General features: G+C 43.3%; 55 protein-coding genes and 3 tRNA genes (1 of these 58 only partly in view). 33 read left to right on the top strand and 25 right to left on the bottom strand.

All coding sequences use genetic code 11. The annotated features are described in order from the left end of the window. The first annotated feature begins 233 nt into the window (after positions 1–233). The 3 genes from EHO59_RS05745 (at position 234) to EHO59_RS05735 (ending at position 3,040) form a co-directional block, all read left to right on the top strand. Complete coding sequence (locus tag EHO59_RS05745) at positions 234–860, top strand: glutathione S-transferase family protein (protein WP_135585618.1); 627 nt, start codon at positions 234–236, stop codon at positions 858–860. A gap of 106 nt (positions 861–966) precedes the next feature. Continuing rightward, the gene (locus tag EHO59_RS05740) at positions 967–2,055 is read left to right on the top strand and encodes a PA0069 family radical SAM protein (RefSeq protein ID WP_135585616.1); all 1,089 of its coding nucleotides are present in this window, start codon (positions 967–969) and stop codon (positions 2,053–2,055) included. Positions 2,056–2,173: 118 nt separating this feature from the next. Then, entirely contained in the window at positions 2,174–3,040 is an 867-nt protein-coding gene (locus EHO59_RS05735) for an alpha/beta hydrolase (protein WP_135585614.1), read from the top strand. An 86-nt stretch (positions 3,041–3,126) separates the two neighbouring features. On the opposite strand, the gene EHO59_RS05730 is transcribed toward EHO59_RS05735, so the two are convergent. Next, on the bottom strand, positions 3,127–4,332 hold the full coding sequence (locus tag EHO59_RS05730) for a hypothetical protein (protein WP_135585612.1): 1,206 nt from the start codon (positions 4,330–4,332) through the stop codon (positions 3,127–3,129). Between the two features lie 423 nt (positions 4,333–4,755). Between EHO59_RS05730 and EHO59_RS05725 the strand changes: the two genes are divergently transcribed. Next, positions 4,756–5,574, top strand: a complete 819-nt coding sequence (locus EHO59_RS05725; protein ID WP_135585610.1) for a hypothetical protein — start codon at positions 4,756–4,758, stop codon at positions 5,572–5,574. Positions 5,575–5,778: 204 nt separating this feature from the next. After that, on the top strand, positions 5,779–6,675 hold the full coding sequence (locus tag EHO59_RS05720) for a hypothetical protein (protein ID WP_135585608.1): 897 nt from the start codon (positions 5,779–5,781) through the stop codon (positions 6,673–6,675). Between the two features lie 10 nt (positions 6,676–6,685). Here the strand turns inward: EHO59_RS05720 and EHO59_RS05715 are convergent, their stop codons facing one another. Beyond that, on the bottom strand, positions 6,686–7,339 hold the full coding sequence (locus EHO59_RS05715) for a DedA family protein (RefSeq protein WP_135585606.1): 654 nt from the start codon (positions 7,337–7,339) through the stop codon (positions 6,686–6,688). Between the two features lie 51 nt (positions 7,340–7,390). Then, positions 7,391–7,735 (bottom strand): hypothetical protein, encoded by a 345-nt coding sequence (locus tag EHO59_RS05710; RefSeq protein ID WP_167882078.1) that lies wholly within the window; start codon positions 7,733–7,735, stop codon positions 7,391–7,393. 134 nt (positions 7,736–7,869) lie between these two features. Here EHO59_RS05710 and EHO59_RS05705 point away from each other — a divergent pair, with 134 nt between their 5' ends. The 3 genes from EHO59_RS05705 to EHO59_RS05695 all read left to right on the top strand — a co-directional run bounded on the left by EHO59_RS05705 (position 7,870) and on the right by EHO59_RS05695 (position 10,732). Then, positions 7,870–8,775, top strand: coding sequence for a prohibitin family protein (locus tag EHO59_RS05705; RefSeq protein WP_135585604.1), 906 nt, complete (start codon positions 7,870–7,872; stop codon positions 8,773–8,775). Between the two features lie 277 nt (positions 8,776–9,052). Further along, positions 9,053–10,333 (top strand): DEAD/DEAH box helicase, encoded by a 1,281-nt coding sequence (locus EHO59_RS05700; RefSeq protein ID WP_135585602.1) that lies wholly within the window; start codon positions 9,053–9,055, stop codon positions 10,331–10,333. A gap of 102 nt (positions 10,334–10,435) precedes the next feature. Beyond that, positions 10,436–10,732, top strand: a complete 297-nt coding sequence (locus EHO59_RS05695; RefSeq protein ID WP_135585600.1) for a YciI family protein — start codon at positions 10,436–10,438, stop codon at positions 10,730–10,732. 72 nt (positions 10,733–10,804) lie between these two features. On the opposite strand, the gene EHO59_RS05690 is transcribed toward EHO59_RS05695, so the two are convergent. Both EHO59_RS05690 and EHO59_RS05685 read right to left on the bottom strand, forming a co-directional pair. After that, the gene (locus EHO59_RS05690) at positions 10,805–11,656 is read right to left on the bottom strand and encodes a metal-dependent hydrolase (RefSeq protein ID WP_135585598.1); all 852 of its coding nucleotides are present in this window, start codon (positions 11,654–11,656) and stop codon (positions 10,805–10,807) included. 18 nt (positions 11,657–11,674) lie between these two features. Then, entirely contained in the window at positions 11,675–12,526 is an 852-nt protein-coding gene (locus tag EHO59_RS05685) for a metal-dependent hydrolase (RefSeq protein WP_135585596.1), read from the bottom strand. Positions 12,527–12,961: 435 nt separating this feature from the next. Between EHO59_RS05685 and EHO59_RS05680 the strand changes: the two genes are divergently transcribed. Then, positions 12,962–13,035, top strand: a tRNA-Val gene (locus EHO59_RS05680). Between the two features lie 121 nt (positions 13,036–13,156). On the opposite strand, the gene EHO59_RS05675 is transcribed toward EHO59_RS05680, so the two are convergent. Beyond that, the gene (locus EHO59_RS05675; RefSeq protein WP_135585594.1) at positions 13,157–14,035 is read right to left on the bottom strand and encodes a HEAT repeat domain-containing protein; all 879 of its coding nucleotides are present in this window, start codon (positions 14,033–14,035) and stop codon (positions 13,157–13,159) included. A 67-nt stretch (positions 14,036–14,102) separates the two neighbouring features. Next, positions 14,103–14,666 (bottom strand): polyhydroxyalkanoate synthesis regulator DNA-binding domain-containing protein, encoded by a 564-nt coding sequence (locus EHO59_RS05670; RefSeq protein WP_135585592.1) that lies wholly within the window; start codon positions 14,664–14,666, stop codon positions 14,103–14,105. A gap of 180 nt (positions 14,667–14,846) precedes the next feature. Between EHO59_RS05670 and EHO59_RS05665 the strand changes: the two genes are divergently transcribed. Further along, positions 14,847–15,734, top strand: a complete 888-nt coding sequence (locus EHO59_RS05665) for a hypothetical protein (protein WP_135585590.1) — start codon at positions 14,847–14,849, stop codon at positions 15,732–15,734. Here the strand turns inward: EHO59_RS05665 and EHO59_RS05660 are convergent. From EHO59_RS05660 to EHO59_RS05640, 5 genes are all read right to left on the bottom strand, one after another. Beyond that, positions 15,731–16,384, bottom strand: coding sequence for a DsbA family oxidoreductase (locus tag EHO59_RS05660; RefSeq protein ID WP_135585588.1), 654 nt, complete (start codon positions 16,382–16,384; stop codon positions 15,731–15,733). The two genes, EHO59_RS05665 and EHO59_RS05660, sit on opposite strands and share 4 nt — an antisense overlap. A 55-nt stretch (positions 16,385–16,439) precedes the next feature. Further along, positions 16,440–17,210 (bottom strand): hypothetical protein, encoded by a 771-nt coding sequence (locus EHO59_RS05655; RefSeq protein WP_135585586.1) that lies wholly within the window; start codon positions 17,208–17,210, stop codon positions 16,440–16,442. 71 nt (positions 17,211–17,281) lie between these two features. After that, positions 17,282–17,797, bottom strand: a complete 516-nt coding sequence (locus tag EHO59_RS05650; protein WP_135585584.1) for a TlpA family protein disulfide reductase — start codon at positions 17,795–17,797, stop codon at positions 17,282–17,284. A gap of 19 nt (positions 17,798–17,816) precedes the next feature. Further along, complete coding sequence (locus tag EHO59_RS05645; RefSeq protein WP_135585582.1) at positions 17,817–18,716, bottom strand: decaprenyl-phosphate phosphoribosyltransferase; 900 nt, start codon at positions 18,714–18,716, stop codon at positions 17,817–17,819. 478 nt (positions 18,717–19,194) lie between these two features. After that, on the bottom strand, positions 19,195–20,763 hold the full coding sequence (locus EHO59_RS05640) for a TrkH family potassium uptake protein (RefSeq protein WP_135585580.1): 1,569 nt from the start codon (positions 20,761–20,763) through the stop codon (positions 19,195–19,197). A 296-nt stretch (positions 20,764–21,059) separates the two neighbouring features. Between EHO59_RS05640 and fusA the strand changes: the two genes are divergently transcribed. The 7 genes from fusA to prmC all read left to right on the top strand — a co-directional run bounded on the left by fusA (position 21,060) and on the right by prmC (position 27,898). Next, entirely contained in the window at positions 21,060–23,180 is a 2,121-nt protein-coding gene (fusA, locus tag EHO59_RS05635) for an elongation factor G (RefSeq protein ID WP_135585578.1), read from the top strand. A 92-nt stretch (positions 23,181–23,272) separates the two neighbouring features. Next, positions 23,273–23,929, top strand: coding sequence for an LIC_10271 family cell wall hydrolase (locus EHO59_RS05630; protein ID WP_135585576.1), 657 nt, complete (start codon positions 23,273–23,275; stop codon positions 23,927–23,929). A 36-nt stretch (positions 23,930–23,965) separates the two neighbouring features. Further along, positions 23,966–25,195, top strand: a complete 1,230-nt coding sequence (locus EHO59_RS05625) for an amidohydrolase family protein (RefSeq protein WP_135585574.1) — start codon at positions 23,966–23,968, stop codon at positions 25,193–25,195. Between the two features lie 24 nt (positions 25,196–25,219). Next, positions 25,220–26,278, top strand: coding sequence for a tetratricopeptide repeat protein (locus tag EHO59_RS05620; protein ID WP_135585572.1), 1,059 nt, complete (start codon positions 25,220–25,222; stop codon positions 26,276–26,278). Beyond that, positions 26,278–26,919 (top strand): Crp/Fnr family transcriptional regulator, encoded by a 642-nt coding sequence (locus tag EHO59_RS05615; RefSeq protein WP_135585570.1) that lies wholly within the window; start codon positions 26,278–26,280, stop codon positions 26,917–26,919. Before EHO59_RS05620 ends, EHO59_RS05615 begins: the two co-directional genes overlap by 1 nt. A 27-nt stretch (positions 26,920–26,946) precedes the next feature. Beyond that, positions 26,947–27,023: transfer RNA gene (locus EHO59_RS05610), tRNA-Arg, on the top strand. Positions 27,024–27,031: 8 nt separating this feature from the next. Next, positions 27,032–27,898: a peptide chain release factor N(5)-glutamine methyltransferase gene (gene prmC / locus EHO59_RS05605; protein WP_135585568.1), complete on the top strand. Its 867-nt coding sequence runs from the start codon at positions 27,032–27,034 to the stop codon at positions 27,896–27,898. 132 nt (positions 27,899–28,030) lie between these two features. On the opposite strand, the gene EHO59_RS05600 is transcribed toward prmC, so the two are convergent. From EHO59_RS05600 to rpsT, 8 genes are all read right to left on the bottom strand, one after another. Then, entirely contained in the window at positions 28,031–28,375 is a 345-nt protein-coding gene (locus EHO59_RS05600) for a P-II family nitrogen regulator (RefSeq protein ID WP_008595143.1), read from the bottom strand. A gap of 38 nt (positions 28,376–28,413) precedes the next feature. Continuing rightward, positions 28,414–29,706 (bottom strand): ammonium transporter, encoded by a 1,293-nt coding sequence (locus tag EHO59_RS05595; RefSeq protein ID WP_135585566.1) that lies wholly within the window; start codon positions 29,704–29,706, stop codon positions 28,414–28,416. Between the two features lie 321 nt (positions 29,707–30,027). Beyond that, positions 30,028–31,635, bottom strand: a complete 1,608-nt coding sequence (locus tag EHO59_RS05590; RefSeq protein ID WP_135585564.1) for a carboxyl transferase domain-containing protein — start codon at positions 31,633–31,635, stop codon at positions 30,028–30,030. Between the two features lie 18 nt (positions 31,636–31,653). Continuing rightward, a complete protein-coding gene (locus EHO59_RS05585; RefSeq protein WP_135585562.1) occupies positions 31,654–32,697 on the bottom strand; it encodes a GlmU family protein in 1,044 nt (347 codons plus the stop codon). 6 nt (positions 32,698–32,703) lie between these two features. After that, complete coding sequence (gene glmS, locus EHO59_RS05580) at positions 32,704–34,536, bottom strand: glutamine--fructose-6-phosphate transaminase (isomerizing) (protein ID WP_135585560.1); 1,833 nt, start codon at positions 34,534–34,536, stop codon at positions 32,704–32,706. 3 nt (positions 34,537–34,539) lie between these two features. Beyond that, the gene (glmM, locus tag EHO59_RS05575) at positions 34,540–35,931 is read right to left on the bottom strand and encodes a phosphoglucosamine mutase (protein WP_135585558.1); all 1,392 of its coding nucleotides are present in this window, start codon (positions 35,929–35,931) and stop codon (positions 34,540–34,542) included. A 37-nt stretch (positions 35,932–35,968) separates the two neighbouring features. Next, positions 35,969–36,041 (bottom strand) — tRNA-Val (locus EHO59_RS05570). A gap of 16 nt (positions 36,042–36,057) precedes the next feature. After that, positions 36,058–36,330, bottom strand: a complete 273-nt coding sequence (gene rpsT / locus EHO59_RS05565; protein WP_135585556.1) for a 30S ribosomal protein S20 — start codon at positions 36,328–36,330, stop codon at positions 36,058–36,060. 402 nt (positions 36,331–36,732) lie between these two features. Between rpsT and EHO59_RS05560 the strand changes: the two genes are divergently transcribed. From EHO59_RS05560 to bufA2, 5 genes are all read left to right on the top strand, one after another. Further along, positions 36,733–37,857, top strand: a complete 1,125-nt coding sequence (locus EHO59_RS05560; protein WP_135585555.1) for an LIC_10450 family protein — start codon at positions 36,733–36,735, stop codon at positions 37,855–37,857. Positions 37,858–37,868: 11 nt separating this feature from the next. Further along, entirely contained in the window at positions 37,869–38,663 is a 795-nt protein-coding gene (locus EHO59_RS05555; protein ID WP_135585553.1) for a hypothetical protein, read from the top strand. After that, positions 38,660–39,355 (top strand): glycosyltransferase family 2 protein, encoded by a 696-nt coding sequence (locus EHO59_RS05550; RefSeq protein WP_135585551.1) that lies wholly within the window; start codon positions 38,660–38,662, stop codon positions 39,353–39,355. Before EHO59_RS05555 ends, EHO59_RS05550 begins: the two co-directional genes overlap by 4 nt. Before the next feature lie 130 nt (positions 39,356–39,485). After that, a complete protein-coding gene (locus EHO59_RS05545; RefSeq protein WP_135585549.1) occupies positions 39,486–40,076 on the top strand; it encodes a YceI family protein in 591 nt (196 codons plus the stop codon). A 181-nt stretch (positions 40,077–40,257) separates the two neighbouring features. Continuing rightward, positions 40,258–40,515 (top strand): BufA2 family periplasmic bufferin-type metallophore, encoded by a 258-nt coding sequence (bufA2, locus tag EHO59_RS05540; protein ID WP_135585547.1) that lies wholly within the window; start codon positions 40,258–40,260, stop codon positions 40,513–40,515. On the opposite strand, the gene EHO59_RS05535 is transcribed toward bufA2, so the two are convergent. Together EHO59_RS05535 and bufB are read right to left on the bottom strand one after the other, a co-directional pair. Further along, positions 40,502–41,278: an HvfC/BufC N-terminal domain-containing protein gene (locus tag EHO59_RS05535; protein WP_135585546.1), complete on the bottom strand. Its 777-nt coding sequence runs from the start codon at positions 41,276–41,278 to the stop codon at positions 40,502–40,504. The two genes, bufA2 and EHO59_RS05535, sit on opposite strands and share 14 nt — an antisense overlap. A 70-nt stretch (positions 41,279–41,348) precedes the next feature. Further along, positions 41,349–42,164, bottom strand: coding sequence for an MNIO family bufferin maturase (gene bufB, locus EHO59_RS05530; RefSeq protein ID WP_135585544.1), 816 nt, complete (start codon positions 42,162–42,164; stop codon positions 41,349–41,351). 48 nt (positions 42,165–42,212) lie between these two features. Here bufB and EHO59_RS05525 point away from each other — a divergent pair, with 48 nt between their 5' ends. Then, positions 42,213–42,674: a YHS domain-containing (seleno)protein gene (locus EHO59_RS05525; protein ID WP_135585542.1), complete on the top strand. Its 462-nt coding sequence runs from the start codon at positions 42,213–42,215 to the stop codon at positions 42,672–42,674. On the opposite strand, the gene EHO59_RS05520 is transcribed toward EHO59_RS05525, so the two are convergent. After that, positions 42,671–43,576 carry a DnaJ domain-containing protein gene (locus EHO59_RS05520; protein ID WP_135585540.1) on the bottom strand — a complete coding sequence of 302 codons (906 nt, stop codon included), beginning with the start codon at positions 43,574–43,576 and terminating at the stop codon, positions 42,671–42,673. The genes EHO59_RS05525 and EHO59_RS05520 overlap by 4 nt on opposite strands. Positions 43,577–43,685: 109 nt before the next feature. Here EHO59_RS05520 and EHO59_RS05515 point away from each other — a divergent pair, with 109 nt between their 5' ends. From EHO59_RS05515 to EHO59_RS05495, 5 genes are read left to right on the top strand one after another with little or no spacing between them, the layout of a single operon-like run. Beyond that, positions 43,686–45,548 carry a carbon starvation CstA family protein gene (locus EHO59_RS05515; protein WP_135585538.1) on the top strand — a complete coding sequence of 621 codons (1,863 nt, stop codon included), beginning with the start codon at positions 43,686–43,688 and terminating at the stop codon, positions 45,546–45,548. After that, complete coding sequence (locus EHO59_RS05510) at positions 45,545–46,096, top strand: NUDIX hydrolase (protein ID WP_135585536.1); 552 nt, start codon at positions 45,545–45,547, stop codon at positions 46,094–46,096. The genes EHO59_RS05515 and EHO59_RS05510 overlap by 4 nt, the downstream gene beginning before the upstream one ends. Positions 46,097–46,143: 47 nt before the next feature. Further along, a complete protein-coding gene (lsa66, locus tag EHO59_RS05505; protein WP_135585534.1) occupies positions 46,144–47,916 on the top strand; it encodes a fibronectin-binding adhesin Lsa66 in 1,773 nt (590 codons plus the stop codon). Between the two features lie 2 nt (positions 47,917–47,918). Next, a complete protein-coding gene (locus EHO59_RS05500) occupies positions 47,919–48,668 on the top strand; it encodes an NRDE family protein (protein ID WP_135585532.1) in 750 nt (249 codons plus the stop codon). A gap of 7 nt (positions 48,669–48,675) precedes the next feature. Further along, positions 48,676–49,059, top strand: a complete 384-nt coding sequence (locus EHO59_RS05495; protein WP_135585531.1) for a PilZ domain-containing protein — start codon at positions 48,676–48,678, stop codon at positions 49,057–49,059. A gap of 19 nt (positions 49,060–49,078) precedes the next feature. On the opposite strand, the gene EHO59_RS05490 is transcribed toward EHO59_RS05495, so the two are convergent. Further along, positions 49,079–50,212 carry a hypothetical protein gene (locus EHO59_RS05490; RefSeq protein ID WP_135585529.1) on the bottom strand — a complete coding sequence of 378 codons (1,134 nt, stop codon included), beginning with the start codon at positions 50,210–50,212 and terminating at the stop codon, positions 49,079–49,081. A 142-nt stretch (positions 50,213–50,354) separates the two neighbouring features. Then, positions 50,355–50,753: a Cu(I)-responsive transcriptional regulator gene (gene cueR / locus EHO59_RS05485; protein WP_135585527.1), complete on the bottom strand. Its 399-nt coding sequence runs from the start codon at positions 50,751–50,753 to the stop codon at positions 50,355–50,357. 132 nt (positions 50,754–50,885) lie between these two features. Between cueR and EHO59_RS05480 the strand changes: the two genes are divergently transcribed. The 5 genes from EHO59_RS05480 to EHO59_RS05460 all read left to right on the top strand — a co-directional run. Further along, positions 50,886–53,180 carry a heavy metal translocating P-type ATPase gene (locus EHO59_RS05480; RefSeq protein ID WP_425460207.1) on the top strand — a complete coding sequence of 765 codons (2,295 nt, stop codon included), beginning with the start codon at positions 50,886–50,888 and terminating at the stop codon, positions 53,178–53,180. Positions 53,181–53,256: 76 nt separating this feature from the next. Then, positions 53,257–54,099, top strand: coding sequence for an adhesin OmpL37 family surface protein (locus EHO59_RS05475; protein ID WP_135585523.1), 843 nt, complete (start codon positions 53,257–53,259; stop codon positions 54,097–54,099). 75 nt (positions 54,100–54,174) lie between these two features. Next, a complete protein-coding gene (locus EHO59_RS05470; protein WP_135585521.1) occupies positions 54,175–56,154 on the top strand; it encodes a DUF4178 domain-containing protein in 1,980 nt (659 codons plus the stop codon). 12 nt (positions 56,155–56,166) lie between these two features. Then, positions 56,167–56,364, top strand: coding sequence for a hypothetical protein (locus tag EHO59_RS05465; protein ID WP_135585519.1), 198 nt, complete (start codon positions 56,167–56,169; stop codon positions 56,362–56,364). 1 nt (position 56,365) lies between these two features. After that, on the top strand, positions 56,366–57,671 hold the 5' portion of the coding sequence (locus EHO59_RS05460; protein WP_135585517.1) for a polyamine aminopropyltransferase. Its footprint extends 194 nt past the window's final position; 1,306 of the gene's 1,500 nt are visible here — the first part of the coding sequence; it begins with the start codon at positions 56,366–56,368; the stop codon falls past the right edge of the window.

Genomic DNA, 57,671 nt, shown 5'->3' with positions numbered 1-57,671 from the left:
GAGAGACTTAGTAAGATCGAACATAAGTAACTCACAGCCTTGACATACTTCTTCAAATACAAAAGACACAATTTACTTCCAACTAGATGTACGGTCTCACAGTAAGTCCTATTGTAATTTAACGAGATGCGTGATGCGTAAGAGCTGACATTTCGTAGGGAACTTCTTCCAAGAAACTAAATATAAAGGATTAGTTTCTTGCCCTACAACGACCTTCGTAAAAATTTTAAGTTATGAGCGAGCTAACACTTGTAATCGGAAATAAGAACATCTCCTCCTGGTCCTTCCGACCTTGGATACTTTTGAAACAATCCGGGATCTCTTTCCAAGAGATTCCGATGAAGCTTTACACACCTGAATACTCTGCCTCCATAGACAAATATTCGCCGTCCGGCAAGGTCCCGGTGTTAAACGACAGCGGACTGCAGATTTGGGACTCCTTAAGCATATCTGAATATTTGGCGGAGAAGTTTCCGGAAAAAGAACTTTGGCCTAAGGATACGGCCGCGCGAGCTCAGGCGAGATCGATCGTTGCAGAAATGCATTCCGGCTTCTCCGCAATGAGAACTCATCTAGGCATGAACTATTGTGGAAGGTTCAACAAAGAAATCCCAGCCGACGCACTGAAAGACATTACGAGAGTCCAAGCCATTTGGACCCATTGCTTAGAATCTCATGGCGGCCCTTTCTTATTCGGAAAGAAATTCGGAATCGCAGATGCATTCTATACTCCTGTGGTTTCACGCTTTCTCACCTACGGAGTAGAACTAAGCCCCAAAGCCTTAGAGTATGTGAACACCATCTCAGGACTCGTATCTTATCAGTTCTGGGGAGAAGGAGCCAAAGCAGAGGTCGGATAAGGATCTATATCTAGGGCCGAGCAAGAAATTCGGCCCAAGCGAATGTCTCCGTTTATCTAAATATATTTTTGCTTTACTAATGTTTAGTATTTGATCTCATTTCTTTATGAGCTCAAAGAAACGTGGCACTGAGAAACTTCCACCTAGCAGATTCGATCCGATCCAGAGAGAAGCTTGGTGGGAGGATCGCAATCTAGATCCAAACGAGGATCCTTCTCCCTCTACCCATTTCTATTGGGAAGATTCTAAAAGTATTCTCACCAGGAACAAATCTCCTGATATTCCGTTCGAAGCGAGCATCAATCCGTATAGAGGTTGCGAACATGGCTGCATCTATTGCTTCGCTAGACCGAATCACTCTTATGTGGATCTCTCCCCTGGATTAGATTTCGAGACCAAGATCTTTGTAAAAAAGAATCCAGCAGAACTTCTGATCGAAGAATTACGAAAGAAAAAAGAATCAGTAAGTCCGATCACAATAGGAACCGCAACGGATCCGTATCAACCTGGAGAAAGAATTTATAAGAACACTCGCAGCATACTCGAAGTGCTTCTCGAGTTCAAACAACCCGCAGCGATCATCACCAAGTCTTCTCTTATCCAAAGGGATTTGGATCTACTTTCCAAACTCGGAAAACTAGGACTGATCAAGGTGCTCTTCTCTATCACTACCTTGGACAAGGAACTCTGGTCCAAACTAGAACCCAGAGCACCTGCTCCGGGCAAGAGAATGGAAACCATAAAATCACTCACAGATGTAGGAGTTCCTACAGGAGTATTATTCGCTCCTGTGATTCCATTCATCAATGATTCCGAGATGGAGAGTGTCCTGGAGACTGCAGCCAATCTAGGAGCAGAATCTGCCGGCATGGTATTCCTAAGATTACCATTAGAAGTGGCTCCTCTTTTCGAGGATTGGCTTTCTCGTCATTACCCTTTAAAGAAGGAAAAGGTTCTCCGAGTCATCTCAGAAGCAAGAGGAGGCAAGCTATACGATGCGAAATGGGGAGAGAGAATGAAGGGAAAGGGGGACTATGCAGAGCTACTTCAAAAAAGATTTTCTCTTTCTGTGCAAAGGTTCGGATTGAATCGAAGGAGTCAGCTCAGAACGGATCTATTCTCAGTTCCTTACCAATACGTAAAAAAGAAGAAAGACCAAGAGGACTTTTTGCCCGGTTTATTTTCAGAGCCTTAAAGCGTATTGAATTTGCGTTACACAGATGTATCACGCTCGTTCAAAATAGAGAGAGAAAGAATCGAATTAAAAAAGAAATTTCCTTCCCCAATTTTTAGATTTCTCGGATTCTTACCGAATGACTTGGGAACAAAACTATCATCTCGAAGACGGAACCTTTGTAGGAGCCGGAGACGTATCTATTTATTACAGGGCGTATCGAGCCAAGAACGCATCCAATCCTAAAACTTTAGTCGTGCATCATGGGATTGGAGAGCACGGAAAGAGATATGATAATCTAGTAGAAGCTCTTTCCGGAAAAGAATATAATATTTACCTAATAGATGCAAGAGGCCACGGAAAATCGGGAGGCAGTCGAGGGGTTGTCACTCATTTTAACCAATTCCTTGCCGACCTGGACAAGTTAATAGGCATCGCCAAACAAAAGGAAAATGTTAAGAAAGTAACTCTACTTGGTCATTCCATGGGAGCACTCATCTCTCTCTTCTATGCTGGAGAACCATCTTACCAAGCAAATCTGGATCGTTTAGTGCTAAGCGGCTTGCCGATTGCGGTTAAAACGGATCTCATCATGAATATCAAGAAGGGAGCGGGAAGTCTATTAGCAGGCGCATTCCCTACCTTAACAGTTCCGACAGGATTGGATGTAAATGCTCTCTCTCGGGACAAAGAAGTAGTAAAGGCTTATAAAAAAGATCCTTTGGTCCATGGTTCCGTCGGCGCTTACTTGGGAGACTTCCTGTTAACTTCTAAGGAAAAAGCACTCGAAAAAGCGGCGAAGATCCAAATCCCAGTCTATATGTTTCACGGAAAAGAAGATGCAATTGCACTTTCTGTCGGAACGGACGAGGCATTCGAGATCATTCCAGTTGCCGACAAAACCAAACATGTCTACGAGGGACTTTATCATGAAACCATGAATGAACTTCCTGCAGATAAGGCCAAAGTTTTGGGAGATCTAGTGAACTGGTTGCAGACTCACTAAGAACGAATCTTTCTCTAACTCTTAAAATAGAAAAAGCCCGGTAAAGAAAACCGGGCTTTTGTTTTTAGAAATCCAGAATACTAATCCTACTTCACCATATCCTGCAATTGCCTGACCTTTTGATCCTTTTCCGGAGCTTCCCAAGCCTTCAAAGAGAAATTATTTAAACTATATTCTTTGGTTTTAAAATTCTCCTTATAGGGAGCGATCAGTTCTTTATCTGGCTCGGTGGTCTTTGCTGCTAGGATCTTTTTCATTCCATCATCTCCCTGGCCGAACCAATCTGGGTCTACAGCCAGATTCACTCTATGACCTCTCAATTGAGTGAGAGCATACGGTCCTTCGTAGTCGCTCTCTCGTATTAGCTTTCCATAAAATAGAAAATCTACTTCTTGGCGGCCCGCTCCCAGTTTTCCATCAAAAGATGCCCAAGCGATCGGCTCTCCATTCGCAGCATTTACCAGGTTTCCTTCTAAATGATATGTTCCTGCCTTGAAGATATTCAGACCAACCTTTACGTTTAGAGAGCCTTCCTTTACATTATCCAAGAAGTATCCGCTCCATTCAGCAGGCTGATTCGGAGAAGCAAAGAAAGAAGTCAGTAGTTTTCCCTGCTTCTTCTCTTTAGCATAAACGAATTCTATCTCTAAAAACATATCTCCCCAGTCTTTGTAACTGGGTCTCCATTCGAATGTAAATACATTGTCCTTTGCCCGAACATCTCCGTCTATTCCGTGATCGTTCCCATACGGAGGAAGGGCCGCATACTTCACTCCATCGAATTCCTTCCAAAGCTTTACATTACGAACATCTACTGGAACTTTCTCATACGTAGCACTAAAACATTCTAGAGTAATATGGATCGGATCCTTGATCCCGATCGCGGCCCATTGCAAAGGCTGCAATTTGCAAGAGTAACCATTCCCTTTCTTGTCTTGAGGATGATCCACCATAGGAATAGCCACGAGAGGAATGAAATAAGGATCCAATAGATCTGCATTGTATTTTGTAAGAGGACGTGAGTTCGGTGGATATTCAGCCCATTCTAAATAATCTTTGAGAACTTTCTCTGGAGGAATTGCCTCATCTAATTTTTCCAAGTAATTCGGATCGCTTGATTCAGAAGAGCCACCACCCGGAGGACCTCCTTTCGCCATCCATTCTGCTTTCGCCTTCTTCTCTTCTTCTGATAAAAACCAACCGTTTTCTTCCGCTTCATCCCTTAATAGATAGAATACAAGGGCGAATACGATCGCAAGGCCCAGGTAAATAAAAATTTTTTTTTGATTCATTCCGCTGTGTTTCTCATTCCTATTCGGCTCACCTGTATATGAATATACGGAAGGCAACTCAACCCTTATTTTAAGGAATGCCCTTCTCCGCCGGAGCATAACCCTTTCGGACTAATTTGACTAGAACGTATTCGTTTGTACACCGTGCAATGGTTTGCCATTTCAACGAGTTTCTCCGTAATTTTTATTCCCAACGGTTGTTTTAAAAAACTTATAACAAACAGAGTATGCTATTGTAGCGATCGTTATATATTATATTTCTCTTATATTATAAATTTCATTTTTACATTTTTGTATTTAATCCGTTATGTTAAAAAAACTCCAATCACTTGACTCTAAACCCCTGCTAACCCATACTTGTAGACCGGGAAAATCAAGTGGCCTGGTCACTTGGTCTTCCCAAAAGATCGGAGAATAGAGAAGATGAAAAATTGGAAGAGTATGGTATTGGGATGTGTTTTCGCATCGTTGTTTGTTGGCTCGCTTTCCGCGCAAACCTACACGGTTTTCATTCACGGAAAATCTGACAGCAACCACAATGGAGTGGGAACTACGGACGTGAATAACTATTGGGGAACTGCGCCGAATTCTGTTTCCGGAGCAAAGATCTTCATCGGATACGATGGAACTTCTGACCCAAGAACTTATGGTAGCGCTCGTGCTCAGACCAATGTCACTACGGGCTTGAATACGTACTGCAAAGGTTCCAACTCTTGCAAGATCGTATGTCATAGCGCGGGTTGCTATGCAATTGAGTATTGGCTCTCGAATTTAGGAGGAACCACTTCTAGCAAAGGCTTTAACCTTACGAAAGTAACGGCATTAGCTTCCGCTTCCGGTGGATCCGAGCTTGCTTCTGCTCTGAACGGTGTTACGTTCGGATTCGCAGGAAATGCTATGGATAAATCCTTGATCGTTAGCACTGCTCGCGGCGCATACAATCACAATACCACTAATGGTATTACAGTGTACCAAGTACCGGGATCTAAAGGTATGGCCGGTGCTTCCTTGATTCTTCCTGGAGAAGACGATTACGCAGTCGCATTCCACTCTTCCTGCGCATATAATAAAGCAGGCGGTCTGGATGTTTGCCAATCGTCAGTGACTCAGTACGAAGGTGTTTGGCCGTTCGGTTCGAACGTAACCTATACCCAGTTCCAAGGTCATACAAGAGCTCCTTCCGTTGGATCAGCGGGACTGTATTTAAACCACAGTGAATTGAAAAACGAAGGCTGGAGATAATCCGGTTCAAAGCGCGTCGAACCTCGGCGCGCTTTCGTTTTCCTACCTAAATAAACCTTTTTTTTCTTTCCAACTCGAACAAAGCCCTCTTAATAGAACCTTCCCATATCCTTAACAAAGGCAAGAAACTCTACTCGTGCCAAGAGCATCTTGGATTGTTTCTTCTCTCGAAAAAGGTCATACTCTCTCGGTATATTAGAAATTATGAAACTTCTTTGTATAGTTCTCCCATTGCTTTTATTTTCTTGTTCTCAGATCCGCTGGAGACCCGCAAGCCTTGCAGTCGAAAGAGGATGGTCCGAATCCGGAAAGAATATAGTTCAAACCGAAGTATTGTATGAAGAAAAAGATTCGTGGAATCCTCTCACTGGCACAACGATCAAAAAAAATTATCGCACTAAATTCAGGATCTATGATTTAAGCGAGCCTCAAAGAGCCGAAGGTGATCCTCCCATCTATTCTTATGAAATAGATTCCTGGACATTGCCTGGATCAGTGTACTTTCATTCCGAGACGAATCGACTCTTCTGGATCCAAGGTTCAAACGACGAGTATGGAAGTACAAATCGATTTCCCGCGGTCTGGTCTCCGAAAGGATTTCACTCTTTTGATCCGAAAGGATTCTTGAAAGAAGGACAGACGATTCTTCATTTCGTACCTTCTCCGGATGGAGGAACTGCCGCAATGATCCTGGGCAACTTGGATCCAAATTTAGAGATCCAATCGCCAGTCTTAGTACTTGCAGATGCGAACGGACAGTCTTCTTCTTTAGATAGTTCTTATACGGAATTCATTTTGAATGAATGGAATGAAACTCCTGAATACAGGATCCGTTGGTCTGAAAATTCTTCCGAATTATTTGTTCGAGTAAAGGATACTGTATTTAAAGCGAAGGAGAAGGCTAAGAAATTAGAAGAAGCGAAGGAGTTTCCTCGTTGTTTCTTTCCGCCTTCTAATTTTGGGCCTGTGGGTATTAGTCCTGCGGGAAGTGGTGGCGACTCGGACCGCAAGAGAGATATGGAGCCGCCTCCTTTTAAGAGATACAAGGACAAACCCTTTGTGAAGAAGATCTCACAAATCCGGGATTGCCCTTCTTCTTAAATAATGATCTTTAACTCTGAGAGCGTTTTGCCTTTCTAGATTCTCTAATAAATTCTATGATCGCAGGCATTACCGAGATAATGATAATAGCAAGGATCACTATCTTGAAGTTTCTTTGAACGAACTCAAGATTTCCGAACTTGTATCCTCCAAGAGTGAATACTAAGATCCAGAGAACCCCGCCAACAATATTATAAAGAATGAATTTACCGTACGTCATCTTTCCTATTCCGGCCACAAAGGGAGCAAAGGTACGAATGATCGGTATGAATCTGGCGATGATGATTGTCTTTCCGCCGTATTGCTCGTAGAATCTGTGAGCCTTTTCTAAGTGCTGCTTATTCAGAAAAGGAATCTTTTCTTTAGAGAGGATCTTATCTCCTGCCAGATTCCCTATGGAGTAATTTACTGTGTCTCCCAGAATAGCTGCGATAACGAGTAGGATCAGAATAGTTCCAAGATCCAGGCTTCCCCTTGCTGCAAAGGCTCCCAAAGCGAATAGAAGACTATCCCCAGGAAGGATAGGAGTTACTACCAAACCGGTTTCGCAAAAGATGATCAGAAATAGAATAAGATAGATCCAAGTCCCGTAAGCCAGGATCAAAGCATCCAGATGCTGCTCTAAATGCAGAAAAAAGTCCAAAACGAATTTGATGGTTTCCAAAATCTTGCCTCGAAGTCAGATTCGAGGGCCTTTCGAAGAAGTCAAACGTCTTCACGACTCCGGAAAGAGGCCGACTTGATCGCCTCCATGCTTATAAATCTTAGTAGGGTAATTTAAACGGATTTTTTCGGAGGAAACTCCTCTCTTGTCGGGTCTTATCCTAGCATCAAACTCTACCGGATCTCCTTGTTTGAGCCTTAACTTTCTGAATCTGGTAGAATAATAAAATTCCTGGGCGAAGATCACCTTACGTCCCGAAACAAGCAGTCTTATGTCTTTGATGAGGATCCTGGATTTTTCTTCACTTCTATGAACGAGAATAGATCCTACGACCCCTTTAAACCTGGTTCTAATCTTAGGCAAATCCTTAGGATCGTCTTCTATGTCTTTGCCCATCGTTACCAAATAAGAGAAAAAGAATAGATTCGTACAACCGTTTTTCTTACCGTTCATTCCGATTCCCTTTCAAAGGGAAACGTTCCGAACTATAACCCGGTCCAATAATAAGATAGGACTCTCCGGAGATTTTTATGAACAGGTTTCACTTCTTTTCCCACAAATTCGGCTTACTTGCAGTCCTTGTCCTAGGCCTGATTGCAGGCACAGGCTGCTATACAAATATCCGTCCAGGAGAGGCGGGACTCAGATACCATCCTCTTACCAGCGGTTTGCAGAGAGATTTACTGACTAACGCTCTCTACTTCTATGCGCCTTGGAATGATATCATTCTGTATCCTACTCAATGGACTTCTTATAAGGAGAAAGTAGACGTTCTTACAAGGGACGATTTGACCATCAATGTGGTTGCAGCAGTCATTCTCAGACCGGTTCCAAGTGAGATCTATAATCTTCAGATAGAGATCGGTCCTGATTATTATGAAAAGGTGGTCCGTCCTCAGTTTAGAACCTCGGTGCGTAACGCGTTATCCGCTTATAGCATGATCCGCATCTCCAAAGAAACTCCGAAAGTTTCCTCCGATATCAGACTGGCTCTAGGTGATAAGCTTAGAGGAAAGCATATCGAAATCGACGATGTGATCATTGACGATATCGAATATAGTCGTCCGATCCTAACTGCGATTGAAGGAAAGCTCACAAAAGAGCAAGAGCAAGAGCAGATGAAATTCGAGATCAATATCGCTAAGAAAGATGCTGAGATCACAGTGATCCATGCAGAAGCAAAAGCAAAATCCACTGCAATCGAGGCGGAAGGTAATGCTCAGGCAATCGTGATCGAAGCTCAAGCAAAGGCAAAAGCGCAGAAACTCATTGCGGCCCAGTTAACCAAGCAGTATCTACAGCTAAAGGCATTCGAAAATCCGAATACCAAGCTATTACTCGTTCCTACAGGCAAAGATGCATTACCAATGATCTTCAATATGCCTGACTCTGGAAGAATTCCTACTGCTCCGGTGGATGCGAGCCCACAACCTTAGTTTCTTCTTCTTTCCTCCCGTTTAAACCAGCGGGAGGAAATTTCCTAACTCTGGCAGAAAAGTTTAAACTCTCTAATATCAACTTTAATAGCGGGCGGAATCAAAATTCCGCATGCGCGCTTTGCTAAAAAACCAAGGTAGCGTCTGAAGCTCTTTTTAAAAGCCTGCGGAATAGAAATTCCACTTCCGCTCGGCGAAGTTGATCCGCATAGAGTTTCAATTGTAAATAGAGAACAAAAAATTTTCTCATCTTGTTTCCTTAAGAACCGCTCTTTCTATGAAAGAGCCGAATTATAACCCAGAGCAAAAAGAAATCATAGAAGATACATCAAGATTTCTGCAAGTGATCGCAGCGGCAGGTTCCGGAAAAACGAGCACATTAGTTGGAGTAGTTAAGAAGGAATTAGAAAGAAAAACTTTAGGCGAAGAGATACTCGTCTTAAGTTTTACCCGAAAAGCCGCAGGAGAGATCCGAGAAAGGATCCATAAGCAAACCGGGATCGAAACAATTAGAGTTCATACCTTCCATTCCTTTTGTTTAAGAGCGCTAACTACTTGGCATCCCGACTTCAAAGAGAACCGACCCTCTATCTTAATGCCTTCGGAAAAGAATGCATTCTTTCGAGAATGGTTCCGAAGAGAGTCCGATAGCATAGGAGGAATCCCGTTCGAATTATTGAGTGGAGATCTCTCACTACCCAAAGATTTTTCTCAATCTTGGAAAATTCCTCTATTAGAAGATTATAAAGAATATAAATCAAGAGAGCATAAACTGGATCTAGATGATCTGGTTACATTGTTCTTAGATTCGTTAGAAAGCTCGGAACCTTGGACTGAAATCCCAAAATCTATTCTAAAGCGCATCCTAGTAGACGAGTTTCAAGATACAGACTCGGAACAATTGCGCTTCTTAAAGCTCTTATCCGATCGCTCGAGAATAACCGTGGTTGGAGACGATAGCCAAAGCATCTACTCATTCAGATCTAGCGACCCCAGCATCTTTTTGAATTTTCCGGATCTATTCTCTCCCTGTTCTCGAAAATTTCTGAGCACCAACTATAGATCCTTGCCTAAGATCGTAGAGGTTTCTTCTATCCCGATTGAAAAGAACGAGAATCGAATACCTAAGACAGTCCTCGCTCACAGAAAAGGAAGTTCGAAAATTGGAAGACTGAAAATGGATAAGATCAGTGATCTGTTTTCTTCCTTAGGAGAATTTTATAAGCAAAGCCGAGGAGACATTCGCATACTATGCAGATCCAATCATAGGATCCGTGAATATTTAAGAGCTGGAATTCCTTCCGAACTATTGCTTACGATCCATGCTTCTAAGGGTTTGGAATTCCATACGGTATTTGTGGACCTTTCCGATGGATGGAATCTCCGAAAGGATTCGCCGATCTCTGTTTGGGAAGAAGAGAGAAGGGTCTTGTACGTAGCATTGTCCAGAGCCAAGGATAATCTTGTGATCTTAGGCAAGAAGAGTCTCTCCAAACGAGAAACTGCCGAAGATACATTCTTCTCTTACTTTAAGAAAGAAGTCCCTATTTTGAAATAGAAGACCTTATCTTCTCAGAATATTTTTAAGAAGGATCCGAATTTAAAACTTCAATCGATTGCCAATCGAGTTAAAAATCAAAAAGCTGGAAGTACAAAGCCTATGAAATTTTTCCTGATTGAAATCGAATATATTGTACCGATCGAAAAGCTGGACGAGGTCACTCCTGCTCACAGAGAATTCCTACAAGTTCAATATGATAAGGGAATATTACTAATATCCGGCCCGAAGGTTCCAAGAGTCGGAGGAATGATTATCGCCAAATCTTCTTCTCAAGAGGAACTACAAGACCTGATGAAGGATGATCCTTTCTTAAAGCAAAACTGCGCGAAGTATACGTACAAGGAATTTGCCCCGGTCAAGTATCAGCCTTTTCTTAAGGATTGGTTAGGGATCTAAGAAAGAAAAAAACCGCTTCCCGTTCTATTTGATTCGAACCGGGAAGCGGGGAGCAAAGTGATTGGATGGGTGCTAAATAGTTATAAGAGCTTCGTTTGCAAGCTCATAACCGCCTGTTTGGTCCGGATGAAAATCCTTCTTAAAATACAGAAGAGAAAGTTTTACAAGCCTAGGATATAGTTTTCTTCCGAAATCCCTAGAGGCGTTGAGGTCTTGGAAATATTTACGAATTCCCACCTTCTTGTCCGCAAGTAAGAACCAATGCTGAAACGAAATCGAATATCCCCAAAACATAAAGGATGCGATGATGAATCCTAGTATTCTCAAGAAATAACTCTTGGAAACCGTCTGAAGAACATCATAAGCTACTGACTTATGCTCTATCTCTTCGCAAGCATGCCAAAGAAGAAGGTTTCTCATGTCTCCGTAAGCATGCTCGTGCAATTGATGGCGAATAGAGATCTCAGCCATGCTTGCAGTATAATGTTCCAAGCCAGCAGTCACAGCAAGCTTCAACTTCTTACCAAAAATGAATTCAAAAAGAGGGAGAAAGAAACTAAAAGCGGTCCATTGATACGCCTTCACCATGAAATTGATGGGCCTATTCTGACCTTTTAGTACTTCTAGAATCTTTTCGTGCTCTTTGCCGTGTTGAACTTCCTGGCCAATGAATGCCTTCACTCGATTGGCTAGGCCCGGATCTTTTACTTGATCCGCAAAAGCCTTCACACTCTTGATAAAGAATCTCTCCCCTTCCGGAAAGAGAACGTGATACGCATTCACGTTGTGAGTCAAATATGCATTATTCGCAATATAATGGTCCGGCAAATTTTCCAAACCTTCGAAATTCATTTTTCGAACAGTAGGAGAATTCGCGTCAATGGATTTCAGATTTCTCTTCTTTGTCTCTGTTTGAACACTCATGTTAATCCTCTTCTATTTTTAGATGGTGGCCAATGCTGCGTTTGCCAGATCGTATCCGCCGGTTTGATTCGGATGAAATCCCGGTTTGAAATAAAGTAGGGACATCTTTCCCACTTCGAACACAATCAGCTTTGCATAAGAACGAGCACTTATTAAGTCCGCAAAATATCTACGGAATCCGATCTTTGGATCTGAAAAGATAAATAGATGCTGTAAAGTAAATGCATATCCCCAGAACATCACGGATGCTACTATAAATCCGAAGATCCTAAGCACATAGCTTTTAGAAATCGTCTGAAGAACATCATACGCAACCGATTTATGTTCTATCTCTTCGCAAGCGTGCCAAAGAAGAAGGTTTCTCATCTCACCTTCCGCTTGGTCGTGGAGATTATACTTTAAGGAAACTTCTCCCAAGGAAGCGGTATAATGCTCCAAGCCTGCAGTCACAGCAAGCTTAAGCTTTTTGCCAAAGATAAACTCAAGAACTGGCCAGAAGAATCCGTAAGCAGTCTTAGCATAAAATTTTAATATTCTAGAAACAGGACGACCTTGTTTCTCCAACATTTCCAGAGCCTTCTCATGCTCCTTTCCGTGTTGGACTTCTTGGCCGATAAATCCTTTGATACGACTCTGAAGATCAGGATCGGTCACTTGGTCTGCAAAAGCTTTCACGCTCTTAATAAAGAATCTTTCCCCTTCCGGAAAAATTACATGATACGCATTCACTGTGTGGGTGATAAAAGAATTCCCCGCAACATAGTAATCGGATAGTTGATCCAACCCTTCAAAGTCCATCTTGCGCACAGTCGGCGAGTTCCCATCGATGGGCTTAATTTTACGTTCCTTTTTCTGAGTCTGCACTGGCATCTGTTTCTCCCCCGTTTTCATCGGGTTTTGTAGCACACACTATAACCGCTGAGAAGAGGACTAGCGCGCCGATCTCGGAAAACCCTCGCCGATTTTGAAATCAGCCAGGAAAACTAGCTAAAATCCCAGAAAACACCCTTTTTAATACAGTTGTTACGTAAAAATAAGGCGGCTAGTTCCAAAAGAAATCGCAAAGAGTTCCCACGTAGTAGGAACTGCCAGCGAAAGTCCTTGAAGAAAGAATGATTTTGTGATAGGGAAAAGGCGCTCCCACAAGCCACTCCCCCCACCCAAAATTCAGGGTGGGGGCGCCAAAAAAATCCAAATGTAGGAACTCTTACTCACTTCACCGAAAGTGGATCACATAGATCCGCTTCCAACCTTCTGATCGAAAAGGCTTTACGGCTCGATTTGCAACGAAATACTGACTGTACCGGGGGATTAGCTCAGCTGGTTAGAGCGCTACCTTGACATGGTAGAGGTCACTGGTTCGATCCCAGTATCTCCCAGGTTTTCCTACCTTTTCCCGCAAATATTATAAGATCTGAATAAGATCAGTTCCCACTCTCTGCAATAAAAAAGGCCCCCGAACTTGGAGGCCTTCTTAAACTTGCTTTATAAGCAAAGATCCTACTCTCTAAAATAGAAAGGAGTATTGGCAGGCATCTTGAATCCAGTGACATTCGCCAGGTCCTTCTTGATCTGCTCTCTTACGATTTGGTCATGCTCGATCAGCAATGCTTCTCTTAGAGAATATTCTCCGGCCTTTAAGTCCACTTCTCCAACTGCCATAGAAGCTCGATAGCGCACCATCGGAGACTCATCTTTTAAGAAGGAGCAGAGATCATGGAATTTTTGGTTCGCAATACGATTGATATAAACGATCGCATTTAAGATCGCTACCTTCGCATAAGGATTCTTCTCCTTATCGATTGCGGAATTTAACTGGCTTAGAGTATCTTTTCTATTCAAATTCTTTAAACCGTCTGCCGCAGAGGCGCGAATATAAAAATTAGAATGGCTTAAGCCTGCGATGATTGCGTCTTGGTTTTCCTTGGTATAAGGTAAAAGGCCAACATTCCTTAATAATTCTCCTGTAGAGATCACAAGATTATAACCGTCAGGAGCGCTAAATGTCGGCTGATCATTTTCTTGCACAAGTGCAGAAGCTCTCTTGATCTCATCCACCATAGGAGGACCTGAGATCTCCGACTCCATTGCTCCTAATGCCTGAGCGATCACGAATTTTAAAGAAGGAGAATTCTCATCCGATTTAGGAACATTCGGATTTCCTTTAAGTGCTTTGAGAAGGGGACGGACCGCAAGTTTGCTGGTCACAAATTTTAAATAGTCGGCCGCTTGGATCTTTTCTTCCAAACTTCCGCTGTCCAACTTCCTGACTTGATCGTAGAATAATTGGTCCAGCTTTTCGTGGATCATTTCCTTCGCAGAAAGATTGAATGCAAAAACTGAAATGATTCCGAGGCTAAGGATTCTCAAAATAGACATGGGTTCCCCCTGTAGAAAGTATCGGATCTTGGAAGCCCGGTCTTAACCCGAGCAGGGAGAGAATCGATTATAAGGACTCGGTTTCCTTGACCCTTTCGGCGATCCTGCGAATTTTCTCCGAGAGATCCTCGACCGCCAATTCCTTTTCTCCCCCTTCTTCCAGCTCCCTTCCGACTTTTTTCAGGTCTTCCTGTATTTGTTCGCTGTTTTCACTGGCTCTTTGGGCGAGATGGGTCAACAAGTCCTCTCGATAGCTTTTCACTTCTTCAAGTCTAAGTTCCCCCAGCGCTACCATGCTTTGGAGGATCCTGTCCATTTTCTCTTTGGTAAGATATGCGAGTCCGATACCGCCTAGGACCAATCGTCCGAACAAGGCGCTGATATTCTTTCCAGTCTCTCGGATCAGAGCAGAAAGCATGTAATTGGAAAATTCTTCGTTTCTTTGGCCGAGGCTGACTTTGAGAAAGGTCTGTCCCAAGATCTTAGGAGTGATGTCCTGCCCGCTCATATTATCGATCACTTTGATCTCTTCGCCAGAGATGATCATCTCTGCCACGTCTTCCAAAGTGATGGTCTTACTGGTTTCGGGGTCGTACAACCTTCTATTTGCGTATCTTTTTAGAACCTTCATTCTTTGTTTTGCTCGTGCCCTGGCTTAGGAAGAATGCCCTCAAGCTGTTTGCCTCAAGGGGCAAACTGGTTTTTATTTACGATTTCCCTTTCCTAGTTGCGAGTTTTTCGCAACGCACCAATTCTAGGATCGGACGAAAATCCCCAAGGTCAAGGAAAAAACCCGTCCTTCTTAACTGCGATGAACTTACTGTCCGACGTTTTACTTCTGCATCGACTAACTTCGGATGAACTCGACTTCCTAGTCGCCTTATTGAAGTGGAAAGGAATTGAACAGACAGAATGGGTCACCTCATCGGGTTTTCCATCCGCTTCTAAAGAAACTTTAATCTGGAAATCTTCAGTGATTCCGGATGATATTCGATCCGCTCTGGATTGGTCAAGAGAGGTCTGTCTCGTCGGTCGTTTCGATCCGGAAGAAAAGAATTCTTTTTTAAGAGCCGGAGCTACTCGAGTCTACGATCTCAATTTCTTTCCTCTGGAAGAATTTCCTTTCTTTCGTTTCTCTAAACCCTTGCATCCGGAGATGGTACTTCTTACGGAGAATGCGGACCTATTCTCTAAATATAGATCTTTACTGCGCGCCTGCGGCTCCAATGCTCATTGGTGCAAAGATATTTTAGGACTTCCTAATATGCTAAAAGAGACTAAACCGGGAGTATTGCTACTGGATGCGGAATCCTTTTCTCCCAGGGATCTAAGTCCTAGGATTAAAAGTCTTTTAGGCGCTCCTTATTTTCCTTTGAGCTTCTGTCTGATCGATTTCAACCGGGAGAATGTCTACCAAAACCTGGCCACCGGCCTCAAGGATATAGCAAAGGCTTTCTTCGAGTCTCGGGATCTTCTTCTTTTCTTACGAGATAGACTGGCACTTTCTCCCTCTCCCAAGGAGTCCTTATTCCAAGCGATTGATTGGAACGGAAGTCCCAGAAATATAAGAGAATTCGAATTTACGAATGTTCCGGACGGGGTGTTGGAAAGAGCAGAAGCCTCTTATTTATACAGGATCAGAAGGCTTTTTTTATGGTTGGGAGAAGGGACCAGCAGAGGAACCGAGATCTCTTCTTAAGCCCCAGCCTCTGATTCCAATCTTTCAAATACTTGTAGGAACAGTTCCGGCCCCTGAGCTCCGGAAACCGCATACTTATCATTGAAAATATAAAAAGGAACTCCAGTCACACCCATGATCTTTCCTTCATTCTCTTCGTTTGCGATCTCGGAGAGGAGTTTAGCATCGTTTCGGACGTTTTCGAGTTCTATCTCCGGCATTCCTACCTGAGCCAATCCTTCCTTAATGACAGAGTCGTCGGATAGGTTTTTGGATTCGGAGAAGAATTTGCTAAAAAAGATTTCAGCGAGTTCGGCTTCCTTATTATAATTTCTAGCCTTGCGTATAAGTGCGTGTAATAAAAACGTATTCGGTTGATGGCCTTGTAATATATTAGAGAATTGTAATCCGTCTTCCTTAGCGATGTCGGTTACTCTTTGGGTCATCATCTTCACTCGGTCCAAGGAACCGAATTTTTTGACCATGTGTAATTCTCTGTCCTCTCCTTCATCAGGAAGGTCAGGGTTCAATTGAAACGGCTTCCAACTGACCTGGATCTTGTCCTCAGGATGGTTGGCCTTCCAGGCTTCAATGGCCTGTTCCAATCTTTTCTTACCTATATAACACCAAGGACAAACTACGTCGGAATAAATCGATACTGTTGTTTCCAAATCACTACCCTGTAATCGTTAGACTTACAAGACGCAAGAAATTAGCATTCTTTTTTTACTCTTCATCCAAGAGTTCTGCAGCTTCGATCTCTTCCAAGCCTCTGTTTGGAAAGGCTTGCTCATAAAAAAGCGCAGCAAACAGATCAAAGTCCTCATCTGCGGGAAGGTTCTTCTTCTCCCAATACTCGTTCCTTCTCTTGATCAGAACGGAGATCGTCTCATCTTCTAAAGAAAATTCCATTCCACCTTTGTTCAACCTTCGGATCAGCCAATTCAGATTGTGCATGAAGAAGTTTCCGGTGAATTCTAGAGTAGAGAGGGAAGGCTCTCTCTTCATTAATGTTTCCGTATGATACAAAGGTATCCTTAAATAATGAGCATCCTTTGTCTGTTGGTACTGTTTATATCCGGAAGAGATGGATTCAAAAAAAGCCATGGAATTCACATAAGAAGAATGAATGAGTTTCTCCTTTTCCGGGTGAAGGCGAATGATATCAATCAAGTCCACGAAGTAATCTTTCTGAGCGGCTTCTCTCAGAATGGAATCCAAAGGATATGGTCTAGGCTCTGAGTCAATCAGCCTGACGTAGAGATATTTTACTTCGTACGCGAAGCGTGATTCTCTCGGAATATAATATTCTATCCAGATAGGTTCTTTATAATAATTAGCGAGTTCTTCTGCGGGAAGGTCAGGAGTGACGCTCAAAGATTTGAGCTTTTTCACGTCATCCGTTATGACCTTATTGCCCTGGACCCTGGTTCTAGAGCGTTTGATCTGACGCAATTCGCTTTTATTTAAAAGCGGTTTAGGTTTATAAGAGTCCATGGTATTGATTATCGGAAAACCGAATCACCAAATTCAAGAGTGAGTGAGGTTTCCTTTCTTTCTAGGACGGATCAAGTCCAGAAAATTCTTGTCCAGAGAAGTCGTAAAAACATCCCGAAAGGGCTCATAATTCCGGATTCCGCAAAACGGACCCTTCCTTCGCCGTCCAAAATGTAAAAGCTAGGATAGCCTCTGATTCCCCAATCCCTAAGCAACATAGGATTGCCTACGATCACTGGAAAATCTATGTTTTGCTTTTCCAGATAATTCTTGAGAGCTACTTCGCTGTCCCCTTCTTCTACACTGATAAATGCAAAACGGCTTTGTTCTTTTAAAGTAGAAGCATACCATTTCACTAAAGGAAGATTCGTATTGCAGACTCCGCACCAAGTCGCCCAAAAATAAACGACAGTTGTTTTGCCCTTGATGCTAGCCTTCTCTCCCACAGGAGTTCTGAACTCTTTTCCATCCAGACTCAATACAGGTTCTGTGTCTAAGGCTCTAAACCAGGCCAAGAAAAAAGTAGCGGCTAATAAAAGAGTAAATGCTCCTCCATATTGTAATGCCGATTTCACCTTCTGATTCATTTCCTAGTTTAGACCTTTATTATAGGTGAAAAGGAAGACTTTGTCCGGAACCTGAGTACATGATCCAAACTACAAGTAAAAGCCACAGAAATCCCGCCATAAGGACACCCCAATCAGTGAGGATCGCTTTTGTAGGATTGTGCCCCATGTTCTTGATATAAATAATATAGAGAGATCTAAAGATCGCATAGACTACGATAGGAATGGTATACACCATTTTATCCGTTCCCAAATTTTCTATCGTATGCGGACTAGTCACATACATAACGTAAGTAACTAGAGTCATGGTTGCTACAATTCCCATCATAAGATCTAAGAAATTCACCGAGTATTCTTCTAAGATCTTGCGATGACCTTTGGCTCCTTCTTCCAAGATGATGAGCTCTCCCCTTCTCTTTCCAAAGCCCCAATACAAAGCTAACATGAAAGTACAGAGAAGAAGCCAGGATGAGAAACTAACTCCTACTACGATGGAACCTGCAATGGCTCTCACTACGAAACCGAAAGAAATGCTCATCACGTCCAAGATAACCATGTGCTTTAAGAATCTGCTATATACTACATTAAAGATCAGATATCCGGTTACCCAGTAGAAGAATTCAGGCTGCAACTTGAACGAAAAAATAAGAGTAAAGGAAAGAAGGATCGCAGTGAAGAAGAGAGCAATCGTAGGTGAGATCGCGCCGGAAGCAAGAGGTCTATGCTTTTTTTCAGGATGCAAAGCGTCTTCTTTGCGATCCATAAAATCATTCACTACATATTGGCAGCTCGCAGTTAAGGAGAACAAGAAGAAGGCATAAATTGCTCTCTCTACAGATTCTATATCGCCTAGCTTTTTACCGAAAATGATTCCCGCAAAAAGGATTATATTCTTAACCCACTGATGCGGTCTTAAAAGCTTTATGTAAGAAAATAGCATTCTTTCTCCCGAAGATCAATTCGCCTGTAGAGGCCAGATTGCTTATAAATCTAAGGTTTGCAAGGGAATTTTAAGCCGCTTCGAATGGCTGTTTTTGACTTAAAAAGTCGAATTCTGGAAAAACATCCGTCTCTCCGACTCCGCAACTCATCTTTCGAAAAGAACATTCTCTATACCTTAAGGAGTATCAGTCCTAAAACAAAATGGGTTCTTATTTTCGAATTAAAACAAATGCAGTTATTATAATATGATTTTAGGCTTTACACCTATATTTTGTTAGCTTATATCAATTGCACTATGCATAGAAAAATAAACTACAAGATCGTCGATACTCAGGAGCCGTTGAATCAGGATGCTTTTGACGCTTTGGGATTATTGGGATTCGAGCTCATAACGGTCATCTACAATCAAAAAAGCGAATATTTCATCTACCACTTCAAACAAGTAGAAGCTTCTCATTAAGAGAGTCCGTGAGACGTTAACCGACTTGGATCTTGACCCCGTCGTCTTGTGCGCCTAAGGTTCCAAGTCCGGAATGTCCCGTAAATGCGATCAAGAGAGTAAATACTCCGACTCGGCCCACATACATGATGCATGGGTATAGGAATTTTTCCACACCGGTGATATAAGGAGTCAATCCTTTTGAAAGTCCTACTGTTCCGAATGCGGACATGACCTCAAAGAAAATATCCTCTATTCCATGCCTGTGACCATTGGCCAATGTAATGACCAACATAAAGAACACGATAGAGATGGTTGCTAAGAAATAGATCCTCGTAGAGATTGCGACAGAGTTTTTGGAGACATCTTCTCCCATGATGCTCACTCTGGCTTGCGGGTTGATCACATTTCTTAAATACATGAGTAGAATTACAAAGGTGGTGATCTTAATTCCTCCTGCCGCTCCCTGAGGTCCTCCTCCTACAAACATCAGTGAACATAGCAATACATAAGTAGGACTCCTAATCTCGGAAAGATCGAATGTATTGAAGCCTGCTGTTCTAGAAGATACGGAAAGGAAGAAAGAATTAAACAATTTATCTATAAAAGAGAACTTACCTATGGTCTCCGGGTTATCCCATTCCGTAAATAGGATACCGATCCCACCTACATGGACCAATATTAAACTTCCATAAAGTAGAAGTTTCATCTGAATCCTGCTGGACTCACCTCTCAATGCCTGGCGATACAATGCCAATCTTTCTTCGGCCCAGAATGACATTCGAATGAGAAGAAGATAGATCCAAGAAGGTTCCTTTCCTTCTTCCAAGGCTCTGGACATGAGATAAGTTTCCATAGCAACTTCTACTCGATTCATTACATTGCGAAATGCTTCGAGAAGTGTCTTTTCAAAGAATAAGATAACTGGGAATCCGATCCCGCCCATGACTACTAAACTTTCCACAACTAGTAGAGCCAATGGATCCCTGGATAAGAAGGAAAGATCGTCTACGATCGAAAAGCCCGCGTTATTGAATGCAGAAACTGCAGTGAATAAACTTAAGAAAAGACGATTCGGCTCCCCAGGCAAATCGCTAAGATCATCGGGCATCGTTATATAGAGCAGGCAGGCTCCTAACAATTCGATGGAAAGTGAAATATTCAAAATTGATAATAAGATCCTACGAACATACGGAGCCTTTTTATTCTTTCCATCATCGGATTCGTGAGAGTCTATCGCCTCAAAGAAGAAGGCTGCAATGCGAGTACTTCTTGAAAGGCCACGAACCACTAGGATTCCGACGAGCACCGCAAAGGTAATAATCCCCAAGCCTCCGATCTGGAACAAAAAGAGCATGATCACTTGAGAAGAAAACGCCAGTTCGCTTACAGGGATCGTGGTAAGTCCGGTAACGCAGATGGCAGAAGACGCCAGATAAAAAGAATCCGCATAAGAAACCCTTCCCGCCTCGGAAGCGTAGATCATGAAAGAGCCTAAAAGAATGGCGCCTGCAAAGCCGAGACAAAGGATCCGGGCCACCGAAAGCAATAAGAAGGAGCGAGCGATCCTATTAACGTTGCGTTTTAGAAATTTGAATTGGCCCATGAGAAAGGGAATACCCTTTCCAGGAACTATTTTGGCCTAGGCATTCGGGGGCAATGACTTTCTGCAGGCAAGAAAGGGAGCTAAAATCAGATTCTATATTACATTTCCAAATCGACATCTGATTGCATCTATAACCGGAAACGATCTTTACAAACGCGGTTCTTTTAGAAATCTGGTAAGAATTAGGGTTCCTTTACCTAAGGAACCCAGTCAGATTAGTATCCGCTAAAGATCCTATTCTACTCTGCATAAGATTGAATGGGGATCCTTAGCGTAGGCTTTTAAAGAGGACTCTAATGAGCACTGCAGTTGCGGACTTCAAACCCACCGAAAAACTCCTAAAGACTAGGAACATCGGTATTTCCGCCCATATCGACTCAGGAAAAACAACCCTGACCGAGAGGATTCTATTTTATACGAACCGTATCCATGCCATCCACGAAGTTCGTGGTAAGGACGGAGTCGGAGCAAAAATGGACAGTATGGAATTGGAGAGGGAAAGAGGAATCACCATCCAATCCGCTGCTACTTACTGCCAGTGGAAGAACCATACTATCAACATTATCGATACTCCGGGTCACGTTGACTTCACAGTAGAGGTTGAGCGCTCTTTGAGAGTTCTTGACTCAGCTATTCTCGTGCTTTGCGGAGTTTCCGGTGTGCAATCTCAGTCCATCACTGTGGACAGACAGATGCGCCGTTATAACGTTCCTCGCGTCGCTTTTATCAATAAACTGGACCGTACAGGTGCGAATCCTTTCCGCGTGATCGAACAATTGCGTGAGAAACTGAAGCATAACGCAGTTCCTGTTCAAATTCCTATCGGACTCGAAGGAGATCTAGTAGGGATCGTTGACCTGGTCATCATGAAAGCCGTTTATTTCGAAGGAAAAGACGGAATGGAAATCGTTGAGAAAGAGATCCCTGCAGAACTACAAGAACTCGCTCAGAAAAAACGCGAAGAACTCTTGGATGCAGCTTCTATGTTCTCTGACGAACTGACAGAAGCAATGCTTGAAGGCGAGCCTACTGTTGAGCAGATCAAAACTGCAATCCGCAACGGAGCGATCTCTCTTAAGCTTACTCCTGTTTTCATGGGTTCCGCTTTCAAAAACAAGGGAGTTCAAAAACTTCTGGATGGAGTTCTGGATTATCTAGCTTCTCCTGTTGACGTTGTTAACTCCGCTCTGGACATCAAAAACGAGTCCGAGAAAGTTGTATTACCTTCTGATAAAGACAAACCTCTCGTTTGCCTCGCGTTCAAACTCGAGGACGGACGTTATGGCCAGTTGACCTATGTGCGCGTCTACCAAGGAAGAATCCAAAAAGGTATGACCATCTACAACATGTCGACCAACAAGAAACATAACGTTGGTCGTCTATGTCGTATGCACTCAGACGAGATGGAAGATATCGAATTCGCAGAAGCGGGAGATATCATCGCATTATTCGGTATCGATTGTGCTTCCGGGGATACTTTTACCGACGGAAAAATGAACGTTTCCATGGAATCCATGTTCGTTCCTGCTCCGGTAATCTCTCTTACAATCGAGGCCAAAGAATCCAAGCACCTGAACAACTTGGCAAAAGCACTAAACCGCTTTACCAAGGAAGATCCTACGTTCCAAACTCACGTAGACCAGGAATCCGGACAAACCATCATCAAAGGGATGGGAGAACTTCACCTCGAAGTTTATATCGAAAGGATGAAACGAGAGTATGGAGTGGAGCTGATTACTGGAGCTCCTCAGGTTGCGTATCGTGAAACCATCACTGCTCGCGCAGACTTCGACTATACCCACAAGAAACAAACAGGTGGTCAAGGTCAGTTCGGACGTGTTGCTGGATTCATCGAGCCGATCCCATTGGAAGAAGATAAGACTTACGAATTCGTAAACAACGTTGTGGGTGGAGCGATCCCTCGCGAATACATCTCTTCTGTAGATAAAGGATTCAAGAGCTGTTTGGATCGCGGTAGCATGATCGGATTCCCTATCATCGGAGTAAAATTAACCATCAATGACGGTTCTTACCACGATGTAGACTCTTCCGATATGGCATTCCAGATCGCAGGACGCTATGCATTCCGCCAAGGTTTCAGCAAAGCAAATCCTCAGATTCTTGAGCCTATCATGAGAGTAGAAGTAGACGGTCCTGCGGAATTCCAAGGTCCAATCCTTGCTTCCTTGAACCAAAGACGAGGAATGATCCTAAACACCACCGAGCAAGACAGTTATTGCAAAGTGGAAGCTGAAGTTCCTTTGGCAGATATGTTCGGATACTCTACAGTAATCCGTTCCTCTACCCAAGGAAAGGCAGAATTCTCTATGGAATTCTCTCGTTACGCTCCTGTTCCAAGAAACGTAGCAGAAGAATTGCAAAAGAAATACAAGCCGAACTCCAAAGACGAAGATTGATCTTAGCAAAGATCATCCTTTTTGGAAAAAAGGGAGCCAACTCGGCTCCCTTTTCTTTTTTGAACGGCTCCTAAATTGCCGATAAATACTGCATGCGGGAATACTTTTCATTCCAATCCGTTTGCCTCAGAATTCTATTCGTATTCTTTCTCCCGCTAAATGTTTTTGGTGGGGCTCCCGCAAAAACGCATACCGTCCAACCCAAGGAGACTGCATTCTCGATCAGCCGAAAGTATGGGATCGATTGGAGGATCCTAATGGACTGGAATGGTAAGAAGGATACGGAAGGTCTAAAAGTGGGAGAAAGGCTTCGCATTCCTCCGGATCCGAACTCTAAAAATTCGGAAACACCTAGTTCTTCTTCGCATTCTTCCGTCTCTTATGGAAATGGAAAGTTTCATTCTCCTTTGAAGAAGCTTCCTCCAGTCGCCTTGCCTTATTCCAATCTCTCCTATTATCCGAATCGGGGAGTCTTATTCAAGGCGGGACGCTTCAAAGAAGTGCATCCTGCTTCCTCGGGCAAAGTAGTTGTACTGGACCAAATGGACGGTTATAGGAAATATATTATTTTGGAGCATAAGGGCGGATATTCCAGCGTATATGCCAACCTTCGATCCGTTTCCGTAAAGGAAGGAGAAACGGTCAAGCCTGAAGATCTCTTAGGAGAACTGGAAGACGGAAAGGGCCTTTATTTTCAGGTCAATCAGGGGAATAAAGCAATTGATCCGATTCCTCTTCTGAGAAATTAATATAGAATTTCAGTATATTAGGTTTTTTGCACTTAAATGGAATGGGAAATCGTAAATTCTAAAGCGGTTACTCCGAAAGGAGTCTTGGAGAACGCAACAATCAGGATCCGAGACGGTAGGATTGTATCGATCTCTTCTGGAACTCCCAAGGATTCCCTTCCCATTCGATTGAATCTGGGCGGGCTATTCGTATTTCCTGGATTAATAAACGCACACGATCATCTTCTGGGCACCTATCTTCCTAAAGTGGGAACCAATCGCCCGTATTTGAATTGGCTTCCTTGGGACAACGATCTCAAATCCTCAGTCGTATACGCCGAAAGACAGCAATTGGAGCCGGAACAACTCTATCTTTTAGGTTCTTATAAGAACTTGATCAGCGGAGTTACGACTGTATTGGATCATATTCCCCACTTCGTCCAAACGCCCTTCTTAGAAAGATCTCCAGTACGGATCCTGGATCATTTTACTTTAGCCCACAGCATTTGTTCTTATTCTTTGAATTGGGGAGACGGACCCGAAATAGAATATGCAAGGGCAAAGGAAGGAAACCTTCCCTTCGTAACTCATATCAGCGAAGGATTTGATGAAGAATCCAGAGAGGCAGTTCGTTATCTAAAGTCTATCGGTTGTTTGGGAGAAAATACGGTACTCGTTCACGGGATCGCATTCGATTCGGAAGATATCAAGAGTCTTGCCCAAGCAAAAGCTCATCTAGTCTGGTGTCCCGAATCCAATTTGTTTATGTTCGGCAAGACCACTTCCATACAAGAGGTCTTAGAGGCTGGGATTAACGTAAGTCTCGGAACTGATTCCCCGATGTCGGGCTCCTTGAACCTTCTGGATGAGATCCGTTCCGCACGAAATTTCTTTCAGAAAGAATACGGCAAAGAATTAGATCCTAAAATTGTGTTTCGCATGGTTACAGAAAATCCGGCCAAAGCTTTACGAATTTCGAATGATTTAGGAAGTTTGGAAGCCGGAAAGATTGCGGATCTACTTGTGCTTTCCTCCGAAAAGGATGACGCGTACCAAGCTCTTTGCTCTGCGGATCTTTCCTCCGTACGTTTGGTAGTGCGGGATGGAAAGCCCTCCTATGGCGACCATTCTTTGAAAGAATTTTTCGACGAAACAGGCGTCGTTGGACGCGAAATTAAGATCGCGGGAACCGATAAATACCTTGCAGGAGACCCCCTAGGGTTGCTAGAATCGGTCACCCGGGCCCTTGGTTACAAAAAGGATTTGGCATTTTTTCCTGTCGGGTGAGATTAAGAGAAGAAGGTAACGGTCTTGGCTGGGCCCATAATCCGAACTTATAAAGGCGGCTCTATTATTTACTTCGAGAAAGATCGATCGGAGGATATCTATGTCCTTCGCCAAGGTCGCGTCGTACTCACTTACACTGCAATCGATACAGGCTACGAAGTAAAAGAAGATGTGAGACTCGGAGAATTCTTCGGAGTCAAATCCGCTCTCGGAAAATATCCTAGAGAAGAGACCGCTCAAGTAGTGGGCGGAGCCACAGTTCTAGTATTCAAATTAAACGACTTCGAAGTATTCGTTTCCGAAAAAACCCATCTCATTCTCAAGATGATGAAAGTTTTTTCCAGCCAGCTTCGCCAAGTTCATAAGAAATTGAGAGAGATTCTCGGCCAAGCAGAGGCAAGAAATCCCGCGTTCGAGTTAATGAACGTTGCAGAAGTATTCTATAAGAATAATAACTTCGAACATGCTGCCTATGCCTTTGGAAAATACTTGGATCATTATCCGACCGGACCTTATGCAGGAAGAGCCACCGAGCTTCAGGATCTATCTAGAAAGGGAACTCCTTATCCGATCAATATGCCTCCTTTGGTGTACGAAGCTGCTTCTACTAGCAGAATGACCCAAGAGAATCTGCAAAACATCATGAAGCCTGCCGCAGAAAAAACGAACCTGGGCGCAGGCACAGACAACACGATTACTTCTCTCTATAATCGAGCTCATACCTTCTTGAACGTAGGTAAATTCGAAGAGGCCGCTGCAATCTTTAAAGATCTGATGGTTCGCAACGATTTCAAATACGATAGCGAGAAGAAGTTAGTAGATAATGCACTCTTCCAAATGGGAGTCTGCTTCTTAAAATTGAATAATCTGGAAACAGCTAGCAATACCTTCTCCGCATATATCAAAAAGCACCCTTCTGGAGAATCCGTAAAAGAATCCCTTTTCCATTTGGCAGAGATTGCGGAACAACAGGGAGATCGCCAAAGAGCAGGAATGCTATTCGGTAAGGTAGCATTACTTCCTCCCGAGAGAGACAGCCTATCTCAGAAAGCAAGGCAGAAAGCCAAGGAGCTCAGCGCTTAATGGATTTAATGCTCGAGTCCATGTTCTCCAAGTTCGGTAAGACCTACGAACCGAACCAGATCATATTTTGCGAGAACGAGCCAGGAAACGATTTCTTTCTCATCCAAGCAGGAAAGGTAAAGATCACCAAAACTGTAGGAAATTCCATCAAGACATTGGATATCCTGGAGCAAGGAGATATCTTCGGAGAGATGGCGATCTTAGAGGAGCAGCCAAGAAGTGCGACTGCAATCGCTATTTCCGAGGTAAAGGTGCTCAACTTCAATCGTGCAAATTTCGAACTCTTACTCACAAAGAACCCTACTCTCGCACTCAAGATCCTAACTATCTTCTCCGTACGTATTTATGATGCTAAACGAAGATTGCTCATCCTTCTTCTGGACGATATCATCGGAAAAGTTGCCGACGTATTTCTCATGCTCTATGAGAAGATGCATACTCACACTGAGTTCAAAGAAGTTGTATTGAACGTAACCGTCGAGGACGTAGCAGACTGGTGCGCCCAGCCTGTGGGAGAGGTCCAAAAGGTGGTTAACCAATTTGCGAAAAGCGGTAAAATCGAGATTTATTCAGATAAAATCGTTATTCACAATATCAACGACTTCCAGAGAATAGTCTCCCAGAAGCGCAAGCCTGCTTAAACAGGGACGCGTCTCTTAAACTGACAAGGTCCCGTAGCTCAGGTGGACAGAGCAGAAGTTTCCTAAACTTTTGGTCGGAGGTTCGAATCCTCTCGGGGCCACCAAGGTTCAGATGGCCGATTCCCAAGATAACGTTCTCACCCTACTCAAGAAATCCGAAGAATTCCTAAAGAAGAAGAATATCCCTTCCGCAAGATTGGATGCCGAGATACTTCTTGCTGATTTACTCAAGATCCAAAGGGTCAAACTCTACGTAGACTTTGAAAGACCTCTTTCCGTTTCTGAAAAGGACGAGTATAGAGAAAGGATCGTTCAAAGATCCAAGTTCCGGCCCACAGCATACATCATAGGAAGGAAGGCATTCTTCGATTCCGAATTCCAAGTAAACGAATCAGTACTCATTCCAAGACCGGAAACAGAAGAATTAGTTGCCTGGGTCTTAGAAGAATATTCCGAAAAGGCTTCGTCCTTAAACGCTTTGGATCTTTGTTCCGGAAGCGGATGCATAGGCATCAGTCTCGCCAAGGCTCGTCAGAACTGGCAGGTTTCTTTTTCAGATCTCTCTGCGGAAGCATTGGAGATCAATCGTAAGAATATTCAAGAAATCTTAAATTCTCAGGATCGTTCGGAATTATTCCAAGGAGATCTATTTTCTTCTCTTCCTCCGGAGAAGACATTTGATCTGATCGTTTCAAATCCTCCATATATCCCGGAATCGGAAAAACCTTCCATCATGCCGGACGTGGCAGAATACGAGCCTCATTTGGCTCTATTTGTTCAAGACTTCGAGAACTTCCATAAGAGAATTCTAATAGAAGCTTTGCCTTTCTTGAAGCCGAGTGGAACGATCTATTTGGAAACTCATCCTAAGTATGCAGGCTGGCTCAAAGAAACAGCGCTTTCTCTCGGTTATTCCGAAGCCATTTCCAAAAAGGATCTGTCCGGAAGAGATAGTTTTGTCAGATTGAAACGGGCTTAATTTTCAAAAGACCTTTTCTCTCTTAAAATCCCAATCGAACGATAGCAAATACAAACCGCTACATAGCCCCAAAATAAAAATGGGGCCGGCATTGCCGACCCCGAGCTAAGTTTCGACTCGTATGGGGAAGAATTAAATCGCTGAGCTTCCTCTTTCTCCGGTACGGATACGGATCACGTCTTCGAGAGGAAGGATAAGGATCTTTCCGTCTCCGATCTTTCCATCGCCGGTCTTGGCAGCTTTTAGAATAGCATCTACGGTTGGCTTAACGAACTCGTCGTTTACCGCGATCTCTAATCTTACTTTTCTGAGAAGGTTCACTTGGTATTCATGTCCGCGGAATACTTCCGTTTTACCTTTCTGCTGCCCGTAGCCTTGCACGTCGCTTACGGTAAGTCTGTAAATTTCATTCTTAGTAAGCTCGGCTTTTACCTCTTCCAGTTTATGTGGCTGGATAATTGCTACGATTAATTTCATATGCTCTCCTTTACTTAATGTATAAATTCAACAAAAGGTTATATAATATAACCTTTCTCTCCGTGGATCTCGGAATCGAGACCTGCGATCTCTTTCTCTTCGGAAATCCTGAATCCGATTGTCTTCTCGATGATGAAAACAAGAACCAAGGATACGATGAAGGAATATGCACCTGTAGCGACAACGCTGATCAACTGAACGATGATCTGGTCTCCGCGAGTTGCAACTCCCGCTCCTAAAGTTACGGTAAATACTCCGGTAAGGATTGCGCCTATCGCACCACCTACACCGTGAATACCGAATGCATCCAGAGAATCGTCATAACCGAGTTTTCCTTTCAAGAGGATTGCGATATAGCAGATTGGAGAAACGATCAAGCCCATTAGGATCGCACCTTTTGCATCCACGAATCCTGCTGCAGGAGTGATCACGACCAATCCAGCTACGATCCCGGAAGCAGCGCCCAATGCGGTTGCTTTTTTAGTATGGAAGTATTCGATCAACAACCAAGCTACTCCAGCTGCTGCAGGAGCAATCAAAGTCACTGCAAAAGCTCTTGCTGCAAGTCCGTTAGTCGCAAGACCGGAACCGGCGTTAAATCCGAACCATCCGAACCAAAGGAACCCAGCACCTATCAAAGTATAAGTCAGGTTGTTTGGAGCGATCAGAGCTGGTCCGTCACCTTTACGTTTTCCTAATACGATTGCTGCTGCGAGACCTGCGATACCGGAGATCAAGTGAACTACTGTTCCACCAGCAAAGTCAAGTGCGCTTTTTTGGAATAACCATCCATCGGAGTCCCAAACCCAGTGAGCCACTGGATCATAAACCAGGGTGGACCATGCAAGAATGAACACAACATATCCGGAGAGTTTTACTCTCTCTGCAATTGCTCCGGAGATTAGCGCCGGGGTAATTAGAGCGAACATTCCTTGGAATAGGAAGTGAATGAATTTAGGAATAGTTCCTTCCAGTGTATCGATATCAATTCCGTTTAGGAAGAGAAGTCCGAAGTCACCATAGAAAGGATTACTTCCGTCGAAAGCAAAGCTGTATCCGAAAATGGTCCACTGAAGAGTGAGAACCAGGATCGCGATGAAGCTGTGCATCATGGTAGAAAGAACGTTCTTAGATCTTACGATCCCGCCGTAAAACAGCGCGAGACCAGGGATCATAAAGAACACGAGTGTGGAAGCGACGATCATCCAAGCCGTGTCCCCTTTATCCAAAGTTGGAGCAGGAGCAGGCGGAGGTGTGGTTGCGTCCTGACCCCAAAGAAGTGCAGGGACCACTAAGATCAGAAGCGCGAGTAGTTTATGGGCCAATTTCATTTTCTCAAATCTCATCTCGAAATATGTTTTACCCAGTTATTGCAAGAAGAGTACCTACTCCCGAAAAAGGATTAAAAAATAGGAAAAAAAACGAAGTACCTATGCCAAGTGCAACAAACCGACTTTCCCCTAAGGGTACTTGGCCCTTTTTAGATAGGAAATCCAGACCAAACTCAATGAGGGGAGATTCCCTCCAAGTTGAGGTCGGCAGTTTGCGTACTTTATAGGCAGATTTTTGGAACTTGCCTGGAAATTAGAGTGTTTAGTTTATTAGCTACTTTCGGAAAACCAAATCCGAGTCTGAAATTTCCTGCCAAAAAATCACATGCGGAAAATCGCATACGAAGGATCTGGTTTTTTTCCAGAAAGATCAGAATACAAGGCAAGGCCCAAAGCCTCTCTGGTCCTTGCAGGATCCAAGATCCCGTCATCCCAAAGTCTTGCAGTAGAGTAAATGCAAGAGGATCGTCGATCATAGTCCTCTAGAATAGGTCGTCTGAATTCAGCCTGTTCCGCTTCGGAAAGGGATTTGCCTTCCTTCTCCAATTGCTCCATCTTAACAGTGAGAAGAACATTCGAAGCCTGTTCCCCACCCATTACGGAAATCTTAGCATTTGGCCACATCCAAAGGAAACGAGGACCAAAGGCCCTTCCGCACATTCCGTAATTTCCGGCCCCATACGAACCGCCAATCACTACAGTGTATTTAGGAACCACAGAAGTAGAGACTGCATTGACCATCTTGGCTCCATCCTTAGCGATCCCTGCGTTCTCGTATTTCTTTCCTACCATAAATCCTGTGATATTTTGCAGGAACACAAGTGGGATCTCTCTTTGATTACAAAGTTGGATGAAATGAGCTGTCTTTAAAGAGCTCTCTGAGAATAAAACCCCGTTATTCGCAATAATCCCTACCATCTTGCCGTAGATATTTGCGAATCCGGTCACGATCGTAGTCCCATAATATTTTTTGAATTCTTGAAAGCGGGACCCGTCCACCACTCGGGCAATCACTTCTCTCACATCGTAAGGCTTGCGAATATCTTTTTGGATAATTCCATAGATCTCTTCGGCAGGATATAAAGGTTCTTCAAAAGAGATCGATTCTTGGATTCTCTGAGCGGAACTTCCTAAACTTCCTACGATATGCCTTGCGATTTCTAAAGCATGCTGGTCATTCTCCGCATAATGATCCGTTACTCCGGAAATTCTACAATGCACATCTGCACCGCCTAATTCTTCCGGAGTTACGATCTCGCCGGTTGCAGCTTTCACTAACGGAGGTCCGCCTAAGAAAATGGTACCATTTCCTTTTACGATAACCGACTCGTCGGACATCGCAGGAATATAAGCACCGCCGGCAGTGCAACTTCCCATTACTATGGAGATCTGAGGAATGCCTTCTCTGGAAAGATTAGCTTGGTTATAAAATATCCTTCCGAAATGTTCTTTGTCCGGAAACACTTCATCCTGCATCGGAAGAAAGGCTCCTCCTGAATCCACCAGATAAATGCAAGGAAGTCGATTCTCCCGAGCGATCTCTTGCGCACGTATATGCTTCTTTACTGTGAGAGGATAATATGTTCCTCCCTTGACGGTAGCATCGTTTGCGATGATCACACAAGGTGTGCCACCTATCTTTCCGATACCTGTCACGATCCCCGCAGAAGGAACCTCGTCCGAGTAAACCTTCTCTCCCGCAAGAGAGGAAAATTCCAAAAAGGTAGTATTCGGATCGATCAGAGTATGGACCCTTTCCCTGGCAGTAAGCTTTCCTCTGCTCTTATGCCTTTGGATCGCCTTATCTCCTCCACCCTGGTACGCTTTCTGTAGAAGTTTTCGAATATCTTCTACCTTACCGGATAGATCGGAATAATTCTCCTTATACTCAGGAGAAGACGTGCTGATGCGGGATTCCAGTACTTCCATGAAGCCTCTTAGAAGGTATTATTTGTGTACCTTTGTTTCGTACAGAATGCGAATGAGTTCAGATTCGGAATGAGAGAGTTCTCTGTTCCTTCTCGCCATGATCTTGCGTGAATCTCTTAAGAAGGAATCCAAGATATAGGGCTGACCATCGGCCCACACGAAAGGATGAAGGTAACCGCTGACTCTTGGAGATACAACATTGCATCCGAAGTCTATTACGGTGCCGGTATTTAACATCACTCCGATTCCTATCTTGGAGAAATCTCCGATGACGGAACCGAATTTAATGGAGCCTGTATTTACTTCAGTGCCTTCTTCTCTGATCTTAACTACGCCGTAATTGTTCTTGAGATCGGAGGTTGTAGAGAGAGCTCCTAGATTGACCCAGCTTCCTACCACGGAATGCCCCAAGAAGCCTTCGTGATGTTTATTCGTAAAATCTAATATAATACTATCTCCGACTTCCCCGCCGATTCGGCAAACATTGCCTATCGTGGTTCCACCAGTGATCCTAGCATTGTCTATATGAGTTCCCTGGCCAATATACAAGGGCCCTTCTAAGAAGGAAAAAGAAGTAACCTTAACGTCCTTATCTATGATGACTGGTCCGGAAGTTACATCTATCACCACTCCTGGATAGATCTTTGCGGAAGGATGGATATGAGCGTGCTTGGATTTTCCAACGATATGAAAATCACCGGACTTCACCTTGAGCTTGCGAACCCATTTTCTGAGTTCTTTATTGGATTCAAGATCGATATCTATATTCTTACCGACTGCCTGGATGGATTTCCAAGGAAGGAACTCCTCCGGCTTGATGATAAGATCTATTTCTCTCTCATCATATTCTGCGATCTTAGGATTTCTCTCAAAGAATGTCTTTTGAAAGGCTGGATTAGAATGAGAATACAGGATTTTGGCGTCAGGATACTGATCCTTTAGCCTTTGGAGTGGGGTTAAAACCCCGTCGCGGATCTCTGAGAATGATCGGATCCGAGTCAATGCCCCCAAACCGGCTGGGGTTTCCCTCTCGTCGATCCAAATTCTCTGAACTCTGCCCACGAAGAATTACTCCACTGTGACGGACTTTGCGAGGTTCCGCGGTTGATCCGGAGGACAACCCCTCGCCACGGCAGAATAATAGGCGAGAAGTTGGAGAGGAAGAACATTCAAAATCGGACTCAAAATTTCCGGACAATCCGGAACTTCAAAGCAATAATCCGACAGTTCTCTGGCCTCTTTATCACCTTCTGTAACAATCGAGATAATAATTCCGTTCCTTGCCTTGATTTCCTGGATATTAGAAAGCATTTTACTGTAAATTTCCGATTTGGTGGCAATACAAACCACAGGAACCTCATTGGTGATGAGCGCAATTGGACCGTGTTTGAACTCTCCCCCGGCATATCCGGAAGCATGGATATAAGAAACCTCTTTTAATTTCAGGGCTCCTTCTAACGCGATCGGATGATTGTACGTCCGACCGAGGAATACAAAGTCCTTGGTTTTCGTAAAATCCGCGGCCCAATTTTCCAGAACATGAGCCTGGGCCAAAATTCTCTCCATCTTTCCAGGAAGAAGTCGGATCTCCTCTATCAGAGTCTTAAGCTCCTCATCGGAAACGATCCATTTCAATCTAGCTGTGTATAAGGAAAAAAGAAGAAGGTTGATCACCTGAGCAGTAAACGCCTTAGTACTCGCCACGCCGATCTCAGGACCAGCATCCGTGCGAATGAATGAATCAGATTCTCTCGCAATGGTAGAATTCACATTATTCACCAAGGACAATACCTTGATGAATTTTGCCTTCGCTTCCAAGAGAGAAGCAAGAGTATCTGCAGTCTCTCCGGATTGTGAAATCCCTACGATGAGAGTATCTCCCTCTACCACTGGGTTTCTATAACGAAACTCGGAAGAAGTCTCCGTATCCGTTTGTATCTTTGCGAAATTTTCCAGGTAATGCTTGCCTAACATTCCCGCATAATAGCTGGTCCCGGCTGCCTGGATAATGATTCGGTTCACTTTGGACATCAGCTCTCTGGAGATCGTACTCTCAGGGAATTCTATCTCTCCGCTTTCGCCGATCCTGGACTGGATAATTCTACGGAAGATCCCAGGTTGCTCATGGATCTCCTTGATCATGAAATGAGGATAACCGCCCTTGTCTACGTCCTCGAATTTGATGTCCTGCTTCTTGAACTCGGGCTCTTTTTCAGTTCCATCAAAACCGAAGATGTTACATTCGGTTTTTGTAAAGTATCCCCATTCCTTGGAATTGATATAATAGACTTCTCTACAGTTACGAGTCAAAGGAGAGATATCGGAAGCAAGATAGTATTCTTCTTTTCCTCTTCCAAGAAGAAGTGGAGCTCCATCCTGAGCAAAATATACTCTGTCCGGCTCATTATCGAAAACGACTGCAACAGCCCACTTTCCTTCGACTCTATCAAATAATTCTAAGAAAGCTTCTTTGTTTGTCTTTCCGCGTCTTCTGCTTTCTGCAAGAAGGTTCGGTAGCACTTCTGTATCCGTCATGCTATGGAATACAAAGCCTTTGTGCTTCAATTCCTGGCGAAGCTCTCCGTAATTTTCTATAATTCCATTGTGAACCACTGCAACAGTGGATTTTCCATCTGTATGAGGGTGAGCGTTGATCTGATTAGGCTCTCCATGAGTGGCCCAGCGAGTATGACCGATTCCTACGTTTCCGCGAACAGGATGTTCTTTTAGAAAATTCTCAAGGTCCTTGATCTTTCCTTTTTGCTTGCGAACTTGGATTTCACCTCTATCCAGTACGGCAATCCCTGCGGAATCGTATCCTCGGTATTCCAAACCGATCAATCCTACGATCAGTACGGACTCTACGTTTTTTTCTCCGGCGTATCCTACGATTCCACACATATATTATGAATTCTCCATGATCCTTCCGGCCTTGTTTAATAGGGATTCCAGGTCTTTTTTAGTCCTAGACTCTCCTATCAACCGGAGGATCGGCTCGGTATTCGAAGGTCGAATATGTATCCAAGAGTCCTCGTTTGCTAAGCGAAGTCCGTCTCTCGCATCTTCTTTATAGTCGGAAAATGCACTGCGAAACCGAGAATAAATCTCTTCTGTCTTTTGACCCGCAATTTTATACGCGATTTTTCGCATATAGACTGCAGGAAGATTACTGAGCACAGTATCAGTATCTTCGCCCTTCAGAGCAAGCAGATTCAGGATATGAGCCACTCCCGAAAGAGAGTCCCTTCCATAGGAAGGAATGGCAGGATCTATGACTCCTCCGTTCCCTTCTCCGCCGAACACGGATTTGCGGTGTTGCATTTCTGCCACAACGTTTGCTTCTCCAACCTTAGAACGGTAGGTAGGAATTCCAACTGAGTCGGCGACCCAATCATTTACGAAACTAGTGGAGAGATTTACGGTGATCGAAGCCTTCTTCGAAATAGAATTCGAAGCAAGGTAAGACATAAAGCTCAAAGGAAGAGTTAATTCTTCGGAAACGGCGCCCTTCTTAGGAGAAAGCACCACGAGTCGATCCGCATCCGGATCCAACGCAAAACCGATATGAGCCTTGGATTGTTTGATAAGTCTTGAAGATTGCTTCAATGCATCCGGAGTAGGCTCAGGTGGCCTAGGAAAGGTTCCGTCCGGTTTGCAATGTTGAGCGATTACCTTGCAGTTCAATTGCTTTAGCAATTCTGGGAGAACGAAACTTCCCCCACCGTTTACTGCATCCAAGAAAACGGTGAATTTTTTTCGTTTGATGGCAGCCACATTCACTCTGGCTAAAACGGAATCGATATGAGCCTGGATTCGATCTCTTCCATCCTCAACACTTGCGTTGGGCTTGAACTGGAATGGCTTATAATCTTCTGTCCGAACAAAATCTAAAAGTTCTTCGAGGTCCTTGGCATTTGTGAAGAAGCCGCCAGGTCCGATGAACTTAAATGCATTCCACACAACAGGATTATGGGAGGCGGAGATCATGATCCCACCTGCGGCTCCGGACTGATTGACCACAGCCTTTACAGTGGGAGTAGGCACGATCCCGAGTTGGATCACCTTTTTGCCCATTCCGAGCATGACTCCGATGGCAATATTCTCTATATAGGCACCGCTTGGGCGGGAATCCCTACCGATTACTACTGTATTTCCCTTGAGCCACGACCCAAAGGCGCGAAGAGAATGGTAAATTACGTCGGAGCTAAGTCCTGTAGGAATGATACCCCGGATTCCGGACACAGAAACCATCAAATCCGGATGTTGAAAAACCGGTTTTTGAGGATTCAGGGCCATAATTCCGGGGTTTGTTTTAAAATTGGGAAAAAGAACATGGGCGATGACAGGATCGAACTGCCGACATCCTCCTTGTAAGGGAGGCGCTCTCCCAGCTGAGCTAATCGCCCGTTATGATAACGGTTCTTACGCGTTCGCAGCCTGGCTATTGATGCGTAATGCCATCCGACTCTTTTTGCGGTCTGCATTTTTAGAGTGGATGAGGTTGGTTTTAGCAGCTTTGTCAAGTAGAGAGGAATACTCATTGAACAGAGTCTTGAGGGAATCCTTCTCTCCTTCGTTAAGCGCTTTTAGGATCTTTTTTGCTTGGGTCCTAAGGCGGTTCCGGTTTTGAGAATTTGCCGCATTCCTGCGTTTCGTTCTACGGATATCTTTTTCTGAAGATTTAATGTTCGCCAAGGATTTACTTCCTATGAAGGGATAGACCCAGGTTTTCGTACCTCACCTGCCTGTCAACGTGCTTTTGTTCCTACGGCCCTAAATCGCCTGCTTTTTCAGGACGGGAGAATACTGCCAAAATAAGATCTCTCCGGCTTTTGCCCAAGCTTCGGCGGATATGTGAAGACTATTTCATCCAAACTTGTCATAAAGTCTGATTTCAAATTGGCAGAGAACGTTACTCGTCATTGATCCCTAAGAGACCCTCGTAAGCCTCGCCAGAACGAGGGATATTTTAAGCCAGAGAAAGGTTTGGAAATATTTTTTTGCTTTCCTTGAGCTAAAATTAATCCGATTTTTAGAAATCGAGTAGTTCCGAAAATTTATTTTTCGTCACATGAAAGAACTACGGAAGCGAATCTTATGCTATCGAGACAGACCCAAGACTATATCATAGTTAACTCGATCGACGAAATCGATCCGAACAAGCTATCTCTTTCTCAGTTGGGTACGAAGTATTTGGATCGGAACGGCAACAGATATGCTGTGCGTTTCAATAAGGATACTAGAAAAGCAGAGATCATACGGATTACTTTGCAAAAAGCTTCCGAAGCGGCTTCCTCCAAACCCAGAGCAGGAAAATTAAATTCCAAGTCCTATCCTCTGGACCTTCAAAAACTTTCGAACTTATTAAAAAATACAAAGCATCCTAGCGCAGAATGGATCGAGAATTTAGCGGATAAAACTAAATCCTCCCCTACTCCAAGAACTACGAATGCGCCGGTAAATTTGGAAAGGCCGTCTTACGCGGCTAACCAAGAGACGGAAAATGCAGTCTCTTCTTCTGAGACTCCGGACCTGATGGCGAGAGTCGCTGCGGCGAACTCGGATCAATTCGATCTTTCTAAAGTAGATCTGAATATTTCGGACGCAGGACTTTCCAATTCTAGCAAAGAAGATTCTCTCCCTGTGTTTGTAGAAGCGATAGAAGCCGGTTCTACTAGAGAATCAAAATATATAGAAGATTCAGTCCAACAGTTCCAAAAGGTCAAAGAAAGAATAGAGTCTGTACTGAACAATATTCGTAACTCCAAGATCTTTGAAGCAACGGGCGATCCTTCGGACAATAAGAATATAGTTGGGAATCTGACCCGAGAGTTCGACATAGAATTCTTTCAGAAATTGGATAAGATACTCAACTATCATAAAGAGCTGACTTCTTATCCTAGATCGATTACCTATTATACTGCTAAGTACGAATCTCATAGAAAACAGGCATTGCAATCTAAGAGTTCCGATCAGGAAAAACTGAAATTAGTGATCCGCTGGGAAATGCAGGAAATGCTCCTAAGTTTGGCGAGAAAACTTAAGAAAATGGTCCTGAACGCCCTGAATGTTCTAAACACTAAGAACGAAAACCATCTCAAGCAGGTGGCGTACAACCAACAGCAGATGTACAAAGATGCCCGGAGCGCCCTTTTATATTGCTCGGAAGATATTGGTGCACTACTTATCTCCTTGCAAAAATGGGCCGATAGCGAAGGGTAGAAACCTTTGGCATGGCTCTGAACGACCAAGAGATAAAATCCCTAGTAGAAAAGATCCGCTCCGAGTACCGGGAAGGCGCGAAACAAAGTCCGAAGATCTTCGACGGAAAAAGTTTCGAAGATCGTTATATTCAAACCCTAAAACACAGGGGGAATCTCGACTCCTTTCTCAAGGACGAGGTCAGCTTTCTAGAAAAAATCAAAGAAAAGCACAAAGAGCTTACAGAGAGAAGGAATGCTGCCAAGGGAGAGACGATCAATCGCATTCTAGACGAACAGGAAGAGAAACTCTCCAAATACCAAAAAGTAGACTTCCATCCTTTGGCCCGCCCAGAAATGCGCTATTTCTATGGAGCAATGACCAATTTTGCGGACACCGATCTTCCTGTGCTGATCCATATTTTTAGAGGAACTCCCGAATATTCCTCCTTTCAAGATAGCATTGCAATGATCGAAAGAGTGGGAGTGACCAAGAGAGGACTGCCTTCCTTAAGGATCTCAGAGCATATTAAGGCATTATTAGATGCGAATGGAAATCAATCTGCAATGGAGAGGGATAGCCAAAATATCCTGAAAGAAGTCTGTATCGCTCTCGCCGCACTTCGCAAAACCGCCATGGAATGCGTGGAAAAGAATCGGGTGAGTGATCGAATGACGGTCCAAATCAACGATCGAGACTTCCCTAAAGCAGCTGAGGCCTATAAGAATTTGCTTTTCGGTATCGCCTTAGAAAAAATAATTGTTAGGACTGAAAACATCATTCGGGATTTCCGAATGAGCGACTTAGTCGGCCTAGACGCTAAATGAAACTTTCCATCGTAATCCCTTGCTATAACGAAAAGAATACCATCAAGAATATCTTGGAGACCGTTAAAAAGGTCCCTTATAAAGATAAAGAGATCATCCTAGTGGATGATTTCTCTACGGATGGTACCAGAGAATTATTACAAACTGCTCCATTCAAAAAGTTGGTGGATCAACTTCTATTCCATGAAGTGAACCAAGGAAAAGGAGCGGCTCTTCGCAGCGGATTTAAGGCTGCAAAGGGAGATATTGTTATCGTTCAAGATGCAGATCTTGAATATGACCCGTTCGAGATCCCTGATGTGATCGATCCGATCCATAAAGGAAAAGCGGATGTGGTCTTTGGAAGTCGCTTTATGGGCGGAAGAGCTCATAGAGTCGTCTATTACTGGCATCGTTTAGGGAATCTTTTCCTCACCACTCTTTCTAACATGCTGACCAATATCAACCTCACCGATATGGAGACTTGCTATAAGGCTTTCCGTAGAGAAGTGATCCAAGGCATTGAGATCCAAGAGAACCGATTCGGCTTCGAACCGGAGATCACTGCTAAGATCGCAAAGATACCGAATATCCGTATCTATGAAGTCGGAATTTCTTATTACGGACGCACATACGCAGAAGGCAAAAAGATAGGTTGGAAAGACGGATTTAGAGCAATCTACTGTATTCTCCGTTACAATCTATTTTCTTAAATCTTAGTTCGAAGTTTTGTACAAACGTTACAAATTTCTGCTCGAACTAAGATATTTTTACTTGTAATCGGAAATATTACACCATTTCCTTTGTCTAAGTTCCATAAAACTCTTAAGGAGAACTTTACTAGTGAAAAGGAAACTTTTATTATTTCCTAACCTTCTTCTCGCAGCTCTTGCACTAACAAGCTTGCAAGCGGGAAACTTCAAAGTGGATAACGCTCACACTGCTGTTGGTTTCAAAATTAAACACCTTGCTATCGCCAACGTTGCAGGTAATTTTAAAGATTACAGCGGCAAATTAGGTTACGACGAAGCTACCGGCGCATTGACTGCGTTAGACGTAAGCATCAAATCTTCTTCTATTTCCACAGGAGACGAGAAAAGAGACGAACACCTAAAGGGAGGAGATTTCTTCGACGTAAGCAAATATCCTACCATCACTTTCAAGGCAGCTAAGGCTACCGTTAAGAAAGGTGGAGTTTCTAAGATCCCAGGCGAATTGACCATCAAAGGAGTCACTAAGCCTGTTACTCTGGAAGTTAAATTCTCCGGTTCTGCAAAAGACCCGTGGGGAAACACTCACCTAGGTTTCGAAGCTGAAACTAAAGTCAAAAGAAGCGAATTCGGTATCGTTTGGAACAAGACCTTAGAAAAAGGCGGAGTTCTTGTAGGCGAGGACGTTTCTATTCGCATCGAAGGCGAAATCGTTCCAGAATAATTTTCTTTGAGAAGTCGGGGCGTTCTGCCTCGACTTTTTACTTCTCATTCCCTTCCTTCTCCATTCTCTCAAAAAATTCTTGGCATTTCCTGTAACTAGAATCTAGTTCGAGCGAATCCATAAACGATCGAAACGATTCTTTAAAAAGTTTCGTTCTTAAAATAAATTCCATGAGGGACCAATGAACGATCTCACTAAAAGCATGATTATAGGCGCAGCTTTAACCGGACTGTTTGCAACCGGAACAATGGCGGAACAAAAAACCGCTAAAGAAGAAGCAAAAGGAGAATGTCACGGAATCAATTCCTGCAAGGGAACCGGAGACTGCGGTGGCAAAGGACATTCTTGCGCAGGAAAGAATTCCTGCAAAGGACAAGGTTGGACATCTTTAACTAAGAAAGATTGCGAAGCTAAGAAAGGAAAATTCAAAGACGCATAATCTCTGAGATCAACTTACCTTGAGACAGACCGGAAAGGAATTCAGAAATGGATGCAGATCCTCTGGGAGCCTTTCCGGAATGCTCTACAGCCTCGATCAGACTTTTTCCTTGCAATAGGCTTTTTCCAAATTTGAATTCCCAGAGATCGATTTCTCTAATCCAAAGATTCTCTTCTCTTTTTCCCATCACCAAATACTGATCTTGTTTTTGAGGAAGTTCTGGTTCTGCATCTTCTTCTTGGTCTTTCCAAAGTTCGTAGATAGGATGCGTATAGTGAAGAAACATTATAGATTCATGAAATATGAATTTTAGATCGCTAAATTCTCCTAAGGAAGGAAAATCTTTCGGCTCTTCGTTCCTGTTCGGAGGAAGATGAAATATTTTAGAAACATGCAATTCTAAATCGGCAACTTCTCCGATAAACGGATGCTCCGAAAAATTCTCCCCGACAAACTCAGGAAAACTTTCTCCATAATCGGAAAGATTATAAGAATGCGAAGGCACCGAAGAAATATATCTTTTAGCTAGTTCGAAAAAATCCTCATCTCCTAAGATCCGCCAAACCGTTTCGAATCTATCTCCTAAGGCTTCCGTAAATCTTGCAGTATATGCCTCTTTATACACTTTTAGCGAAGAATCAGAACTCAGTGTTCCTCCGGGTAAGACTTGAGATGCAAAAGAAGATCCTGGTGTAGTTTCATCCGATTCCCCTTCGGAACGAATGGCCTGAGAAAATAGAGACCTGAATTCTTCCGGCTTCATTTATATTCCCTCTTGGAAAATCCGAAATGAAAATCTCTCAAGGAAGATCCGTCGTAAAATAGTTCACGTTTCATGGGACTGTCGCCTTGGAGAGAATTGCCTCTGCTTTTAGTGCTTCTTCTTCTACTTCTAAGAAGCTTGGAATATCATCATCCCATTCCAATAGAATCGGAAGATCTTTTATTTTAGAGGAAAATTGAGAGAATAAATCCCAGACCTCGCTCGAAACAGGACGAGAGTGAGTATCGAATAAGAACTCTCCAGTATCGGTATGTCCTGCAATATGGATCTGTCCAACATGATCCCAAGGTACGGAGCTTAAATATTCTTGGGCAGAAAAACCGTGATTCTTTGAGTTCACATATACATTATTAATATCTAATAGAAGTCCACACCCGCTTCGTAATGCCAACTCGCGGATAAATTCCCATTCCTGCATTTCGCTCTCTTGGAATCTTAGATACGTAGAAACGTTTTCGAGAAGGATCTTTCTTTGTAAAATCTCTTGCACTCGATCCACTCTCTCTACTGCAAAGTCTAGAAATTCTTTAGTAAAAGGGAACGGTAATAGATCATGGAGATAATTTCCTCCTTCTTCTGTCCAACATAGATGATCCGAAACCAAAAAAGGTTGGATCCGATCGATCAGTTCTTTCCAACGATCTATATATTTAGGATTCGGAAAAGTTCCTCCTAAAATAGAAAGAGATACTCCATGCAAAGCTACGGGAAAATTCTCTCGAACCTTCTCCAACATGGACAAAGGTTTTCCCTTGCTATCCATATAATTTTCCGTGATCGCCTCGAACCAGGAAACTCTCACCGGAGAACCTTGTTTGAGATACGGATAATGTTCTTTTCTTAAACCAATCCCGATCCGACTCATTTTAATTCGTGTATGTAACCTAATTCGATCAGAACCGAAATAGGATACATGAACAAGCTGTATTTTTTGATCGGTTTCATTTTACTCTCCGTCAATTGCGCCGGAAGACAGATAGCAGATCCTGTGTTTAAAGCGGATGGAAAGATTGCGATCCGAGGTTATGATCCTGTAGCATATTTTACGGAATCCAAACCTAAAGAAGGTGACTCTAAGTTTAGCCTGAACTGGAAAGGAGCTGAGTGGAAATTTTCCTCTAAGAAGAACATGGAAGCATTCCTAAAGAATCCTGAGAACTATGCTCCTCAGTACGGCGGTTATTGCGCGTATGCGATGAGAGATGGAGAAACCTATGAGATCGATCCAAAGGCTTGGAAGATTGTCTCCGGAAAATTATATCTAAATTACAATGAAAAGGTAAACGGTTTTTGGGAGAGAGATATTCCGGGCAATATTGCAAAAGCGGATGCTCAATGGAAGATCCTACCTAAGAAGGATCCGAATTCTAATTAACGAGCATCTCTCATAATTAGAAAATTGTACGAAGCGATGATCTTCTGAGTCATCTCTAGGCCGTCTTTGTTTACGTCCGGATGATATTTCTTGATCATCTCTTTGTAGCGATTCTTGAGTTCGGACTTTGTATAATCCTCCGACAATCCCAGAAATTCGCGATGCTCTCTAGTTTCAGCATCTTCATAGAAGGTTCCGGATCCGAACCTTCTGCCGTGATTCGGTTTCTTTCTTTTCTTTTCCTTCTCTTCTTTTCTGAACTTTCCAAAGATCTCGTAATAGGCTCTGTCCCTATATTCCGAAGTGATCTGACGAATCGGAAAAAGTTTCGTATTCAATACTTGGAAGAAGTAGGATCGTAAGAATACATCCGCTCCATAATCTGCGGAGAAGGATTTAATTTCCAAGAACTCGGCAATCCCATTGTCCACCAATCTTTGCAGATCGAATTTATCGTCGAAATAGGAATCAAACGCATCTTCGAATCGTTTGGTGGAGGAAATAAGTAGAAGAAGTAATTCCTTGTCCAGCTCATGCCTATCTAGTTTGGAGAGCACGATCTCCTTTAAGAAGGTCCTAAACTCATCCAAGTATACGTCGTCGAAGTAAACCCCTGCCCTTGCAAATTCCAAGGCAAGACCTTCTATCTTCAAAACCTTCTCCAATAAGAGAATGAGCATATCTGCTTGGCTTTGATTGAATCCTTGGGATCCTCTGGAGGAATATTCTCTCTCCGAGCGAAGAGAATAGAGTATCTTGAAATAATCCTCTCTTCGGATCTCCAAGATCTCGATTAATTTGTCGGAAGAAATAAACCACTCGCAATCTGCACTAGCAGATTGTAGCTCAAAAAGTATGTCTTCTAAAGAAGACCTGACTTGATCGAAACTGCGGGTAGTCAAAATAAAATCCTGTACTACTTTAGACCCTGCGCTCCAAACCGAGTTTGTCCACCTATTTTCCCAATAAAAAAGATTTGATGGGGACTGGCTTAAACGAGATTCTTCCCACATGTTACCCCTGATCACTGTTCTCGGTTGTTTCCTACTTTATTTCTTAGGTTATAAGTTTTACTCGGGATATTTATCCAAATCCATCTTCCAACTGAAAGATACGAGAGGGGATACTCCGGCTCATAAATTCAATGACGGAGTGGATTATCTTCCTACAAAACCTGCCGTTCTATTTGGTCACCATTATGCGTCAATTGCAGGACTTGCTCCTATTCTTGGACCTGCCGTTGCAGTGATTTGGGGTTGGCTACCTGCCATGCTCTGGGTGGTTCTAGGAGGAATTTTCGTAGGTTGCGTGCATGATTTCGGAGCCATTGTGGTTTCCATTCGTAACCAAGGAAAGTCTATCGGACAGGTTGCGCAAGATCTGCTCGGACCGAGAGCAAGAAGTCTCTTTCATACCATCATTTTCTTCTTAGTAGCGCTTGCTATGGGAGTGTTTGTGATCGTTCTCGCAGAAATGTTCTCTGCCGATCCAAAGACAAAACTAGCTCCAGTTCCTTCTCCCGCTAAAATAGAACAAACAGAAGCAAAGCTTCCGAGTATTAAAGAACATACACATCCTAGCGAAGTAAGAGTAGAGACTTCTTCTTCTCCGATTCAGCTTAGAAGTCATTTTCCGGAAGCTGTGATCCCTACTGCAGGAATCATGATCTTTGCATTATTAGTAGGTTGGCTTCATTATAAAAAAGGAATGGATCTTGGGCCTTTGACCTTTGTTTCCGTGGCCTTGACTCTTGTAGTAATGGTCTTAGGAATGAATGATTCTATTCTAACCTGGACAGGCTTAAATGATACCGCCAGATCTCCTGGGGTTCCTCTTTGGAAGATCATTCTACTTCTGTACGCCTTCTTGGCTTCCGTAACTCCTGTATGGCTCCTTTTACAGAGTAGAGACTATATTAACTCTTTCTTATTGTACTTAGGGATCATTGCAATCTACCTTGGCTTCTTTAAGGGAAGCATATTCGGAGAATTTTCTTCCTTCAATGCGGAAGCAATCCGCGCAGAGAAAGTGGATATGGATATTATTCCATTCGTATTCATTACAATCGCATGCGGGGCAGTTTCCGGTTTCCATGCTTTGGTAAGTTCGGGAACCACTGCAAAGCAATTGGATCGAGAAATAGATGCAAGAGCGATCGGCTATGGAGCAATGATCGGAGAATCCTTGTTGGGTTTGACTTCGGTAGTTGCTTGCACGATCGGATTCGCTTCTGCAACGGAATGGTCTTCCTTCTATAAATCCTGGTCCGGGATCCAAGGACTCGCTCCTTCTGTTGGCGCCTATATTTATGGAACGGGAAGATTTATTTCTCAATTAGGTTTCGACCAAGGATTTGCCCAAGGATTTATCGCATTAGTTGTGGTCAGCTTTGCCTTGACTTCTTTGGATTCTGCGACTAGATTATTAAGATATAATATAGAAGAGATCGCAGACAGTATTAACTCCGAACTCGTAAAGAAGGTCTTGGGCAATCGATATGTTTCCAGCATCCTTGCCTGCGTTGCGATCGGATTCTTTGCCTTCTTGCAAATCGACCAAGGAGGAAAGAAGACCACGGCAGGATTGGCTCTTTGGAAACTATTCGGGACAACCAACCAGCTCTTGGCAGGACTTTCTCTCTTGGTAGTAACGATCTATCTTCTCTATTCTAAAAAGAAGACTTGGACCAGTTTCTTGCCAATGGTATTCGTACTCACCGCAACTCTTTGGGCTATGGTAGTCAACTTCTACGATTTCTTATTTTCCAAATCTCCTAGTTATTTGCTGGCTGGGGTTGGAGGAGTATTGATCTTCTTAACATTATGGCTTTTGATAGAAGCGGTTCTCGCCTGGAGAAGGTTTTCTAAGGCATGAAATTCTGCAGCGTTTGCGGCTCCGAAGTAGTTCAAAAAATTCCGGAAGGGGACAGTCTCACTCGTTACGTATGTGAGAACTGTGGGACCATACATTACCAAAATCCGAAAGTAATTGTTGGGACCATCCCCGTTTGGGAAGGAAAGATACTTCTATGCAAACGCGCCATCGAACCTCGCAAAGGATATTGGACCCTTCCTGCCGGTTTCTTAGAGAATAGAGAAACTGTCGAAGAAGGTGCCGCAAGAGAAACTGAAGAAGAGGCGAATGCAAAGATCAATATAGTTCGATTGCATTCCGTCTATAGCATTCCTCATATCAGCCAAGTGTACATGTTCTTCTTGGCAAATCTGGTGGATGGAACCTTCTCCGTTAGCCCCGAGTCCGAAGAAGTGAAATTATTCCATCCGGAAGAAATTCCTTGGGATGAGCTAGCGTTTGCTTCCGTTACATTTGCTTTGAAACGATTCACCGAAAAAGCGGATATCCCTGACACAGGGATCCATCTTGGTTCCATCCGAAATCGAAAAATGGAAGGTAAATCCTAAGAAAGAAAATTCGGTGCATTTTTTCGCCGAAGGAATTTTCTGGGAGCATGCTCGGAAAACTTTTGCCGTATTCCTTAGTTCTTGGGATTTTTCTCTCTCATTCTATTTCGGCAAATTCACTGATCACAACCGAATCCGGGACCTTCTCTCCGAACTGGGACGGCAACTCGGACTTCATGAAATTCAAGATCCAAACTTCTTCCTTGCCCAAGTTGCAGGATTGGGAGCTCACCATCCGTAGCGCTTCCGGAGATGCTGTTCGTAAATTCGAAGCAGGCAAACTCAGAAAGAAAGGATTCACTCTTTTTTCAGATGAGAATGAATTCGCTCCCGAAGATATTTATCTACCTTCTTCATTAGAATGGAATGGAGAGAATGAAACGGGAGATCTTGCAGGAGACGGATATTATACATACCAGTTACTTCTTCTTACTGCGAATAAAGAAAAGATACTTTCTGAAGAAGCGACCTTTTACTTGGATGCGAGAGCTCCCAAGGTAGAAGCGAATTGTAAGACAAAACTTCTTCTCGTAGATGATAGAAACCTAGCCAAGATCTTTATCCAACAGAAAGCCTCCGGAGAATCCACGGATATGTTCGTGGGAGAATTCTTAGATTCGGAAGGAAGATCCATCAAGTCCTATTCTTGGAGAACGAAAGACCTTCCTTTTCAACTTGTATGGGATGGAACGGATTCGAATGGAAGAATGGTTTCTCCGGGATTGTATTCTTATCGTTTGACCGGAAGGGATTCGGCTGGAAACGAATCTTCTGACAAAGTAGAAAACCTTTCCGTAAGGAACGAATCTTCTGGAATCGATTTAAATACTGATGGAGAACTTTTTCCGTCCGATCCTTCAAACTCTCTGAATCATATTAAATTTTCTGCATTTATTTCCTCTAAACTCAAATCGGATTCCTATGAATGGGAAATCTTTAAGAATAAACCGGAAGATGAGAATTTAGTGTACTCCCAAAAAGGATTGGGAGAGCCTTCTGCAGAATGGGTTTGGGAACCTAAGAATAAGGAAGCAAAAAGTTTAGATGCCGGGATCTATTACTATCGATTAACAGTATTTAGTCGATATGATAAATACATAAGCCTTCCCAAAAAATTCGTATTATCCAACGAATCTCCTAAATTCTCTTACGATGTATTTCCGAACGGACTTACACCAGACGGAGATTGGCAAAAAGATATACTAGAGATCCATTTAAGATCCAAAAGCCTTCCTTTATCCTCCTGGAAGATCAGTATTTTGGAATCCTTCGGAGATGAAGAGAGCAGAGAAGAAAGAACCGTCCGTTCCTGGTCTGGCCAAGGCAATGGACCTGAAAAATTGATCTGGTATGGACTAGATGACCAAGGCAGAAGAATAGGCTCTCTTGCTCCGATCCGAGTCATTCTCTCCTACAAAGATATTTTTGGCGGAGAAGGAGACGTAACCTTAGGCAGTGTTCAAACGGATATACTGATAGTTAAGGAAAAAGAAGGATTTAGATTCTCGATCCCAAATCGAATTTACGAGGATAGATGGTGGACCCTTCCTTCTCGAGTAAAATCCGTATTGGCAAAGTTCCCTGGTTACAAGGTCGAATTGCAGTACCATACTTCTCACAGAGGAGACGACGAATATAATCTTAGATTCTCCGAAGAGAAGGCTAGAAAGATCTTCCAGTCCCTGTTCGGAAAGGATTATGAGTTTGGTCGTTACAGATTCAGAGGATACGGAGAAACCCTTCCCCTTATTCCTGGAAATGGATCGTACGAAGTGGATCGAAATGAAAGAGTCGATTTCTTCCTTAGCGTAGGAAAATAATCATGTGTACTGCTTTTATCTATAGAGATCCGAGCCGAAGAATTTTTGGAGTTGGATTCAACCGAGACGAATCCGTTAAGAGAGAACCGGCTCTTTTCCCCCGCCTCATAGAATCTCCAAACAATAGTAAGGCGATTGCTCCGATAGATGCGGAAGCGGGAGGGACTTGGATCGGGATTTCTCAAAATGCAGAAATTACCTGCCTGGTAAATTACTACGAAGCCACTCTCAAACTTCTTCGCAATCCTGTTAGCCGAGGATTACTCGTTCGTTCCGTCCTGTTGGGAGAAAGAACTCCTGAGTCTTACACCGCCCAAGAGTTAGAGAAATACTATCCGTTTAAATTATTTCAAGTGAACGAAGAAACGACCAAGATCTTTATCTGGGATGGAAAAACCTACGAGATCCAAGAAGATAAGGAGAACTTCACTGTGTTTGGAAGTTCCTTCACGCAAGGTCCAAAGGCTCAAGTCTCTCGAAGAGAAATATTCGACTCTCATTTCCGTCCTAAGGAAATGCCGGACTCTCATGGATTCGTCCACATGGCCAAAGAATTCCTGATCTCTCATTTGCCGGAACAAGGAGCATTGTCGGCTTGCATGCATAGAAGAGACGCTCACTCCGTTTCAAGGACGGTGATCTCTGTGGACAAAGGCTCCGTTTATTTTTCCTATAAGAACTGCCAGCCTTGCGAAGAAGGGCCAGAAGAAGATTACAATTTCACTTTGACTGAATTTCGAACTTCTGCATGATTGCCTTATGGCGGGCACCAATTCCCTTTTCGACGATAAATACGAATACCGGGATCCTTCTCAGCAGAAAAGGAAGAATGCTCGCGTCAAAATCACCATCGACGGTGATTTCGTAGTCAAGGGCAAGACCCAAAGATTCCCAGTGTTCATCGTAGACATAGGCACCGGAGGAGCGGGATTAGAAACCAGAACCTCCGTCTTCGAAGGTGATAGGATCCTTCTCTACGGAAATATAAACGGAAAGAACATGGAATTAGAATCCGAAGTCATCCGTGTCTCCGGCAAAAAAGCGAATGTGATCTTCATCAGCCTTTCTGACGAAGATAAAGATCTCATCCAAGATCTGATCCATAAGAAGTTCTTCGACAAAGACAAGAAACCTCTCGGTTAAGGCAAGAATTGCCCTTATACTAAGGTGCCGTTACTGTAAACGGGATCTGCGTACAACTTTGTTCCTCACCTGGTACACCGGATTCTCTTGGCACATAGTCAGCCAGACAAGATGTAACCGCATAATTTCCTTCCGGAAGAGAAGAAACACTTACACTCAATTGGCCTGTAGAAAAATTGAGCTGGCTTGCCACTTCTTCGAATTGATTATTCGCTAATTCTCGCAAGAGTACCCAATTATAAAGACGTAAAGACTCTCCTTCCGGATCCGTACTTGCGGACGCATCAAATTGTATAGCCTGAGTGCTATTCGGAGAATTCGGAACAATATTAAGATTTATGGAAGGAGCACCGTTTCCATTGATCCGTGCGTCGAAAATAGGAGTTAGATAACTATTGGTCGCCTCATCGGTAAAACGTAACGGATTCTCAAACCCATCTAAAGCATGTACTTGCAAAGCATAATGACCTGGAATATCCGGAACAAAATTTTGAACAGCAGCTCCAGTGCTCGGAGCAGGAGCAGTCGATCCATCAGGCGCAGCCAGTACACTCCATTTAAAACTCATAATATCATTTTCGGGATCTGTACTCCCGCTCATGTCCAATGACACTGGAGCACCTAAAAATACCGGATTAGAAATATTTGCGATGACTGCATGCGGAGCTTGGTTCATCGCTCCTTGCACAATGATAAATCCGCGAGCCACACAACTATGTCCTCCATTCTTCTCGGTACAAAGTTTTATATAATGAACTCCGGGAAAGTAGGGAGAAAAAGAATAACATTCATCTGCTGTCTGAAATCCTTTCACATATCTCTCAAACGAGACACCTGGATAAGAATCACCTGCAAGGAAATCCCAAACAGGAAGTGTTAAATTCGGGCGGGTAGATCGATCCAAAATAATGGATTGGCCCAACTGCAAAACCTGTATATTAGATTCGGGGGGCAAGGGATCAGTAAATAACTTTAAAGTGGTTCCCGTACAAGAACTAGGTGCGATCGCATTCTCTATATTATTCTCGATTCCCAAAATAGCGAATAAGGAAGAGGAATCGTTTGATTGTCCTGAACAAGATAAAATCGATAACAGGACTCCTAATAAGATATTCGTTCTAATTAAGATTCTTAAAGAAGAAAAGAACAACATTGATTCGAAATATATCCTCATGCACTTTCATAAACAGTTTTCCAATGTCTTCTTTTCTAATTCACAAAAAAATAATATGTAAGTTAGTTGGATCAACAAACGTTAACCGACTTAGTTTAGCTTATAAATTAAAATTCAATCCTTATCGTTGGCCCGCTCCTTCCAGCTCTTCTAATATAGGGCATTCGGGTCTATGATCCCCATGACAATGTTTTACTAAATGCAATAGAGTGTTTCTCATCACTTGTAATTCTGAGATCTTCATTTCTAATTCTTTGACATGAGAAGATGCCAAAGACTTCACTTGCGCACTTGCTCTAGATCGATTTCTCCAAAGGCCTACGAGCTGCTTGATTTCAGGTAAGGAAAACCCTAGATTTCTTGCTCTCTTGATGAACTTGAGAGTGTGAGCGTCGTTCTCAGAATATATTCTGTATCCGGAATCGCTTCTTCCCACCTTAGGGATCAAACCGATAGATTCGTAATGCCTAACTAATTTTGCATTCACTCCGGATAATTTAGAGATCTCTCCTATATTCATGTTTTTATAACCTTCTAACTATTGGAATGTTATAAAATATTCTCTTGTTTTTGATAAAAGTCTAATATTTTTTAGGATTAGGCGCTTGACCTTCCTATTATTGGAAGGTTTAGAATGAGAATATAAAAGGAGATGAAAATGATCATAGATACAAATAAAAATCAGGAAACAACTCCCTCCGAAAAAGCTTCCGAGATTACATTGGATCTCTTTGGCATGACATGCGCCAATTGTGCGAGAAGGATCGAGACAGGCCTAGGCAAGGTCCCCGGTGTTGAAGAAGCCCGAGTGAATTTTGCCAGAGAGACTGCATTTGTACGATTCGAATCGGATCTGGATCCTAAGGAGCTTCTCTCCAAAGTAGAATCCTTGGGTTATACAGCCTCAAAACATTCTCAAACTTCTTCCAAGCAGTCTGATAACCTTCATGAAGAAGAGAGGAAAAAACTTAAGTTCAGATTTTTTGCATCCTTGTTTTTCTCCTTGCCTCTACTCTATACGATGGTCTCGCACTTCGAATTTCTCCAATTCTTACCAAATTCAAAATTTCTAATGCATCCTTGGATTCAGTTCCTGTTAGCAACCCCCGTGCAGTTTTGGATCGGATTCCCTTTCTATAAAAGCGCCTTTCGCGCATTGAAAAACGGGGCTGCAAACATGGACGTGCTTGTTGCATTAGGAACGAGCGCCGCTTACGGATACAGTCTTGCGATGAGTATTCTTTTCGGGACTCGAAACGAAGACCCCTTCTTCTCATCTGCTTGGGAACATTCTTCTCATATCGCCTTACCTCCGTTATACTACGAAACCTCGGCCGTGCTACTTAGTTTTCTACTTCTTGGAAAATGGATGGAATCCTTAGCAAAAGGAAAGAGCTCTTCTGCAATCCAAGCCTTGCTTTCATTAAAACCAGAAACTGCTTGGGTAAAGAAACAAGACACTTGGACAGAACTTCCCTCTGAGTTCGTTAGAAAAGAAGATGTATTGCAAATCAAACCGGGAGAAAAGATCCCAGTCGATGGAATCGTAACAGAAGGATTCAGCTCCGTCAATGAGTCCATGCTAACAGGTGAAAGCATGCCAGTTGATAAGAGAGAAGGAAATCCTGTTTTAGGCGGAACAGTAAACGGCAACGGAGTACTGATGATTCGTGCAACTTCAGTAGGATCCGATACTGTATTATCTTCCATCATCAAAACGGTAGAAGACGCACAAGCATCTAGGGCACCTATACAAAAGATCGCTGACAAAATCTCTTCTTTCTTTGTTCCCGCAGTGATCGGGATCTCCATCTTAAATTTCTTGTTATGGTTTATATTCTTAGAACCAGGAATCTTAGGATCAGCTCTGGAGAAATCAATTGCCATTCTTGTGATTGCTTGTCCTTGTGCTTTAGGTCTTGCTACACCTATTTCTATATTGGTCGGAGCAGGAAGAGCGGCAAGTCATGGCATATTGTTCAGAAATGCGGAAGCATTGGAATCTTCTTCCAATCTGGATGTGATTGCATTTGATAAGACAGGAACAATTACGGAAGGAAATCCGTTTGTTACCGATTATCAAGTATTAGGAGAAGAATCAGACGCACTCATTGCGGCAGCTTCTGTAGAAGCCTCTTCTAGTCATCCGTTAGCCAAGGCAATCGTTCGGTTCGTAAAGGAGAAGGGTTACTCTCTGCAACCTGTTCAGGATCTAAATACGGAACCTGGCTTAGGAGTGATTGCAAAAGTAAACGGTTCTAGCTTAAGGATCGGCAAAGAAGAATATCTTTCCTCAAACGAAGTCCTACCGAAGGAACTGGTCTATCTTTCCTCTTCTTGGAAAGAAATGGGAAGAAGCATCGTATGGGCCAAATTAGAAAAGGAAAATCCTAGTTGGATCATCTTTGCTATCGAAGATAAGATCAAAGAAAACGCCAAATCTTCTCTTTCCATACTCAAAGATCTTGGACTTAAAACCATCCTTCTGACCGGAGATAACACGTTAGTCGCCAGATCAGTATCTTCTCAAGTGGGAATCGATTTGTATAATTCTTCTCTTCTTCCTAAAGACAAGGCGGATATTATTTCCAATCTACAATCCCAAGGTATGAAAGTGGGAATGGTGGGTGACGGACTAAACGATTCACCTGCGCTTGCCAAAGCAGACGTAGGTTTCGGAATGGGAACTGGAACCGACGTAGCTATGGAAACTTCAGGAGTAATTCTGATTAAAGGAGATCTGGAAAAAATTGCGGACTCCATTCGGATCGCAAAGGCTACGACTCGGAATATTCGCCAAAATTTCTTCTGGGCTCTTGCGTATAATACGATTGGAATTCCGATCGCGGCAGCAGGATTTCTAGCTCCTTGGATTGCAGGAGCAATGATGGCCTTTAGCTCGGTATCCGTCGTCTTAAATGCACTTCGTCTGAAGAAGCCGACATAAGAACCAAAAAAGTCTAGTTAATTTTATCTTATAATGGGGTTCAATTTGGACCCCTAAGATTTCCGAAAATCCTTATATGAGGGGATCAATAAAGATCTATTTATATGCCGCAATTCTGTCGGTCTTCTTTGTTTCTCCGAGTGGGATTATTCGAGCAGACCTGGACAGTAATAGAGCCACTGCTCTCATCCGTGTAGAAAGAGGCTTAAAGCAAAACGAATTTCATCTCAAGGCGATCAATAGCACGATCTCAAATTATGGGACCGAAGAGGACAAAGCACTCTATCGCAGATGTCTTCAACATCATATCGAGACCTTCACATTATATCTTCAATTCGATCTAGGCCATTCTTACGATGAGATGAGACAAACCCAAAGGCTGCTGGTAATCCTGTATTCTAACATCGTTGAATCTTCTGGCATGGTGGTTCGAAGAGAATTGGACTTTCTTGCAAAGTATGCGCTTAGGACGCAGGATGCAGAAGCAAGACATCATCTAGAGATGGGTTACCGAGAATACGGGGCCTCCAACCAGAAAAAGATCATCGCCTTAAACAGTCGTCCCTATCTACCTGGGATCAAGACCCAGTATCTTTATGAATCTCTGAAATTGCTCAAGCAATCCAGAGAGTACGTCACTCTTCTTTCTTTAAAATTCCTCTCCGATTTCGAACCGGATCTGCAAAGCTCGGAGTTCGAAGAGATTTATAATGAGATCAATAGGGCGATGTTCTCCAAATCCGATCATTATGCTAAGATACATTTCGATAATCATTTCAATATCTATAACGCGGAGAATCTGTACGAGTCCACCTGGCAGAATCCGGGTTTACAGGAATTGGAAAAGGCTCTAGGAGATATAGATCCCGCGTCCGATCGTGCGAGAAGATTGGCGAAACGCTCCATGACTGCTCAATAGATTTTAGGAAATTTCTTTATCAGCGAGCAAAAGCAGGATTGACAGAGTAAGGGAACGAAGATATCCCCTTTCTTTGTGCCGGAACTAAGTTGCCCCAACTGCGGAGCCCCCGTCCCTATAGAGAACAAAGCGTCTGTGTACGCCGTCTGTTCGAGTTGCAAAACCCTATCCGTAAAGAAAGACGTTGCTTTAGAGAAGATCGGCCTTGCCGGAGAACTCTCCGACGATCATTCCATCGTTCAGATCGGAACCGAGGGTGATTATAAAGGAAGGCATTTCAGAGTTTTAGGTCGGATCCAATTAAGATTCGAATTGGGATTTTGGAACGAGTGGCATGTGGCAGAAGGAGACGGATCCTCTGCTTGGCTAGGCGAGGCCCAAGGCAGTTATTATTATACAAAGATAGAAACCGGAGTTGACCATGAAAAACTCCCTCTACTTGAGACCGAGGATTCTGGGGAGATTCGAGTTTATAGCACAACCTCGGAAGGAAACCGAAAAGAAAGGATCAGACCAGGCGATACCTTCACCTTAGATAAAGACTGGACCCTAAAAGAAGTCATGACCGCCACCTGCGTAGGTGGAGAAGGAGAACTTCCTCTTAGCTTCGAGACTGGATATACTGCTCCTCTTCTCGATCTTGCAAATGAGGACGGCTTGTTCGGTACTTTGGATTATTCGGATAGTCCTGCCTTATTTTTTTCCGGTACGTTTGCAACTTTAGAAGAATTACATTTAACGAATATACGACAAGAAGAAGTCGCCTATAACCAAACTCCCATTCCTGCAAAGTCTCTACAGTGTTTGGGTTGCGGGGCTTCACTCAATCAGTTGAGCCCCGGCTTCTCCAAATCGATCGCCTGCGAATATTGCGGAACAGTGATGGACGCAGAGAATGAGGAGCTAAAGATCATATCCAAGTTCGAGGATATTTCCAAAAAGGATGTCAAGCTTCCACTTGGGACCAAGATAAAACTTCCTAAATTGCCCGAATCACAAGTTATTGGTGTATTAAAAAAATCTACTGAAGTAGACGGAGATACCTATACTTGGACGGATTATTTGCTCAGATACCAAGGTGGTTACTCTTGGTTGAACGAGAATGCGGACAATTGGACTTACTTCGAACCGCTGCCCGGAGTTCCTAAATGGGCAGCAGGATTAAAACGAGTTTTCGATAAAAAGGCATACAAATGGTTTAGCTCCTCCGATTCTAAAACGGATCTTGCCTTAGGAGAATTTTATTGGAAGGTAAGCGCGGGAGAAAAAGCGGAGATTGAGGATTATATCGCTCCTCCGAATATGATATCTTCCGAAAAGACAAGCCAAGAGATCTTCTGGTCCAAGGGCACGTTCATTCCTTTCGATGTGATGAGAAAATCACTTCCTTTGGATGTGGCTTCTACATTACAAAAACCGGAAGTAGTAGGAGTCTGCGAGCCGAATCCGTTCAAGATCCGTTTCAAACGTAACTTCTGGGTAGCACTCGCCCTAACCGCTCTCTTTCTGATCGTTCAGATTCATGGTTGCGTTAAAGCCAAAAACCAAACAGTATTCAAGGGATCTTTTAACTATACCCAAACCTCTGCTCAGAACACGGATATAGGAACCCCAAGCTTTAGAGATAATTCTTTTGTGACTGACGTATTCGAGATTCCTGGAGATCCTTCCGAGAATGTGGAGATCCAGATCGAAGCTCCGAATCTGGACAATCGATATTTGTATTTTTCTACCGCGTTGATCAACGCGGACACAGACACCGCATACGATATAGGAATGGAAACCAGCTATTATCACGGTGTGGACGATGGAGAATCCTGGTCAGAAGGCTCCAAATCCGATTCAAAAGCGTTAGCCGAAATTCCTCCAGGCAAATATTATCTCAGACTGGAAAGTCAGTCGGATTACCTTCCTGGAACCGGATCCGAATATAAGGTTACTGTGCTCAGGGATGTAATGAGTTCTGCTCCATTCTTCCTATTTTCGATCCTTTTATGGCTTCCATTGATCTACACATATTTCAGAAGTTATCTATTCGAGTCCAGGCGGGAATAAAGAGGCATTCAGATGAATTTTTTAAAAGCGTTAGTTTATCCGATCTTTGCTGCAAGCATGGGCTTCGGTTTCTTTGCAAATTACAGACTCGGAGGAGCTTCGGACGAATTCGAAGAGATCAATCAGGTCCCAAAAACCGTAAGGCAGAATCCAGGGATCTATCGCTCTCATTACGCCTGGTTCACTCGGAATTTTCCGGGAGGAAAATAAACTGCAGAGAGCCTTACTCGTTTCCGTCCTAATTCTTTCTTCTTGTGGTTTAGTGTATGAGTTGCTCGCGGGGACCGTTGCGAGTTACTTATTAGGAGAAACTGTCACACAGTTCTCGCTCGTGATCGGTGTTTATCTATTCTCGATGGGAATAGGAAGCTGGCTTTCCCGTTATCTGTTGGAAGATCTTATCGCCAAATTCCTGGATGTGGAACTTGCCTTAGGATTATTGGGCGGCTTTAGCGCGGCCATTTTATTTTTAAGCTTCGGTCAGACCAGGATCTTCCAAATCCCGTTATTCACACTTGTGGTCGCGGTAGGAACTTTAGTGGGAATGGAGATCCCTCTTTTACTCCGTATCCTAAAGAACAAATTAGGATTTCGTGATATGGTTTCCAAGGTGTTAAGCTTGGATTATGCAGGAGCTTTACTGGCATCTCTCGCTTTTCCTATTTTCTTCGCGCCTAAGTTGGGGATGGTACGGACTTCTCTATTTTTTGGGCTCTTAAATGCAGGAACCGCCCTTTGGGGAACCTTCGTTTTGCCTATAACGGATAGACAGAAAAATCTATTAAGAGCGAAATCTGCCTTGGTGCTAACCTTATTAGGCTTAGGCTTTGCATTCTCCGAAATGATCACATTCTATAGCGAGGAAAATCTTTTTTCGGATGAGATCATTTATTCCAAGCAGACAAATTTTCAAAAGATCGTAGTCACCAAATATAAGAGTGAACTGCGCTTATTCTTGAATGGGCATCTACAGTTCAGTTCAAGAGACGAATATAGATATCATGAAACTCTAGTGCATCCTGCCCTTCTTTCTCATCCGAACCCGAAACGGATCCTTGTTTTGGGCGGAGGTGATGGTCTGGCAGTAAGGGAGATACTAAAACATCCAGGTGTAGAGAGCATTACTCTCGTGGATTTGGATCCGGAAATGACTCGCATCTTCTCCGAACAACCTATTCTAAGCCAGATCAACGGATCTAGTTTAAAGAATCCTAAAGTAAAAGTACAGAATGCGGATGCATTCCTTTGGCTGGATGAGTCGGATTCTGTATTCGACGTGGTACTCATAGATTTTCCCGATCCGAGCAATTTCTCGATCGGAAAATTGTACAGCACCGCCTTTTACAGAAGTTTGAAGAGAAGATTAAACCGTTTCTCCATCGTAGAGATACAGTCCACTTCCCCACTATTTGCCAGAATGTCCTTCTGGTGTGTGGAAGCGACATTAAGAGAGGCAGGTTTCTCCACCAAGGCATTGCATGTATACGTGCCTTCCTTTGGAGAATGGGGATTTGTTA

It is taken from the genome of Leptospira semungkisensis, assembly GCF_004770055.1.
GTDB lineage: Bacteria > Spirochaetota > Leptospiria > Leptospirales > Leptospiraceae > Leptospira_B > Leptospira_B semungkisensis.
The sequence above is the reverse complement of the archived record's forward strand: the minus strand, read 5'-3'. Positions and strand labels throughout refer to the sequence as shown.

Bases quoted from the DNA above. Each gene is read 5' to 3' on its own strand.
- EHO59_RS05745 (WP_135585618.1), top strand. From the start codon at position 234: ATGAGCGAGCTAACACTTGTAATCGGAAATAAGAACATCTCCTCCTGG.
- EHO59_RS05740 (WP_135585616.1), top strand. From the start codon at position 967: ATGAGCTCAAAGAAACGTGGCACTGAGAAACTTCCACCTAGCAGATTC.
- EHO59_RS05735 (WP_135585614.1), top strand. From the start codon at position 2,174: ATGACTTGGGAACAAAACTATCATCTCGAAGACGGAACCTTTGTAGGA.
- EHO59_RS05730 (WP_135585612.1), bottom strand. From the start codon at position 4,332: ATGAATCAAAAAAAAATTTTTATTTACCTGGGCCTTGCGATCGTATTC.
- EHO59_RS05725 (WP_135585610.1), top strand. From the start codon at position 4,756: ATGAAAAATTGGAAGAGTATGGTATTGGGATGTGTTTTCGCATCGTTG.
- EHO59_RS05720 (WP_135585608.1), top strand. From the start codon at position 5,779: ATGAAACTTCTTTGTATAGTTCTCCCATTGCTTTTATTTTCTTGTTCT.
- EHO59_RS05710 (WP_167882078.1), bottom strand. From the start codon at position 7,735: ATGGGCAAAGACATAGAAGACGATCCTAAGGATTTGCCTAAGATTAGA.
- EHO59_RS05705 (WP_135585604.1), top strand. From the start codon at position 7,870: ATGAACAGGTTTCACTTCTTTTCCCACAAATTCGGCTTACTTGCAGTC.
- EHO59_RS05700 (WP_135585602.1), top strand. From the start codon at position 9,053: ATGAAAGAGCCGAATTATAACCCAGAGCAAAAAGAAATCATAGAAGAT.
- EHO59_RS05695 (WP_135585600.1), top strand. From the start codon at position 10,436: ATGAAATTTTTCCTGATTGAAATCGAATATATTGTACCGATCGAAAAG.
- EHO59_RS05690 (WP_135585598.1), bottom strand. From the start codon at position 11,656: ATGAGTGTTCAAACAGAGACAAAGAAGAGAAATCTGAAATCCATTGAC.
- EHO59_RS05685 (WP_135585596.1), bottom strand. From the start codon at position 12,526: ATGCCAGTGCAGACTCAGAAAAAGGAACGTAAAATTAAGCCCATCGAT.
- EHO59_RS05675 (WP_135585594.1), bottom strand. From the start codon at position 14,035: ATGTCTATTTTGAGAATCCTTAGCCTCGGAATCATTTCAGTTTTTGCA.
- EHO59_RS05670 (WP_135585592.1), bottom strand. From the start codon at position 14,666: ATGAAGGTTCTAAAAAGATACGCAAATAGAAGGTTGTACGACCCCGAA.
- EHO59_RS05665 (WP_135585590.1), top strand. From the start codon at position 14,847: ATGAACTTACTGTCCGACGTTTTACTTCTGCATCGACTAACTTCGGAT.
- EHO59_RS05655 (WP_135585586.1), bottom strand. From the start codon at position 17,210: ATGGACTCTTATAAACCTAAACCGCTTTTAAATAAAAGCGAATTGCGT.
- EHO59_RS05650 (WP_135585584.1), bottom strand. From the start codon at position 17,797: ATGAATCAGAAGGTGAAATCGGCATTACAATATGGAGGAGCATTTACT.
- EHO59_RS05645 (WP_135585582.1), bottom strand. From the start codon at position 18,716: ATGCTATTTTCTTACATAAAGCTTTTAAGACCGCATCAGTGGGTTAAG.
- EHO59_RS05640 (WP_135585580.1), bottom strand. From the start codon at position 20,763: ATGGGCCAATTCAAATTTCTAAAACGCAACGTTAATAGGATCGCTCGC.
- fusA (WP_135585578.1), top strand. From the start codon at position 21,060: ATGAGCACTGCAGTTGCGGACTTCAAACCCACCGAAAAACTCCTAAAG.
- EHO59_RS05630 (WP_135585576.1), top strand. From the start codon at position 23,273: ATGCGGGAATACTTTTCATTCCAATCCGTTTGCCTCAGAATTCTATTC.
- EHO59_RS05625 (WP_135585574.1), top strand. From the start codon at position 23,966: ATGGAATGGGAAATCGTAAATTCTAAAGCGGTTACTCCGAAAGGAGTC.
- EHO59_RS05615 (WP_135585570.1), top strand. From the start codon at position 26,278: ATGGATTTAATGCTCGAGTCCATGTTCTCCAAGTTCGGTAAGACCTAC.
- prmC (WP_135585568.1), top strand. From the start codon at position 27,032: ATGGCCGATTCCCAAGATAACGTTCTCACCCTACTCAAGAAATCCGAA.
- EHO59_RS05600 (WP_008595143.1), bottom strand. From the start codon at position 28,375: ATGAAATTAATCGTAGCAATTATCCAGCCACATAAACTGGAAGAGGTA.
- EHO59_RS05595 (WP_135585566.1), bottom strand. From the start codon at position 29,706: ATGAAATTGGCCCATAAACTACTCGCGCTTCTGATCTTAGTGGTCCCT.
- EHO59_RS05590 (WP_135585564.1), bottom strand. From the start codon at position 31,635: ATGGAAGTACTGGAATCCCGCATCAGCACGTCTTCTCCTGAGTATAAG.
- glmS (WP_135585560.1), bottom strand. From the start codon at position 34,536: ATGTGTGGAATCGTAGGATACGCCGGAGAAAAAAACGTAGAGTCCGTA.
- glmM (WP_135585558.1), bottom strand. From the start codon at position 35,931: ATGGCCCTGAATCCTCAAAAACCGGTTTTTCAACATCCGGATTTGATG.
- EHO59_RS05560 (WP_135585555.1), top strand. From the start codon at position 36,733: ATGCTATCGAGACAGACCCAAGACTATATCATAGTTAACTCGATCGAC.
- EHO59_RS05555 (WP_135585553.1), top strand. From the start codon at position 37,869: ATGGCTCTGAACGACCAAGAGATAAAATCCCTAGTAGAAAAGATCCGC.
- EHO59_RS05550 (WP_135585551.1), top strand. From the start codon at position 38,660: ATGAAACTTTCCATCGTAATCCCTTGCTATAACGAAAAGAATACCATC.
- bufA2 (WP_135585547.1), top strand. From the start codon at position 40,258: ATGAACGATCTCACTAAAAGCATGATTATAGGCGCAGCTTTAACCGGA.
- EHO59_RS05535 (WP_135585546.1), bottom strand. From the start codon at position 41,278: ATGAAGCCGGAAGAATTCAGGTCTCTATTTTCTCAGGCCATTCGTTCC.
- bufB (WP_135585544.1), bottom strand. From the start codon at position 42,164: ATGAGTCGGATCGGGATTGGTTTAAGAAAAGAACATTATCCGTATCTC.
- EHO59_RS05525 (WP_135585542.1), top strand. From the start codon at position 42,213: ATGAACAAGCTGTATTTTTTGATCGGTTTCATTTTACTCTCCGTCAAT.
- EHO59_RS05515 (WP_135585538.1), top strand. From the start codon at position 43,686: ATGTTACCCCTGATCACTGTTCTCGGTTGTTTCCTACTTTATTTCTTA.
- EHO59_RS05510 (WP_135585536.1), top strand. From the start codon at position 45,545: ATGAAATTCTGCAGCGTTTGCGGCTCCGAAGTAGTTCAAAAAATTCCG.
- lsa66 (WP_135585534.1), top strand. From the start codon at position 46,144: ATGCTCGGAAAACTTTTGCCGTATTCCTTAGTTCTTGGGATTTTTCTC.
- EHO59_RS05500 (WP_135585532.1), top strand. From the start codon at position 47,919: ATGTGTACTGCTTTTATCTATAGAGATCCGAGCCGAAGAATTTTTGGA.
- EHO59_RS05495 (WP_135585531.1), top strand. From the start codon at position 48,676: ATGGCGGGCACCAATTCCCTTTTCGACGATAAATACGAATACCGGGAT.
- EHO59_RS05490 (WP_135585529.1), bottom strand. From the start codon at position 50,212: ATGTTGTTCTTTTCTTCTTTAAGAATCTTAATTAGAACGAATATCTTA.
- cueR (WP_135585527.1), bottom strand. From the start codon at position 50,753: ATGAATATAGGAGAGATCTCTAAATTATCCGGAGTGAATGCAAAATTA.
- EHO59_RS05480 (WP_425460207.1), top strand. From the start codon at position 50,886: ATGAAAATGATCATAGATACAAATAAAAATCAGGAAACAACTCCCTCC.
- EHO59_RS05475 (WP_135585523.1), top strand. From the start codon at position 53,257: ATGAGGGGATCAATAAAGATCTATTTATATGCCGCAATTCTGTCGGTC.
- EHO59_RS05465 (WP_135585519.1), top strand. From the start codon at position 56,167: ATGAATTTTTTAAAAGCGTTAGTTTATCCGATCTTTGCTGCAAGCATG.